Genomic DNA, 57146 nt, shown 5'->3' with positions numbered 1-57146 from the left:
CCATCATAAGGAAATATGGGGCCTTAGCTCAGCTGGGAGAGCGCCTGCTTTGCACGCAGGAGGTCAGCGGTTCGATCCCGCTAGGCTCCACCAAGATTATAGTTTTGTGGCGGCGTAGCTCAGCTGGCTAGAGCGTACGGTTCATACCCGTGAGGTCGGGGGTTCGATTCCCTCCGCCGCTACTAGATTCGGACCTTTAGCTCAGCTGGTTAGAGCAGACGGCTCATAACCGTCCGGTCGTAGGTTCGAGTCCTACAAGGTCCACCATGTTAAGTTATATTATATGGAGGAGTACCCAAGTCTGGCTGAAGGGGTCGGTCTTGAAAACCGAGAGGCGTCGAAAGGCGCGCGGGGGTTCGAATCCCTCCTCCTCCGCCATATTAATATCATATCATCGCGGGGTGGAGCAGCCTGGTAGCTCGTCGGGCTCATAACCCGAAGGTCGCAGGTTCAAATCCTGCCCCCGCAACCAAATACATAATATATTGGTCCCGTAGTGTAGTGGTTAACATGCCTGCCTGTCACGCAGGAGATCGCGGGTTCGAGTCCCGTCGGGACCGCCATTTGTCATAGACGGCTCGGTAGCTCAGTCGGTAGAGCAAAGGACTGAAAATCCTTGTGTCGGCGGTTCGATTCCGTCCCGAGCCACCATTTATGCCGGCTTAGCTCAATTGGTAGAGCAACTGACTTGTAATCAGTAGGTTGCGGGTTCAAGTCCTGCAGCCGGCACCATTGATGGCGGCTATGGCGAAGTGGTTAACGCACCAGATTGTGGCTCTGGCATGCGTGGGTTCGATTCCCACTAGTCGCCCCATAAAAAGCGTGCGGGTGTAGTTTAGTGGTAAAACCTCAGCCTTCCAAGCTGATGTCGTGGGTTCGATTCCCATCACCCGCTCCATATGAGGTTTTGGGCCTATAGCTCAGCTGGTTAGAGCGCACGCCTGATAAGCGTGAGGTCGGTGGTTCAAGTCCACTTAGGCCCATCATACAAATATTCCGCAATAGCTCAGCGGTAGAGCAACCGGCTGTTAACCGGTAGGTCGTAGGTTCGAATCCTACTTGCGGAGCCATTGGAGAAGTACCCAAGTGGCTGAAGGGGACGGTTTGCTAAACCGTTAGGTCGTGGCTTTACGGCGCGCGGGTTCAAATCCCGCCTTCTCCGCCAGTGCGTTAGAAAATTAATATATGGCCCGTTGGTCAAGTGGTTAAGACACCGCCCTTTCACGGCGGTAACACGGGTTCGAATCCCGTACGGGTCACTCAAAGCGCCATGATTGAATCATGGCGCTTTTTTTGATGTGTTCATCCTTGGCGTAGTCCCTAGTTTTTGGTGAAAATAAGCTCCAACTAAGGACGTTTTCATACCTAGGTTGAAAGTAAAAGTTGCTCACGAATGTTTCTTTAAGACAACACCGTGGAGGCGAATGTATCGCTTCCTTATTCGTTTTCTCTGATTTTCCTATAGCTAGTTTCTCATTTTCTACGATTTCCTCCATCACTTTCAATATCTCCTTGTGTTCCTTGAATCTTTTTAGACTTCACTTGTCCTCTTTTTCCTTCTATTCCTCATTGATGTAGGTAATTTATATAAAGATAAACACTCTTAAACTCTGCACACCTTTAAACGCCATTTCTCTAGAGGATGAGGAATCATTATTACAATCAAGGATTAGGAATTTAAGTCGTGTAAATGTAAATCCAAACTTCGAAGGGAATATGTTTACTTAGAAAAAAGTGTTCAAATTTAGGTTCTTACGCCATTTTGGTGATATGTGGTTACTCATTGAGAAAATCAGTCTATAACATTTTCGATTCATCGGCTCCTCATGTTTTTTCATCCTCAATGATGTTGCTTTTCACCAAAAGAGCGTAAGAACCCATTTTACTTGTCGGTTACACCATTTCCCTTATTTTTTAATTACTGTTCACTGTAGCCTTGTTTCTCGTTTTTATTGCCTCTCCTTCATATGTTTTGCTTTTGTACCGAAGAAATTGTTTTCCATATTCGCCATGGTTGTGAAGAGAGGCATGTTCTATTTGAATCGTCGCATGTTTAATGTCATACTTTTTTTCCAACATCTCGTTGATGGCTAAGATGATGCAGAGAGGTTGAATGTTTTCGTTAATGAAGACATGGGCAGTCAACGAATAATGATCCGATGAAATGGCCCATAAGTGCATGTCGTGTACATCCTCTACCCCTTCTACTTTATTGATGGCAGCGCGGATTTCATCAAGATTGAACTTTTCTGGAACAGAATCCATTAAAATGAGGTACGATTCACGAATAATTTTGGCTCCACCTGTAAAGATGATTCCACCGATGACCATGCTGATTAATGGGTCGAAGAAATAGAAATCGGTGAAATAGATGATAACAGCAGAAATAATGACTCCAATCGAGCTGAGAAGATCTCCAATGAAATGCCATAATGCACTTTTCACGTTCAAATTTTCTTCTTCTTTTGTACTTCGACTAAGGACGATCGTTAATACGAGGTTGACTACTAATCCGATCGAAGCAATGATGATCATCAGTTGAAAATCAATGTTTTCAGGATGAATGAAGCGTCGAATTCCTTCTATAAAAATTCCGATTGCAATAACGGCTAGGGACAGTCCATTTAAAAAAGAGGAAATGATTTCAAAACGCAAATATCCAAAAGTAAATTTTTGATTTGGTGGTCGTGCAGCTAGATAGAGTGCAATCATACTGAGGCTAAGTGCCAAAACATCTGATGCCATATGAGCTGAATCAGAAAGCAATGCTAGAGAGTTGGAAATAAAGCCTCCTATAATCTCAATAAGGGTAAAAAATAAAGTTAATAGGAGTGTAATCCAAAGTGTTTTCTTTGATTTACTTTGTACTTTCACATGGGGAAGATGATGGTAATCGTAATCGTAATGAACCATAGTGCACCTCTTTTATTTATAATTATTATAATTAAATATTTATTATAAATATATGTTGATTTTGTCTAAAATGCAAATGACAATTTTATGGATATTAAAAATGATTTTCTTTCCCATATATAGTTATTGAAGTTGTGTTGAAAGGTGTCAAAAAATATAAAAATTTTTATCAAGGAATTTAACTTTATTTGTTGAATATATGTATCAGTCGTGAAAAATTTTAGGAAAGGATGCGATGCTTTTTGATAGCAGCCAATCCTACTGATTTCGAAATTCATTTGTTTCATGAAGGGACTCTTTATAAAAGTTATCAGTTGTTTGGTGCGCATATTATTCGTGAGAATGGAGTGATGGGGACACGATTTTGTGTGTGGGCTCCTCACGCCAGAGAAGTTCGCTTAGTTGGAAGTTTTAATGATTGGAATGGTGCCAATCATAAGCTTACAAAAATAAGTGATCAAGGTGTTTGGATGATTTTTGTTCCTGAAAATCTTGAAGGGCATCTATATAAATATGAAATCGTTACCAGAAATGGACAAGTATTATTAAAAGCTGATCCGTATGCTTTTTATTCAGAAGTTCGGCCTAATACAGCATCAATTGTATACAATCTTGACGGATATGAATGGAATGATCGTGCATGGCAGCGGAAAAAACAACGAAAAAGCGTATATCATCAGCCTTTGTTTATTTATGAAGTCCATTTAGGTTCATGGAAAAAGAAAGAAGATGGAAGTTTTTATACGTATGAAGAATTAGCGGATGAACTGATTCCATATGTATTAGAGCATGGCTTTACGCATATTGAGTTGCTGCCAGTGGTTGAACACCCGTATGATCGTTCCTGGGGGTATCAAGGAACTGGATATTATTCAGCAACAAGCCGTTATGGCACACCACGTGACTTCATGGCATTTATCGACCGCTGCCATCAGGCGGGAATTGGTGTGATTTTAGATTGGGTTCCTGGACATTTTTGTAAAGATGCACACGGTTTATATATGTTTGACGGTGAACCGACATATGAATATGCCAATATGCAAGATAGAGAAAATCCTGTATGGGGAACGGCTAATTTTGATTTAGGGAAGCCTGAAGTGCGCAGTTTTCTTATTTCAAACGCGTTATTTTGGATGGAGTATTTTCATATTGATGGTTTTCGTGTCGATGCAGTAGCAAATATGTTATATTGGCCTAACAGCGATGCATTACATAAAAATCCGTATGCTATCTCATTTTTGCAAAAGCTGAATGAAACAGTATTTGCTCATGATCCTACGATTTTAATGATTGCAGAAGACTCAACTGATTGGCCAAAAGTAACATCTCCAACGTATGAAGGCGGAATAGGATTTAATTATAAATGGAACATGGGATGGATGAACGATATTCTTACGTATATGGAGGCCAATCCGAGCGAGCGTAAGTCTCTTCATCATAAAGTGACATTTTCCCTTCTATATGCTTACTCTGAGAACTTTATTTTACCATTCTCTCACGATGAAGTTGTTCATGGAAAAAAATCGCTTCTGAATAAAATGCCAGGGGATTATTGGCAAAAGTTTGCCCAACTGCGTTTGTTATACGGTTATTTAGCAACGCATCCCGGGAAAAAATTATTGTTTATGGGCGGAGAGTTTGGGCAGTTTGATGAATGGAAAGATTTAGAGCAATTAGACTGGATGTTATTTAATTTTGACATGCATCAAAAAATGAATGCATATGTTAAAGCGGTATTGAAATTTTATAAGCGTCAAAAATCTCTATACGAACTTGATCATTCTCCAGAGGGATTTGAATGGATTGACGTCAATAATGCGGAACAAAGCATTTTCTCATTTGTTCGTAAAGGAAAAACAGCTAATGATTTACTTGTGGTCATTTGTAATTTTACAGATACAGTCTATCACAACTATAAAGTTGGTGTTCCGTTACTTACGACGTATAAAGAAGCATTAAATAGTGACGATGAACGTTTTGGCGGTTCCGGTCAAGTGAATAAAAAGGAGATTGCCGCTGTTGCAGAGCCGTTCCATGGAAAGCCATATCACATCAGCCTCACTATTCCACCATTTGGCATAACGATTTTACGCCCAATGAAAAAACGAGGGGAGAGAAGCAATCATGCTGAAAAAGAAGTGCGTCGCTATGCTGCTCGCAGGGGGAAAAGGTAGCCGGTTAAGTTCATTAACAAAAAATCTTGCTAAACCAGCAGTACCATTTGGGGGAAAATATCGAATTATTGACTTTACATTAAGCAACTGCACAAACTCAGGAATTGATACGGTTGGCGTGTTAACGCAGTATCAGCCACTTGTTTTAAACTCTTATATTGGAATTGGTAGCGCATGGGATTTAGATAGAAAAAATGGCGGGGTTACTGTCTTGCCGCCGTATGCCGAGTCTTCGGAAGTAAAATGGTATACAGGGACAGCAAGCGCTATTTATCAAAATCTCAATTATATTAAGCAATACGACCCTGAATATGTGCTCATTCTTTCGGGTGACCATATTTATAAGATGGATTATTCGCAAATGCTTGATTATCATATTGAAAAAAATGCGGATGTCACGATTTCCGTCATTGAAGTGCCGTGGTCTGAGGCAAGTCGATTTGGCATTATGAATACAAATGAAAATATGGAAATTTTGCAATTTGAAGAAAAACCGGCAAATCCAAAAAACAACCTTGCTTCAATGGGAATTTATATTTTTAAATGGTCGATTTTAAAAGAATATTTGGAAATGGACAGCCGCAATCCAGAATCAAGTCATGATTTTGGCAAAGATGTTATCCCACTTTTATTGGAAGAGAAAAAAAAGTTAGTTGCTTATCCTTTCAGAGGGTATTGGAAAGATGTTGGCACGGTCAAAAGCTTATGGGAAGCGAATATGGACTTATTAAAGGAAAATTGTAAACTTAATTTATTTGATTATTCATGGCGTATTTATTCCGTCAATCCCAATCAGCCGCCACAATATATTGCACATGATGCAATTGTCACGGAATCGCTGATTAACGAGGGCTGCGTTGTTGAAGGGACAGTTGAACATTCTGTACTATTCCAAGGTGCTCATATCGGTAAAGGTTCTATCGTCAAAGATTCTGTGATTATGCCAGACGCTGTCATTGGTGAAAATGTTTATATCGAAAAAGCAATTGTTCCATCAAATATTGAGATTCCTAATGGTACGATTATTCGACCAGAGCAGTCATTTGATGAAATTATTCTCGTTACAGAAGAGTTACTAGAAAAGCAGGAACCGGAAAGGATGGGCAGCGGTGAATAAAACAATGCTTGGTGTCATTGATGCGACCAAATATATTGATACGCTTGAATCATTAACGCTCAATCGTTGTGTTGCAGCGATTCCATTTGCAGGACGTTATCGGTTAATTGATTTCGTATTATCGAATATGGTTAACTCTGGAATCGAAAGTGTTGCAATTTTTCCTAAATATCAATACCGTTCGTTAATGGACCATTTAGGATCGGGAAAGAACTGGGATTTAAATCGTAAGAGAGATGGATTATTTTTCTTTCCGTCTCCAGATTTAAATATGCCTTATGAACATGTCGGAGCGTTTGAGCATTTTGAACAACATATTGATTATTTTCTACGAAGCAAGCAAAAATATGCCTTAATTTGTAACAGTTATACCGTTTGTAATATCGACTATCAAATGGTGCTCAAGCGCCATATTGAAAGCGAGTGCGATATTACAGAAGTGCGTCATCAAGGCAAATCACTTGAAATGTTTATTTTAGAAACTTCTCTTCTTCTTGATTTAATTATAAATCGCAACCAAACAGGATATAGGAGCATTATTGACGTTGTTCGTGACCATCGTCATCAATTAAAAATTTGTGATTATGAATATAGTGGATACGTTGCAGTTATTGATTCCATTGAGAACTATTTTGCCCATAGTATGGAATTGTTGCATCCAATGATTTGGAAACAGTTATTTGTCAAGTCACGCCCTATTTATACAAAAGTAAAAGATGAACCACCGACAAAGTATACGAGTGAAGCAGTTGTGAAAAATTCAATCGTTGCTAATGGATGCATTATCGAAGGTCATGTTGAAAACAGCATTATTTTCCGAGCCGTAAAAGTAGGCAAAGGAACAGTCATTAAAAACAGTATTATTATGCAAAAAAGTCAAATTGGTGAAAACTGCGAGTTAGATTGTGTGATTATTGATAAAGATGTAAAAGTTGAAAGCGATGTGGCATTGTACGGTACAGTGCAGCAACCGTTTGTCATTCGAAAAGGAACAGTACAAGGAGCGTTGATGAATCAGTGAAAGTGTTATTTGTTGTGTCAGAATGTGTTCCATTTGTCAAGTCGGGCGGATTAGCCGATGTTGCCGGGGCATTGCCGAAAGAGTTAAAGCGGCTGGGCACGGATATTCGTGTTATGTTGCCGAAGTATGGCTTTATTCCCGAAAACTATCGAAAACAAATGAAAAAGGTTGCTCAGCTTATTGTTAGAGTTGGTTGGAGGCGGCAGTATTGCGGAATCGAGACATTCGAGCATGAAGGAGTTACCTATTATTTTGTCGACAATGAATATTATTTTAAGAGAGATTCATTATATGGACATTATGATGACGGAGAGCGTTTTGCGTATTTTTGTCGAGCGGTATTAGATTCTCTTCCTGCCATTTCGTTTAAACCGGATCTTATTCATTGCCATGATTGGCATACGGGGATGATTCCGTTTTTATTAAGAGAGGAATATAAGCAAAACTCTTTCTATGAACATATGAAGACTGTATTTACGATCCATAACCTCCAGTTTCAAGGAATTTTCCCAAGAGAAATTTTAGGAGACTTATTAAACTTAAGCGATCGTTATTTTACCATTGATCATCTAGAATTTTATGGAAATGTAAGTTTTATGAAAGCGGCACTCGTTTCTGCAGATATGATTACGACCGTTAGTCCGACATATAAGGAAGAAATTCAAACCGAATATTATGGCGAAAGACTTGACGGGCTATTAAGAGCAAGAAAAAATCATTTAATCGGCATTTTAAATGGCATTGATGATGAAATTTATAATCCGAAAAAAGACCCTTATATTGCTGTGCCATATGACAAGCATACGATTGCGCGCAAAGGAATTAACAAGAATGCACTGCAACAGTATTTTGGCCTTTCGAGTGATGATGATGTGCCGATTATTGCAATGGTTTCTCGATTAACGAAGCAAAAAGGATTGGACTTAGTGAAGTGTGTGTTTCATGAAATTCTTGCAGAGAATGTGCAGTTTATTGTACTTGGTACCGGGGATTGGGAGTTCGAAAGTTTCTTTAATGAAATGGCAGCTACATATCCAGACAGGGTAAAAGTGTATATCGGATTTAACGAGGAATTAGCTCATCAAATTTATGCAGGTGCTGACCTTTTTTTAATGCCGTCACAATTTGAACCGTGCGGGTTAGGACAGTTAATTGCATTACGATATGGGGCCATTCCGATTGTGCGGGAAACAGGTGGTTTAAATGATACCGTTCAAGCATTTAATGAATTCACCGGGGAAGGGAACGGATTCAGCTTTACGAATTTTAATGCCCATGACATGTTGTATACGATTCGGCGGGCGATTGAGTTTTACTATCAAAAAGAAGTGTGGGAGAAGCTTGTCAAGGAGGCAATGAGCCGAGATTACAGCTGGGCGCAGTCCGCTTTTAAATACAATCAGCTTTATGCTGAATTAACAACCGGGAGTGGAAGTCATGTTCTCTAACAAAGAGGAATTTAAGGCGGCTTTTTTAAAAAAACTGGAAATGATGTATGGAAAGCGGTTTGAAGAATCAACTGTGCGCGACCAATATAATACGTTAGGGAATATGATTCGAGAGTATATAAGTAAAAATTGGATTCAAACCAATGAGAAAAATCGTGCTGAAAACAATAAGCAAGTGTACTATTTGTCGATTGAATTTTTGCTTGGTCGACTTCTTGGCAGTAACCTTATTAATCTTGGTATTCGTGATGTTGTCGAAGAAGGTCTGAAAGATATAGGGATTGATTTAAGAGAAATTGAAGAAAGCGAGGCGGACGCAGGACTTGGTAATGGCGGTCTTGGCCGTCTTGCCGCTTGTTTTTTAGATTCGCTTGCCTCGTTAAATTTACCTGGACACGGATGCGGGATACGTTACAAGCATGGATTGTTTGAGCAAAAAATTGTCGATGGGTATCAAGTGGAACTACCGGAGCAATGGTTGCGCAATGGAAACGTATGGGAAGTGAGAAAAGCAGATTTAGCGGTTGAAGTAAATTTTTGGGGGAAAGTAGAAGTTTCACAGGAAAAGGGGCGTCTTACCTTCCGCCATATTGACGTGGAAAAAGTGATGGCAGTGCCTTATGATATGCCAGTGATTGGCTATGATACGAAGACAGTAAATACACTGAGGCTTTGGAGTGCAGAGCCTGCAAAGATGTTTCCGATTCATAAAAATATTATGCAGTACAAACGAGAGACTGAAGCGATCTCTGAGTTTTTATATCCAGATGATACGCATGATGAAGGGAAAATATTGCGCTTAAAGCAGCAATACTTTCTTGTCGCAGCTAGCATTGGCAGCATTGTTCGAACGTATCGCAATAAGCACGGCCATTTATACGATTTTCATAAACATGTGTCCATTCATATCAATGATACACATCCGGTATTAGCAATCCCAGAATTGATGCGGATTTTGCTAGATGAAGAGGGAATGAGCTGGGAAGACGCTTGGTATATTACTACGAACACCATTTCATACACGAATCACACCACTTTATCGGAGGCCCTTGAAAAGTGGCCGATTTATATTTTCCAACCGTTATTGCCGCGTATTTACATGATTGTGGAAGAAATTAATGAGCGTTTTTGCCGGGATTTGTGGGATCGATATCCTGGAGATTGGAAGAGAATTGAGGAGATGGCGATTATCGCTCACGGACTAGTAAAAATGGCGCATTTAGCTATTGCAGGTAGCTACAGTGTGAATGGAGTGGCAAAAATCCATACCGACATTCTAAAGCATCGAGAAATGAAATTATTTTATGAGTTTTTTCCGGAAAAATTTAATAATAAAACGAATGGTATCACCCATCGGCGTTGGCTGTTGAAGGCAAATCCACAACTTTCTCAGCTTATTACAAATGCGATTGGTGATGAATGGATTAAGCAACCGGAAAAATTGATTGATTTAAAGCCATATGCATATGATGCTTCATTTAAGAAAAATCTAGAAACGATTAAACAAACAAGAAAAAAAATGCTGGCACAGCGCATTTATGAACAGACAGGAATTGTTGTTGATGAGTCATCAATTTTTGATGTACAAGTAAAACGACTTCATGCTTATAAGCGGCAACTACTGAACGTTTTGCATATTATGTACTTATATAACCGATTAAAAGAGGAATCAAGCTTTTCGATTTATCCGCGAACATTTATTTTTGGGGCAAAAGCATCGCCGGGCTATTATTATGCAAAGAGGATTATCAAACTCATTAATTCACTAGCAGAAAAAGTAAATAATGATCAGAAGACCAATGAGCAGTTGAAAGTGATCTTTCTAGAAAATTATCGCGTTTCATTAGCAGAACAAATTTTTCCAGCCGCTGATGTAAGTGAACAAATTTCTACAGCAAGCAAGGAAGCATCAGGCACAGGAAACATGAAGTTTATGATGAACGGAGCCATTACGCTTGGAACACTTGACGGAGCGAATATTGAAATTCTTGAACTGGTCGGAGAAGAAAATATATTTACATTTGGTCTAACTGCTGATGAGGTAATGAGTTATTATAAAAATGGCGGCTATCGAGCCTATGAATACTATCATCACGATAAACGGATTAAACAAGTAGTCGATCAATTAGTAAACGGCTTTTTCCCAAATGCACACGATCATTTTGAACCAATTTATGATTCACTGTTAATGCAAAATGATCAATATTTTTTATTAAGAGACTTTGCAGCTTATGTGGAAACACAAGAAAGAGTGGAGAAAGTTTATCAGCAACGCGATAAATGGTTAGAAATGAGTGCGATTAATATAGCTCATTCTGGACATTTCTCAAGCGACCGAACGATTCGAGAATATGCTAACCATATATGGAACATACAACCTATTTCTTGGAAATAAAGGGGCTGACCTAAGTGTCTGACCTCACGTGTAATCTACAATATATCGTTCATTTATCTAATGCTATGTCCTATACAATCATGTTGTGGGGTCTGACACTTCGCATTAGGTCAGCCTTTTTTATTATTAATCATCTCCATTTAGCAAATCGCCGATTGTTCCTAGTATGCTTCCTTCGCCAACTGAACGGTTTCCTGTAGCTGGTGCTGCTGCAATAATACGATCAGCAAGGCGACTAAACGGGAGCGACTGCACCCAGACAGTCCCAGGCCCTGTTAATGTTGCAAAGAATAAGCCTTCCCCGCCGAAAAAGGCCGTCTTAATTTTCCCAACATATTCAATATCGTAATTTACTTCTTTTGTCATCGCCACTAAGCAGCCTGTGTCGATTCGCAGTTTTTCACCTGGCTGAAGTTCCCGTTTGTAAATCGTTCCACCAGCATGTAAAAAGGCGAGTCCGTCTCCTTCAAGTTTTTGCATAATAAAGCCTTCTCCACCAAAGAAACCAGTGCCAAGCTTTCGTTGAAAATCAATTCCTACAGAAACTCCTTTTGCTGCGCAAAGGAACGAGTCTTTTTGACAAATGACTTTTCCGCCAAGTTCGCTTAAATCCATCGGAATAATTTTTCCAGGATAAGGAGCAGCAAAGGAAACGCGCCGTTTTCCAGGCCCGTTATTAGTAAAAACAGTCATAAATAAGCTTTCGCCTGTTAAAAGACGTTTGCCGGCACCAACGAGCTTGCCAAAAAAGCCTTTACCGGAATTTGTTCCATCACCAAAAATTGTTTCCATGTCGATGCCGTCTTCCATCATCATCATCCCGCCAGCTTCTGCAATAACGCTTTCCTGCGGATCTAATTCAATTTCGACAAACTGCATATCATCGCCATACAGTTTATAATCAATTTCATGTGCATTCATTCATTTCACCTCTATTTAGCTTTCTGTAATTTATATATTCTATATACGGGGGATCATCCCTCCTGGTTTCAAAAATAAGAAAGACCATTGCTGCTGTTTTTCAACAGCTTGATGGTCTTTACATCAATTAATGTCTTCTTTTGGCTTTTTCTTCTGTATAAGGGTCTTTTTCATATGCAGGTAAATCGCCGATGTTAGACATGATTCCTTCTTCATCAAGGGCTTTTTCAAACTGTTCATGCTGCATATTTGGATAAATCGTTACCTCTTTTCCGTAAATATCAACGGCAGCGAAATTTTCTAAGTCCTCCACATAACCAATATTTTCCTCTGATTCCACATAAACATCGTTATAATGATCAACATTGTTTCCTAAGTCAGACGGTGTTTCCGATGTGCCAAAGCGGGCGACATCCTGCCAAGTGTCTTCAGCATCATACACTTCCGCATCTCGGTCATCAAAATCAAATTTACCGAAAGGAGGCATTAATACTCCTTCTTCGAGTGGACGTTGATGGGAGACAATTTGGTCGGGGCTATGTTCTTTACAAAATGTTGTTGTCGGTAATGCTTCCAATCGCTCGGATGGGATGTCTTGTCCGCATACTTCACATATTCCATATGTTCCGTTTTCCATCGCTTGAAGGGCGTGTTCAATATCTTTTAGTTCCTTTTCTGCATGCTCATTTAAAGCTATATCTTTTTCCCGCTCATATAATTCCGTGCCTTCATCGCCTGGATGATTATCTATACTCGATAATTCACCGACTGCGTCGTGAGCGTGACTTCTCTCTTTACCAAAGTGATCATTGGCCATTAAACGTTCTTCTATTTCCTTTTTTTCCTCTAGCAGTCTGCTACGGAAGGTCGATAATTGTTGTTTTGTTAACATGAGTGTCTTCTCCTTCCTTAAAGTAAGAATCTATATGATGTATTATTCGCCGAAAAAAAGAAAACATAAGCAAAAAGAAAAGAGGTTGACCAAATGTAAGTGTCAGCCCCCATAACCATCATATATAGAACATAACAATGGATAAAAATGCTATATATTGTGAGTTATGCGTGAGGTTAGACACTTATCGGGTCAGCCTCTTTAAAACCAATAGCTAATTAACAAACCGATTGCTAATAAAAAGCCGAATTGTGTATTCGTTTGTGCTGTTGCTTTCATTGCTGGCATCATTTCAATTGGTTTTGTTTTACCGATAAATCCTTTTGCAGCGGCAATCGCTTTAGGTACGCTTAAAAATACAATCAATGTCCATGGAGAAACCATCTTCATCATGACTAAACCAATCATCCATATAAATGAAACGACAAACATACCTGCAAGAATGCGAATGGCGTTTGTACGTCCAACCAAAATAGCCAGAGTTTTTCGGCCATTTTTTTTGTCGCCGTCAAGGTCGCGAATATTATTGGCCAACAAAATTGCTCCGACTAAAATCGCAATGGGAATGGAGACAAGTACAGGAAGCGATGTTATTTCTCCTGTTTGAATAAAGAATGAAATTAAAATGATAATGACCCCCATGAAAAAGCCGGCTGCCAGTTCACCAAACGGTGTATAGGCGATCGGAACAGGGCCGCCTGTATAAAAATATCCAGCAGCCATGCAAATTGTACCAATTAAAGCCAGCCACCAGCTGCTATTGATGCAAATATAAATGCCGAGCAGCATTGCTATGCCAAAAAAGGAAAGTGCAAGCAAAAGAACGGTTTTTGGTCGAATGCCGTCACGGACAATGGCACCGCCAATTCCGACAGATTCAGCATTATCTAATCCACGTTTATAGTCATAATATTCGTTAAACATGTTCGTCGCAGCTTGGATTAATAAAGAAGCAATAAGCATAGCAGCAAATAGTAGAATATTGATATTTGTTACATGAATGGCTAGTGCTGTACCGATAGAAACAGGGACAAAAGCAGCTGTTAATGTATGTGGACGAAGAAGCCTCCACCAAACGCGCCAATCTCTTTTATATTTTACTGTCGAAGGCTCGGATTGAGACCGCAATGGTGATATCATAATCATACCCCTCACATTAGGATAAAGTAAAAGTGAGCTTGAAAAAAACGCTCAAAATAAGTGTAGGTAAAGGGAAAAAAGGTGTCAATCTTTTTCCGTTTTAAATAGTGTATAAATTATTTCCTATCTATATAAAGGAATATTATAATGAAAATAGAGATATTTCCTCATTATGCTGGCCATGTTGACACTGTTTTTCCAGCATTGTATCTTAAGATGGGTTATTTTTCGTTTGGAAAAAGTTTAGTACGGAAGAAAGCGGGATTACGGTGGTTACTTTATATCAAAATAAAATTCAAGAACAATTACATATGATGATGAAAACGGCAAATACCAACACATCGTTTATTAGTGTAAATGAAAAAACGGACAATATCGATCCTCTTCGTTTTTTTCATTTAGGAGAAGAATTTTCGCTTGGACAACGTTTTTTTTGGTCGGATCCTGCTAATGAAGCGGTTTATGTTGGATTGGGGTGCGCCTATTCGATTGAAGTTTCGCATCATGAAAATCGTTTCATGGAGGTTGAACATGAATGGAAGCGTTTTATTAAACAGGTGATGTTTGACCAAAAGGGACGAGGTCCTTTATTATTTGGTGGATTTTCTTTTGATCCGTTAAAAGCAAAAACCAAAAGATGGGTAAACTTTCCTGAAGCGAAAATGATTATTCCGATGATGCTGTTATCCATTGTGAAGGGAGACAGCTCGATTACGATTACGATTCCATCCAAAAATAACGAAGAAGAATTGCTGAGAATTGAACAGATGTTGGCTTTATTGCAGCAAGAAAAGACGGTCCAATATGAGCATAATGCGACATGTGTAAAGATTTTTGAAATAGAGAAGGATGAATGGCTGACAGCAGTAGCAAAAGCAACTTCTGATATTCGCAACGGGGAACTTGGAAAAGTTGTATTAGCTCGTGAAGCACGTCTATTGTTTGATAAACGAATCAATCCGACAGTTGTATTAAAAAGGCTTCGCGAACAGCAGCCGTTTAGTTATGTATTTGCTTTTGAAAACGGGAGCGATTGTTTTCTTGGTGCTTCTCCTGAACAGCTTGTCAAAAAAGACGATGATATGTGCTATTCGACATGTCTTGCAGGTTCGATTCGAAGAGGAAAGACATTAAAAGAAGATAAAGAACTTGGCAACTGGCTGCTTCAAGATTCAAAAAACCTTCATGAGCATCGGTTTGTAGTGGATATGATAAGGGAAGCGATGCTGGAGGTATGTGACGAAGTAATCATTCCAGATCAACCTTCATTATTGAAAATGAGAGATATACAACATTTGTATACACCGGTAAAAGGCTTCAGCCGACAACCCATTTCGCTTCTGTCTCTTGTGGAGCGATTGCATCCTACTCCAGCTTTAGGCGGTACTCCACGGAGTAAGGCACTTCGAAAGATTCGAGAAATTGAACCGCTTGACCGGGGCTGGTATGCCTCTCCAATTGGTTGGCTAGATGCAAAGGGAAATGGTGAATTCGCTGTAGCGATTCGCTCTGGGCTTTTGCAAGGAAATGAAGTTTCGATTTTTGCCGGTTGTGGTGTTGTTGGGGATTCGGACCCACTCAGCGAATATGAAGAAACGAGAGTAAAGTTTAAGCCGATGCTATCGGCGTTAGGGGGAAGCGAAAATGAATAATGACCATTTGACATTGTATGTATCCGCTTTTGTCGATGAGTTGACAAAAGTAGGCATCACCGATGTGATTGTTAGTCCTGGGTCACGTTCTACCCCTTTTGCAATTGTGATGGCAGAACATCCAGACATAAAAGTTCATATGAATATTGATGAGCGTTCTGCCGCTTTTTTTGCGCTTGGAATGGCAAAGGCAAAACGGAAGCCGGTTGCGCTTCTTTGTACATCGGGAACGGCTGTTGCTAACTATTTGCCTGCTGTTGTGGAAGCCTATTATGCGCGTGTTCCGCTCATTGTTTTAACAGCAGATCGTCCGCATGAGCTTCGTGATGTGGGAGCACCGCAAGCGATTGACCAATTAAATATATACGGGAAACATGCAAAATGGTTCGTGGAAATGGCATTACCTGAAGGCTCGAAAGAAATGCTTCGCTATGCACGGACAATAGCAGCAAGAGCGGCGGCAACAGCAATGACTGCTCCAGCAGGACCGGTGCATTTAAACTTTCCACTGCGCGAGCCTCTCGTTCCGAATGTAACAGAACAAACATGGGCACAAATTGAGCGGAAGGAGCCTTCTTATATTCAAGTTTCCATTGGGAAAAGAACGCTTGAACTAGAGCAGTTCCAATTCATTTACGAGCGGCTTGATGGGATTGAAAAAGGGCTGATTATTTGTGGTGAGATAGACAAGCCTCACTTTGCTGAAGCGGTCGTAAAGCTTGCGGAAGCACTCAACTATCCAATTTTAGCTGATCCTCTCTCCCACCTTCGCAGTGGAACACATTCAAAGGAGTGTATTGTTGAAAGTTATGATGCCATTTTGAAAACCGAAGCAGCGATGCGTACATTGATGCCGGAAGTGATTATTCGCTTTGGTGCCATGCCCGTTTCAAAACCGTTAACATTAATGTTAAAAAACAATCCAGCAATTCAGCAAATCGTCGTTGATGGTGATGGAGGCTGGCGTGAACCAACGCTTAATGCTTCCTACATGATTCATTGTGATGAAACCGATTTTTGTAACCGATTAGTTGAATTAGCACAACCAAAAAAGAAACAAAGTCATTGGGCAAAACTGTGGCAGGATGTCAATAAAATGGCTAAAACGGCATTGCTTGAAGCGGGCAAAGACGAAGAGATGTTTGAAGGAAAAGTATTTATTGAACTAGCACAGCTACTCCCGGAAAAATCGATTTTATTTGTCGGAAACAGTATGCCAATTCGCGATGCAGATACATTTTTTATGGCAACTGATAAAAATATTCGCGTGATGGCAAACCGCGGTGCGAATGGAATTGATGGGGTTGTTTCGAGCGCATTAGGAGCCAGTGTGACAGGCGATCCTCTTGTGCTTGTTATTGGTGATTTGTCGTTTTATCATGATTTAAACGGTTTGCTGGCTGCGAAATTGCACCAATTAAATGCAACTATTATTGTCATCAATAATAATGGCGGCGGAATTTTCTCGTTTTTGCCACAGGCAAAACAAGAAAAACATTTTGAATCACTATTTGGCACACCGACGAATTTACAATTTGAACATGTCGTACGCATGTATGATGGAAATTATACAAAAGCAGATTCATGGGACAAATTTCGAGAAAGTGTCGCAAACTCCTTTTCAACAGCGGGGCTGCATGTCATCGAAGTATGTACATCAAGACAAGAAAATGTCAAAAAACATCGCCATTTGTGGGAAAATGTTTCCCTGGAAATATCGAAATTGCTGCAAAAAGGGAGAAACGTATGAAAATTGTCGCTAATGGCGTTGCTTATCATGTAGAGATTTACGGACATGGCGACCCGCTTTTATTGCTACACGGTTTTACAGGAAGTGTAGAATCGTGGAAATGGCTCGTACCGAAATGGCAACATCAGCGAAAACTGATTATGATTGATATCATTGGGCATGGTTTAAGCGATTCGCCGCATGATTCTAAGCGCTATGAAATCGAACATGTAGCTGCTGATTTAGAAGAAATTCTAAAACAACTACATATAGAAAAAGTAAATGTATTAGGTTATTCAATGGGAGGCAGACTTGCTTTAACATTTGCGGTTCTTTATTCACATCGGGTAAATAAATTAATTTTAGAAAGCAGTTCTCCAGGGTTAAAGAGCGATGAGGAACGGCGTGCGCGCATAAAGAGCGATGAGGCACTCGCTCTCGAAATTGAAACATATGGTGTAAAACATTTCATTGAAAAGTGGGAGAATATCCCGTTATTTGCTACGCAAAAAAGGCTGCCGCCAATCGTGCAGGAGTGTATTCGGACAGAGCGTTTACGGAATAATGCAAAGGGATTAGCCAACAGTTTACGCGGCATGGGAACGGGAAAACAACCATCATGGTGGGATCGACTTTCTGAAGTGACAATACCGACGTTGCTTATATGCGGGGAGTTAGATGAAAAGTTTTGTCAGATTGCTTCGGAAATGGCGCGTTTGATGCCAAATGCGGTTGTTTCGAAAATTTCTGACAGCGGACATGCAATTCATGTGGAACAACCGGAGATTTTTGTTAAAATAGTAGATGAGTTTATATAAAGGAGGACAAGCTTGTGGCAATTGAATGGGTAGCCGAAAGACAGTATGAAGATATTTTATATGAAACATACAATGGCATCGCCAAGATTACAATTAACCGTCCGGAAGTACATAATGCGTTCCGGCCGAAAACGGTTATGGAATTGATTGATGCGTTTTCTTACGCACGTGATGATGCAAACATTGGTGTTATCATCTTAACAGGCGCAGGCGGAAAAGCGTTTTGCTCCGGCGGCGACCAAAAAGTGCGCGGTCATGGTGGTTATGTTGGTGAAGACCAAATCCCTCGTCTTAACGTATTAGACTTGCAACGTTTAATCCGCGTTATCCCAAAACCGGTAATTGCCATGGTTGCCGGATATGCGATCGGTGGCGGTCACGTTTTACACGTTGTTTGCGATTTAACGATTGCTGCGGACAACGCAATTTTCGGACAGACAGGACCAAAAGTAGGAAGCTTTGACGGAGGATACGGTGCTGGCTATTTAGCGCGCATTGTTGGTCATAAAAAGGCGCGTGAAATTTGGTATTTATGCCGTCAATACAATGCACAAGAAGCGTTGGAAATGGGGCTTGTGAACAAAGTTGTGCCATTAGAACAGCTAGAAGAAGAAACGGTGAAATGGGCACAAGAAATTCTTGAGAAAAGCCCAACGGCAATCCGCTTCTTAAAAGCTGCATTTAATGCGGATACAGATGGTTTAGCGGGCATTCAGCAGCTTGCCGGAGACGCAACATTGCTTTACTACACAACTGATGAAGCGAAAGAAGGACGTGACGCGTTTAAAGAAAAGCGCAAGCCAAACTTCAAACAATTCCCGCGCTTTCCGTAAGAAAAGCGGAAGCGCCGCGATCAGCTCTCGAAGCCAAATGTTCTTCGCACGCTGAGGTGTTTATCACCTCAAGGGCGAAGGTTATTTGGCGCAAGAGAGCTAGGCGCTGGAGCTAGACAAATAAGAAAAGCGGAGCCGAGCGCTTAACGCTGTAAGGAAAATGTTCTTCCGACAAGAAATGCTTGCATTTCGACGGAGGAAGGTTATTTTCCACTAGGCGTTGCGAGGCGAGCTAGACAATAAGAAAAGTGGAAGCGCCGCAATTGGTTCTCGAAGCCAAATGTTCTTCACTCGCAGAAGTGCTTGTCACTTCGAGGGGGAAGGTTATTTGGCACAAGAGAGCTAGGCGCTGGAGCTAGACAAATAAGAAAAGCGGAAACGGCTTGTGCTTGATCGCCGACATGCGCTAGAGGGGTCACAATTCGCTCTGTATTTGTTACTTTCTTCATTTTGTAAAAACAGCTTGATGGTTTCCATCAAGCTGTTTCTTTGTATCGAAAAAAGGAGGGATTTTGATGAATATATCGATGCCTAACTGGTTAATGCAGCGAGCGTTTTTAACGCCCGACCGTATCGCGGTTCAATATGATGGTGAAAAAAAGACTTTTTCTGAGCTGCACAACGCGGCTTTAAAAAGGGCGCGGCAGCTGGCTGGCTTAGGGATTTCCAAAGGCGATATCGTGGCCTTATTAATGAAAAATAGCATTGACATGATTGAAGTCATCCATGCGCTTCATTATATTGGTGCGATTGTTTTGCTGCAAAACACAAGGTTAACTTCGAGGGAATTGGCTTGGCAATTGCAAGATAGCCAAGCGAAATATTTACTCGTTGATGATGAGATGGTAGAGCGAATAAACGATTTTTCATATATTCGGATGGTAAAAATAAGCGAACTTTTCTTCTTGCCGGAACAAGAATGCCGACTGCAACATGAATATCATTTAGATGATACAGCAACAATCATGTATACGTCAGGCACGACAGGAAAGCCGAAAGGAGTGCTACAAACGTACGGAAACCATTGGTGGAGCGCCGTAGGTTCGGCATTGAATTTAGGATTGAGGGAAACAGACTGTTGGCTTGCGGCCGTTCCGTTTTTTCATATTAGCGGACTTTCGATCTTAATGAGAAGCGTCATTTACGGAATGAGCGTGTACATAATGAACGGATTTGACGCTAAACAAGCGAACGATATCCTTATTCAAGGAAAAGCGACAATCATGTCCGTTGTAAGCACAATGCTCCAGCAAATGCTTTCAGAGCTTGGCGAACGTACATATCCTGATACGTTTCGCTGCATGTTGTTGGGCGGTGGACCTGCGCCAAAACCGCTTTTAGAGGCGTGCCGTAATAAAGGAATCCCCGTCTATCAAACATACGGTATGACGGAAACCGCATCACAAATCGTAACACTTGCACCGGAATACAGTTTTACAAAGCTCGGTTCGGCAGGAAAACCGCTGTTTCCGGCGCAAATTCGTATCGAAAATAATGGTCAAATCGCGCGCCCGAATGAACCGGGAGAAATTGTTGTCAAAGGACCGAACATTACAAAAGGATATTTAAATCGCCCGGATGCTACAAAGCAAGCAATCAAAGACGGATGGTTTTACACCGGAGATATTGGTTATGTGGATGAAGAAGGATTTCTTTATGTGTTAGACCGTCGTTCGGATTTAATCATTTCAGGCGGAGAAAACATTTATCCGGCGGAGATTGAAGCGGTTCTGCTTTCGCATAAAGCGGTAGCGGAAGCGGGAGTGACGGGAATGGCCGATGAAAAATGGGGACAAGTGCCTTGTGCGTTCGTGAAACTGCAAGAGGGATGTGCAGTAACAGCAGAGGAATTAATCGATTTTTGTAAAGAAAAGCTTGCAAAATATAAAGTACCAAAACAGATTTATTTTGTAGAAGAGTTGCCGCGAAATGCTGCCAAAAAATTGCTGCGGCGTAAATTGGCAGAACTTATTCCAAAGAACGGGGAGACAAAATAAAAAGAATCGCTTTATATTATGTGTCTATGAAATGGCTGAATCCATTTGTGGGAAACGCTTAATACGATCCACAAACTAGATAATAAAGGAGGCATCTCATCGATTAACGGGTTCCGTTTTGAGGTGCTAAACAGGCATTTGTCTTGTCATTACAAGGCTCTTCAAATAAAGTCATTCACTTTGGCAGGAGAAAGTTTGAACGATCTCGAAGATGAGAAGATGAAAGGAATTTATGGAGAGTGTCAAATTCATGACGATTCAAGTGTCATTTCTAATGCCAACTTTCATGAGACGAAGTACTCCGTCCATCACAGGATTCCTGTGGTGTTTATATGTTGAAGAAGGGATGAGGAAAGATGAAATTGGCGGGGCACAAAATCTATTTGCGATTTTTAAAGGATACAGATGTGGGTCCATTGGCAGAGATGCACCGTAGAAACCGAGAATTTTGGCAACGGTATACGCCAGATAGGACCGAGGAGTTCTATACGGAGGAATATCAGTTAAATCGAATCCAAATCAGCTTGGCGAAGATGGAAAGAGACGAGCAATACACGTTCGGCATTTTCCTCGTCGATACTGATGAACTAGTTGGTATCATTGAGTTGACTGAAGTGGTCCGTGGTCCTTTACAGACATGTTGGCTAGGCTATTACGTAGATCGCTCGCACAGCGGACATGGCTATACTACTGAAGCTGTGCGCCTGGTTGTTGACTATGCCTTTGAGGTTCTCAAGTTACACAGAATTGAAGCAGGGGTCATGCCACATAACATTGGGTCGATTCGAGTTTTGGAGAAGGCAGGATTTCATAAGGAGGGGCTTTCTAAGAAAAACGTGAAGATTAACGGAAGGTGGGAAGATCATTTACACTTCGCTATTGTGAATCCAAATGATTCAGAATGACCAGGACGCTCCAATTAAAAAATGGCTGACCCAAAAATTGGATCAGCCATTTTTTAATTGGAAACTAGACTTAATTCATGTCAATTGACATTCCAAAGTCCTTGTCATTGAGCACGTCAAATGACACTTCTGTACCTTAAAACGGCCCCTGTTACTTATCGATAAAAAGCCCCTTTTTGAGTTTTTATGATGAAAGTTGCCATTGAGTTTTACTCGTTATTCCATCAATCCTAATTCAATAGCTCGGTAAGCGACTAAATCTTCAACTTCTTTCGGTAAGTCGTCTAGTGTGCCGAATTCGTATTGCCACAAGTTTGTAAACGAATCAACGCAGATAGGGAATGTCATTTGGTTTGAACGTCTCACTTCTTCTTTAAAGGCTTTGATTATGCTGTCTTTTTTCACCATCGCACGTTGCCCCTTTTCCGATTATGTACAGTGACCCTTTGGCAACGAAAAATAAGCTGCCAAAGGATCATGCCGGTTTACGCTCCTGTGTTAGGAATGAATGTTTTACAGTCTGTTTCATATGAGTCAGACGCCATTTTTCCGGCGTGGCTGACAACATAAATGGATTCAGCGCTGCATCTATTTCCTTGTGCCCAATATTGACAGTTTTTTACTTCACAAAGCACATCTTTTGCCATTTTTTATTCCCTCCGTTTATAAGTGGAATTCATCATTAGTTTGCGTGTTTTAAAAAAAGTTATAACGGAAACAATAAGTAATTTTTATGAGAATGTTTATCATTTTCGTTGACAAAGATAATCATTCTCAATTAGAATAAAAGCAAATACTGAAGAATGACGGAGGGAGAGACATGTCGTCTTTACTGGTTGTTGGAGCGGATCATTTAGGAAATATTACAGATAAATTAATGAATTTTGGTTTCAAAGAGATTATTCATTTAGATGGTCGGAAAGTGAATATGGTTAAAAGGGAAATTCCTGAGCATATTGATATGATTTTTGTAATGACGGATTACATTAACCATAACCTTGCAAAAGTGATTAAACAAAAAGCGAAAAATCAGGAAAAGCCGATTTATTTTGTCAAACGTTCGTGGAGTTCAATTCACCAAGTCATTCAAAGAATGGAAACGGAAAAGAAGGCGAATTAAGCGGTTGTTAGTGGAGGTATTTTCATGAAAAGAAATTTACATAACGCAATTGATGAAGGATGCCTAGTTCATGAAAATTGGAAACAAGCTGTCGAAGCAGCGGTGAAAAAGATTATTGCAAAATATTATCAAACATCTCCTTCGCGACGGTCGGCAGCCTTATTATTGAAGCTAGTGGAACAAACGTGGAAACGAATCGATGAAAATTTATTCGATTCATTAGCCCATTATTATATCGTGTTGGCTAAAATGCTTGACCATCTTCTCCGGTTTCTTCATCCGTTGCGTGACGGAAATTGTTGTCCATTTCTGCTGTTTGAGCGAATGGAATATGTATCAAAGCAGTTAAAAGAAAAAATCATCCTTGATATTGACATTGGTTACTCAGAGAACGAGGGTTATACGATTAGAAAGTTTATGCTTGAAGAAGATGAACAATTTCAAAATCGTTATAAGCAAGCGGTACTTATTATTTGCAAGGAAGTATTTCAAAAACTTCCAGAAAAAATAGAGTTTTATTCTTTATTAAATGGAACATGCCGTGTTGTTATGATTGCAGAACAAGATTATAAAAAATTAATAAGGGGTCTGACCCCCACTACTTTAAAGTGTTAAAGTAAGCCTCTTTGGAACTTTCAAAGAGGCTTTTGGTTTTCCAGTTTATGATGGGTCATTTTGCTGGAGATATCGTTTGTCTTTCATAAACAGCCGCCAAAAGTAGACAAAGCCGGGAAAGAGAATGACAAAGCCGACAATGTACGAAGTAAAGAGTGCACGAAATGTGTTTGGATGCGTAAATCCTGATTGAATTGTTACGTCTGGGTAAATCATGTACGGCAAATGAGCTTTTCCGTAGGCGTAGCTTGCCAAGAAATATTGAACAACGATCGCAACAACTGCTAGGCGTGGTCTTCCTTTTACAGTTGTCTGTTTTGCTGACGGCAAAAATAAAGCGATACCAGCGACAAAAAACATGGCAATGGAGCCAATGATCCAAGGTAAATAATTCATCATTTGCTCATATAGCCATGTCGCTTCGTTTTGCATTGTTAGCATGATGAACAATGCCATAAGTAGCGAAATGGGGCCAAGAACAAGAGCATCACGGCGATAAATCTGATATGCTTCTAATTCATTGGCTACGTTTGAGTAGTCGGCAAGCAACAACGAAGAAAGAAACAGCGTACTCGAAATCGCAAAGCCGATAAATGCATATTCGTGTGGACTTGTGAATAACTTATCCATCCGCAGTCTCGCCACTCCGTCAACTGTTTCGATAAATCCGCCATGTGTAATTGGCAACACACTAATGAGCAAAGCGGGAATGATAAGGCCGCTAATTCCGGAAATGTATGTAAGTGCCTTTTTGTATTCTTTAGCAATATGCGCGAAAACGAGAAACGCGCTGCGAATGGCAAGTAGAAGTAAAATAATGCTTCCAGGAATAAGCAGTACTGTTCCTAAAAGAAAGGTTGCTCCAGGAAAAAAACTAAAAAGTGCCACAACAATCGCAACAATAAAAACATTCGTTACTTCCCATGTAGGAGATAAATAGCGGTTCGCAATATTGGTCGCTTTCGTCTTTTCCCGATTCATATAAACCATTGACCAAAAGCCAGCTCCAAAATCCATTGTTGCCATGACGGCATAGATGAAAATAAATCCCCATAGTACGGTAATCGCAATTAATTCATTTGTCATATTTTATAAACCCCTTATTGTGCAAAGTTACTTGAGTTGTCATTTGAATGACTATCTAGCTCATTCATGACAGGATGACGATTAAAGTAATACCTTAATACAAGAACGACAGAAATGCCTAATATAACGTAGACAATGGTAAACAAGATGAACAGTATCGCTAAATTGCCTGTTTGTGTCACGGCATCTGCTGTTTTCATCATTCGGTAAATGACCCAAGGTTGTCTTCCTGTGCAGGCAAAAATCCAGCCGAATTCAATCGCAAGTATGGAAAGCGGACCAGCAGCGATAAAACTCCACATAAGCGGACGAGGAAACGTATTTCGCTTCATGATTTTATTCCAAATAAATCCCATACCCGAAAGAAGAATTAACAATGAACCGATTCCAACCATGGCGTTGAATAATGTATGCACAAACAATGGCGGCCACCATTCTTCAGGAAAATCGTTTAGTCCTCTTACAACCGTATCAAAACTGTTGCCGGCAAGGAAACTTAACGCCCATGGAATTTCGATCGCCCATTTAACGGATTGTGTTTCGCGGTCCGTATATCCGCCGATGGCAAGAGGTGCATGAGATTGTGTTTCAAACAACCCTTCCGCCGCAGCAAGCTTTTCTGGCTGATATTCATGCAGTAGCTGCGCGGACTCGTGTCCATTTAAAGCTGTCAGAATCGAAAAGATTCCTCCCACCGTAAGACCGAGCATTAATGCTTTGCGATGAAATTGATAGACTCTTTGATTATTTTTTTCACGCAACATTTTGTAAGCCGCAATCGAAGCGATGACAAACGCGCCGGTCATAAAAGCGGAAACCACGACGTGTCCAGCCACTACAAAAAAGCTTGGATTAAAAAAGGCAGCCCAAGGGTCTACGTCAACAATTTCCCCATTTTCAATACGAAAGCCTGCAGGTGTACCTTCAAAAGCGTGAACATTTGTAATTAAAATCGCTGAGGCGCTAGCGCCAATGGCTACAAGGGTAACACTTAAAATCCTCATCCAAGCTGAAATGCGATCAGCGGCATAGACATAAATGGACATAAATAATGCCTCAACGAAGAAAGCGTATATTTCAATTTGAAAGGGAAGTGACATTACTCTTCCGATAACCTCCATAAACCCAGGCCATAAGAGAGAAAGTTGAACCCCGGCAATTGTACCGGAAGGAATCGCGACACCAAGTAAAACAGCTAAACCTTTTGTCCAACGGTTCGCCATCACTGCATAATCGCGGTCTTTTGTTTTCTGATAAAGCAGTTCAGCAAATAGCACCATAAGCGGAATACCCACACCTAAAGTGGCAAAAATAATATGAAAGGCCATTGTCGTTCCAAACAGGCTGCGTGCGATGACTAAATCATCCATATGATAAGACATTCCTTTCTTTGGTTTGATCATTTATCCTTATTATCTATATTTTTCCAAAAAATATTCTCAATGCAATCTAATTTACAAGCTGTATATTGCTTGTTAAAATACTTTTGCAAAACGTATCCATTACGATCCGTGGTTTAAGGAGGGTCGAGTGTGCAACAGTGGTATGAGCAACATTTTCAAGAAGATTATGTCAAAATTTATGCGCATCGGAATGATGAACTCGCTGCAGCAGAGCTAGAGAAAATTGATAAGATCATCGGTTTTGAACCTGGTAAAAAATTATTGGACTTATGTTGCGGTGAGGGAAGACATAGCAGATGGTTTGCCAAAAAAGGACTGCAGGTTGTTGGTGTTGATCTGTCGCAAACATTGCTTCGTATTGCTGAAAGCAAGCCGATGGATCATATTCAATATGTTCATTCTGATATGCGTCATATTCGATTTCGAGAAGAGTTTGATTATGTTGTTAATCTTTTTACAAGCTTTGGTTATTTTGATAAAGATGAGGAAAATGAACTTGTGATTCGCAATATAAGCAATGCGTTAAAAAGAGGAGGCATTTTTTTATTCGATTATTTAAATCCCGGCTATCTTAAGAAGAAATTAATTCCATTTTCTCGCGAACAAAGAGATGGATTAGATATTATGCAATATAGAAAAATCAACGAAAACGTAGTCATAAAAAACATTATTGTGAAGGACATAAAAGGCGAAAGAAGATATCAAGAAAAGGTAAAACTGTATACGAAAGAAAAAATGGCTGATATGTTTGCTAAGTATGGTTTTCATATTTTACATGTTTTTGGAGACTATGACGGTCAAACATACAAGGAAACGGAGTCACCACGGATGATTTTTGTATGCCAGAAACGTTGACAGGTGATTTACATTTCATGTAGAATGGAACTACCGAGCAAATCGTAATCATTACGATTAAATATGAAGGTTGAGGAGGATAACGAGAAAATGAAGCCGGGTATTCACCCTAATTATCAAAAAGTTGTATTTATGGATGTAAATAGCGGATATAAATTTCTAAGTGGTTCGACAAAAACGTCGCATGAAACCATCGAGTGGGAAGACGGAAATACATACCCGCTTATCAAAGTAGAAATTAGTTCTGATACGCATCCATTCTACACAGGTAAGCAAAAATTTGCTGAGCGCGGTGGCCGTGCAGAACGCTTTATGCAAAAATTTAATATGAAACAAAAATAATGCCAAAGCTGTTGACATGGTTTCAACAGCTTTTTTTGTTTTAAGTAAGATAGAGGGGAGAGAAGGATAGCTAAGTAGAACTTTTCAAATTTGAGGCATGCAATGGTTTGAGTTGTATGAGAAAGAGAAGAAATAATGCAAGTGATTGGTACGGAAACTTCCTTGTAAGGGTTGATCACTTTATTCATATGACACGAACAAGATGAGATAGAAGATATTGGTTAAGGTTGCTTGCGTGGTCATTGTTTATCTAGATGGAAAGAGGAATAAAGATATGACTGAACAAACAGAGAAGTAGCTGTATGTCTAGAATAAGGTATTCAAAAGAACGGAAGGAACTGTAGGTGTCAAAAGAAAAATGCATAATAAAAAGAGGCTGAATTATTGTCAGCCTCTTTAGTTTAATGCTTTTTTCAACACTTTCAAGTTTTCCTTCATAATGGTGATATAGTTTTTATTCTTTTGAACATCTTCATCTGTTAGTGCTTCTAAGTTGTGAAGGCGAAGGGCCTCAGCGCCAATTTCATTTTTGACGACTTCTGCCACCTTCGGAGTTACGTTTTGTTCAAAGAGAACATATTTAATGTCGTGTTGTTTGGCTGTTTTAATAATGTTCGCCAGTTCTTTTTGTGAAGGTTCGTTTGTTGGCGAAAGTCCGGCCACGCTTATTTGTTCGATCCCATATCTTTCTTCCCAATAACCATATGCCGCATGGGAAACAAGAATTTCTTTTTTAGACGCTTCTTTCACGGCTGTTTGAAATTGTTGATCGAGTTCTTCTAAATCTTTTTTCAAGGCAGTGAAATTTTTCTCAAATGTGTCTTTCGCTTCTGGTTTTAACTCTACTAGCGCATTTTTAATATTTTCTGCAATCGTAATCGAAAGCACAGGATCTAACCAAACATGTGGATCTTTATCGCCATGGTGATGCTCGTCTTCATGAGTTCCTTCATGTTCGTGAGCGTCTGCTGAATGGTCATGGTCTTGTTCCTCTTCATCGTGATGTTGGTGAGTTGAATCGAGAAGCTCGATTCCTTTCGCGCTTTCGACTAATTTTACATCTTCATTTTTTAATGTTTTAATCGCTTGATCAACGAAACCTTCCATTCCTTCACCGACATAAATAAATGCGTCGGCATCAGCTAATTCTTGCATTGTTTTTGTTGTCGGTTCAAACGTATGTGCATCCACTCCCGGAGGATAAACACTTTGTACGTTCACGTATTCTCCCCCGATTTTGGATGCGAAGTCTTGCAATGGATAAACAGTCGTATAAATCATTAAAGCGTCATTTGATTTTTTTATCTCATCGTTATTTGTTTCAGCGTTGCATCCGTATAAAAAAGCAGAGCCCGCAAGTAAAAGGGATAAAATAAATGACTTTGCTTTCATGTTAAGCTCCTTCCTCTATAATGATGTTTGACAAGCCAATTCATTTGTTATTATATCGTAATAGTTACGATTTGAGAACTAGAATAATAAATTAATAAATTTATTGGGAAACAGTAAATTCAGGAAGAGGATCCAAAAATGTTGCCCAATTTTGTTTCATTTCTTCATCTGTCAGCAAGCATTCATCTAAAGATGCTTCCATTTCTTCGCGATTCATGTCAATGCCGATAAAGACGAGTTCCGTCATGCGATCTCCGTATGTTTCATCCCACTTAGCGAGCAATTCAGGGTCTTCTTTGAGAATTTGCTGACGTTCTTCCTCTGGATAAACAGCGACCCACTCGCCAGCTCCTTGAATCATAATAGATGTTCCCGCTTGTGATAACAGACCACACATATCATTTCTTGAGGCAAGCCAGAAGAAGCCTTTGGCACGAACAACCTCAACCGGCCAATTCTCAAGCCAATTCATGAAACGTTCTGGATGAAACGGACGTCTTCTGCGGTAAACAAACGAAGAGATGCCATACTCTTCTGTTTCTGGAGTATGTTCTTCATTCAATTCTTTAATCCAGCCCGCGGCTTGGCTTGCTTTTTCAAAATCGAATAAATGGGTATTTAAAATTTCGTCTAATGGCACTTGACCGAATGTCGTTTGGATAATTTTTGCTTCCGGGTTTAACTTTTTTAACACACCTTCAAGTTCTTTCGCATCTTCAGGACTAATAAGGTCCACTTTATTTAGTAAAATCACATTGGCAAACTCGATTTGATCAATCAGCAAATCTACTACTTCACGTGTATCTGTTTCGTCAACAGCTTGTTTACGGTCAAGCAAGCTTTCACCTGATGCAAAATCAGTCCAAAAGCGATTTGCATCGACAACTGTAACCATCGTATCCAAGCGACATTTTTTTGTTAGGTCAATTCCTAGCTCCTCGTCAATGTACGTGAATGTTTGCGCTACCGGAATTGGCTCACTAATTCCCGAGGATTCGATGACAATGTAATCAATTCCGCCAGCATCAACTAATTTTTCTACTTCTTTCATTAAATCTTCACGCAATGTACAGCAAATGCAGCCATTTTGAATTTGTACAAGTTTTTCTTCCGTACGGGAAAAACCACCTTGTTTAACAAGTTCAGCATCAATATTCACTTCGCTCATATCGTTAACGATTACAGCGATCTTTTTCCCTTCACGGTTGTGCAAAATATGATTTAAAAGTGTTGTTTTTCCCGAACCTAAATAACCACTTAATACAGTAACAGGAACTTTTTTCATCTTATTTTACTCCTCTCTATTTTTTGTAAATCGTAAACATTACGATTTAACATTGTTAATCATACAAGAAAAGTAGGAAAAGAGCAACTGTTATGCTATATTATTTTCAAAGCTAATTTTAGGGGGAGATTTGTTATGAATTTGTTAACAGAAATTCTAGAGTATAATAAAAAGTTTGTTGAAAATAAAGAATATGAAAAGTATCAAACGACAAAATATCCTGATAAGAAGCTTGTTATTTTGACATGCATGGATACGAGGCTTGTAGAGTTATTGCCACAGGCGATGAATGTAAAAAATGGAGATGTAAAGATTGTCAAAACAGCAGGGGCAATTCTCGCTCATCCATTTGGGAGTATTATGAGAAGTTTGCTTGTTGCGGTTTATGAGCTAAAGGCAGATGAAATTTGTGTCATTGGTCATTATGATTGTGGCATGGGGGCCATCAAGGCAGATGCGATCATGGAGAAAATGGTTGAACGAGGAATTCCAAAAGAACGGCTTGAGATGCTAAAATATTCAGGGATTGATCTCGAAAACTGGCTGAAAGGCTTTGAATCTGTGGAAGAGAGTGTAAAACATAGCGTAAATATGTTAAAAAATCATCCATTATTGCCAGCGAATATTCCTGTACACGGTCTCATTATTGATCCGCATACAGGAAAATTAGATTTAGTCGTTAACGGCTACGAACAATAATCTATTTTCGTTTTTTTACTTTTTCCGGAACAGGGTCAAATCCGCCTGGATGAAATGGATGACATTTTAAAATGCGCTTCATCGTTAACCATCCGCCTTTTATGGCGCCAAATCGCTTTACCGCTTCAAGCCCATAATGTGAACAAGTCGGATAAAATCGGCATGTGGGCGGCTTTAACGGGGAAATAAAAATTTGATAAAAACGTATGAGAGCAATAAAAAGTTTTTTTAACATTTGCACCACATCCAACAATAAATGTACTATAAACAATGTATCATAAATAAGAAACAGACGTCACATTTGTTGGATTTTAACAATCCATATAAAGTTGATGAAAAAAATCGGATTTCAATGTATGATAATAAGTAGAAAATTTATTTAGGAGTGATCATATGCCTTCAGTAGAAAGCTTTGAGTTAGACCATTGCGCTGTAAAAGCACCATATGTGAGACATTGCGGCGTTCATAAAGTGGGTAGCGATGGCGTTGTGAATAAATTTGATATTCGTTTTTGTCAGCCAAATAAACAAGCGATGAAGCCAGATGCGATTCATACGCTTGAGCATTTGCTTGCGTTCAATATTCGTAAACATGCTGAAAAATATGACCATTTTGATATTATCGATATTTCGCCAATGGGCTGCCAAACAGGTTATTATTTAGTTGTAAGTGGCTCTCCTACAGTGGATGAAATCATTGATTTGCTTGAAGATACAATGAAAGATGCTTTGAACGCAACAGAGGTTCCAGCTGCGACTGAAAGACAATGCGGTCAGGCGAAGCTTCATGACTTAGAGGGTGCTAAACGTTTAATGCGCTTCTGGTTAGAACAAGATAAAGAAGAGTTAAAGAAGGTATTTGGATAAAAACAATGCCGTTATTCCGTACGGAATAACGGCATTGTTTTTACTGCGATGGTTATATCAAACGCTGTTAGCGATCATTTTTGCCGCTTGTCTTGCTCCAGAAATATTTCGTGAAATAAGCCCGATTTCTAATTCCGCTAGCGCTCCGGCAACATATAAGTTTGGAGCCCACTCTAATGTTTCCGTCACGATTGGATAGCCGCATTCCGCACATTTTAGTTTTTCATCCTGGATAAGAGGCATAAGCTACTCGCTTGGTGGCGGTTTTGCTTCAAACTCTGTTGCTAAAATGATAAATGGGGAGGAAAATACACTGTTCTGTTTGAGACGGAGAATCATTTCTTTGTTGTTTATTGTTGCTGACTATATATGGTCATCTATTATTTTTCCGCTTCGTTCTAAATGAATCATTCGATCATACAGTTCTCATGGAATAGAACCTGTATGTCTCGGGTTTATAATCATCGTTCATCTTCGTTTATAATCTTTCACCACACGATATGGATTTTGGGTGCTAGTTCCTAACCAAGCAGTCCTCCGCCAATGATAAGTCATTCAAGCAATTTTCGCACTCCTTTTTTATTTTTTAGTCATATTTTTTCGGACAACCTATATATATGATAATAGGAAACATTACGATTTACATATAAAATTTTATGAAACACATACGAAAAACACAAGGGAGAACTTGGTTAATGGGGGAAAGAGCATATGAAAAGAACGATTTCTAATGTAGTGAATGACTTTTTTTCGTTTCTTCTTTTATTGATGTTTTTGTATTTGTTCTTTTTTTACGAGATGAACAAAATAACATTTACGTTGCCAAAAGAATGGGCGATGGTTAACACGATGTTTTTGAGCATTATTTTAGAAGCAATTCCGTTTATTTTAATCGGCGTGTTTGTCTCTGCTTTCATTCAAACGTTTATTTCAGAAGATATGCTCCAACGCTGGATGCCGCAAAACACGTTTATCGCCATTGTCTTGTCCGCTTTTCTCGGAATTATTTTTCCAGTATGTGAATGCGCGATTATACCGATTGTGAGGAGACTGATTAAGAAAGGAATGCCGCCTGCGGTTGGCATGACTTTTTTAATGAGTGCGCCGATTTTAAATCCGGTTGTTTTTGCTTCCACTTACTATGCGTTTCAGCAAAAAAATCAAATTGCTTTTGCACGTATGGGGCTCGCTTTTTTAGTCGCTGTTTTAGTTGGAAGTATTTTGTACCGCCTGTTTAAACAACAAAATCCTTTAAAAATAAAAGCTTCTTCCATGCATGAGCATGTTCATACAGAAAATAAATGGAAGGCGACGTTATATCATGCAAGTGACGAATTTTTTGATACGGGAAAATATTTATTAATTGGGGCATTTTTAGCGAGTTTAGTGCAAACGTTTCTAAATCGAAACGCACTTCTGCAAATCGGAACGGATGAGCTTGTCTCACCTTTCATCACGATGGGATTTGCTTATGTGCTATCTCTCTGCTCGGAGGCAGATGCATTCGTTGCTGCATCGTTTGGAAATACCTTTTCCGAAGGTGCGATTTTGGCTTTTCTTATTTACGGTCCGATGCTTGACTTAAAAAATACGCTTATGCTGTTCGCTTATTTCCGGACGAGATTTGTCATTAGTTTTATGCTTATTCTCACATGTGTTGTTTACTTTGTTATTTTGTTGTATCAAATATTGTTCTAAAGGGAGAGGAAGGAGTAATGAGCGATAACCTCTTTTTGCGCGGTGTTATTTTACTAGGATTTGCATTATTCATGTTTAAATTAATTGTTACAGGGCAAATTCAGCAGTTGGTTGCCCCAAAGATGTTGCCGTTTCTTTATTTTGCGATGGGAACATTATTTATACTTAGCCTTATGCAAATTTGGCGAAGCGATGATAAAAAACAAATCGCTTGTTGCGGCTGTGACCATCATGAGAGGCGGAGTCCTTTTCAGTCGTCGATTGTTTACGTCATATTTGTTGTTCCCGTTCTTACAGGATTGATTTTTTCCAACCAAGTGTTAGATAGTTCTGTTGCTGCTAAGCGTGGCGTACAACTTAGCGGGCTATCAGGAGGCGATTCATCATCTGATGACGAATTTTTCGCACAACTATTTGGTAATGAAATAGAGGAAGTGCCGATTGAAAAAAGAGAAAAAGTAGATAAAAATCAACTCGAAAAAGCACTGTTAGCATCGGATAAAGTAGTTTTTACGAAGGAAAACTATTTAGAAGCTTTAGAAATTATCCATAACAACATTGAGCATTTTGTTGGCAAAGAGGTGGAGCTTACGGGGTTTGTATATCGTGAGCCCGACTTCGTAAAAGAGAAAGCGGTCATTGCTAGGTTTGTCATTTCATGTTGTGTTGCGGATGCTTCTGTTTATGGGATGCTTGCTAGTGGGAAACAATTGAATTCGATTGTAAACGATGAATGGGTAAAGGTAACAGGAATCATTAAACGAACGAATTATAAAGGAAATGTGCTTCCATGTATAGAAATTAAGGGAATAAACAAAATAAAGCAGCCGAACGAACCATACATTTACGATGGCTCGTTATAAGTTATAAAAGATGAAAAAGGATGGCTTTCGTGAAGAGAGACATCCTTTTATTCATTGGGGTATTTGTCGCTATTTTCTTGATGATGATTGTTTTTGTTTGGCAAATGAGGATTGTTGTCAAGAGGATCGACCGTATGTTTATATTGATAGGCTTTTGATGTTGTCGCTACGCTTAAAACAAGAACGATGATAACGATAATAATGCATATAACTAATATGGTAAACATTACTCAGCTTTTCTCTCCTTTAGTTTAGTGTGTAATCTATTTTAACATAAATTCGACTAGCAATAGTATGTTGTGAGAAAGAGCATGTTCGTTGAATTTGGAAAGATTTATTTTGTAAAATAAAAGTAACGAAGTTAAATAAAGGATAAATGGTTGCGTTTTATTCCATTGGAGTTAGAAGAAGGAGCGGCTGGACAAGCATTAAGTATTGTTTGCTAAGGAATAGGTAAGAATAATTTTGGCCATTTTATTTAGAGAAAAGTAAGTAGGAGGGGATTATTGAGATGGCAAAACAGCTAATGGACATTGTCAATAAGCAAATTGCGAACTGGAGCGTTTTGTACATTAAGCTCCATAATTATCATTGGTTTGTTAAGGGGCCGCAGTTTTTTACATTGCATACGAAATTTGAAGAGTTGTATAATGAGGCTTCCTTGCATATTGATGAGTTAGCGGAACGTCTTCTTGCCCTCGGTGGTGCTCCAGTGGCGACAATGAAGGAATGTTTACAAGTAGCTTCGGTGAAAGAAGCGACAGGTCAGGAAACAGCAGAGGAAATGGTCAGCACGCTTGTGAACGATTTTGAAACGATGATTGGCGAACTCAAAGAAGGAATGAAAGTCGCAGAAGAAGTCGATGATGAAACAACAGGAGACATGCTTTTAGGTATCCACCAAAGCTTAGAAAAGCATGTTTGGATGTTAAAATCGTTCCTTGGAAAATAATTGAGCGAAAAACCACTCTCATAAAACAAGTGAGAGTGGTTTTTGTTTAAGATAACACGAAAGTAAATGTTACAATAATCATAAGGAGGAGTGACGAATGAATATTAGTGCAACGATGGCAAAGCAAGTATCTGAACTGCAACATACGTTACATTTAACTTTAATGAAAAGAGAAATGGTAACACAAGCTGCTCAAGCAACAGTCATGATTGAGGATTTTGCGAAAGCACAGCATGTATTACAGGCATCGCATCCAACGTTGGGGAAACAACTTGATGTTCGTGTATAAATGGAAAAAAGCTGTCTCATAAAGTGTCTGGCCTCACGCACCATTCACAATAGTCGTACTTATCAAGCGTAACGTACAATATATGGTGGTTGAAGGGGCTGATACTTTGCTTGAGACAGCTTTTTATTTTTTATGTACATCATCAATGTTAAAATAAAAAGAATACGGAATTTCAAAAAATATCCAAAAAACGGGGGATTGCGATGGATGTGGTATTTCGAGTAAATCGGTCTGTTTTTAATTATCGTGTCGCAGGAGTTTGGATTGAAAATGGTCACGTTCTTTTACATAAAATGGTTGGAGATGAACATTGGTCTCTTCCAGGTGGCAGGGTAAGAATGATGGAAGATTCACAAACAAGTCTTAAACGTGAAATGGCTGAGGAACTAGGCATTTCAGTCAACGTAAATCAATTACTTTGGGTAGTTGAAAATTTTTTTGAATATAATGGAGAGAACTACCATGAACTAGGTTTGTACTACAGTATGACTGTGGAAAATGGAGCATCGTATTTTAAAGAAATTGATTTCTATGGAATAGAGGGGAGTCGGCTCATTTTTCGGTGGGTGCCTATGAATCAGCTTGAGGAAATCCCATTATATCCGTTGTTTCTGAGAAAAGAATTAAAACATTTGCCTTGCTCTACGCAATATATAATCGCTAGACAGTAAAAGGTAACATTTTGTCAAAACGTCCATAACTCCTTATTCCATTTTTCATACAATAAATAAAGCGCTTAATCAAAAGGAATGAGGGAGTTGTTATGGAGAAACAGCCAATCGTTTTAGCACTTTCTGTTATTGGCTCATTCACTTCATTTTTGTTCGGTGGTTGGGATTTATTAATCATTATTTTAGTTCGTTTAGTAATGATTGATTATATGACCGGAGTGATCGCAAGTGCTTTAGAAGGAAAGCTATCAAGTCAAGTTGGCTTTCATGGCATTGCAAAGAAAGTATTCATTTTTATTATTGTAGCTGTTTCGCATTTACTCGAGTTAGTGATTGGCTGGAATAACCATCTTCTTCGTGATATGACGATTTTTTTCTACTTAGTGAATGAGTTCATTTCCATAGTAGAAAATGCCTCGCGAACTGGAATACCGATTCCGGAATTTCTCATTAAATCAATTGAAATGTTAAAAAACCGTTCTAAATAACTTCGGAAGCATAATTTTATTCTGTTCACCCACACTAATCATAAGCGTAATGAATAAAGGAGATGAAAAGAGTGGCTGAACAGAAAAAAACGTATTACGTATCGATAGCACATGGCGAAATTTCTCAAGTAAAAACCGCTTCGCCATGGGATTTTAAAATTGAGGCAACGGATGAAGAAATTATTCAATTAAGGGAATACTTTGACCAAAATTATGCAACGGATATTCAAAACTTTTTTCGTGCTCACGTCCCATATATTCAATATCATTACGATCGCGAAAATGATGCGTATGATGAGACGATGAAAAAAATTTATCAACTCATTTACCGGCTCGGCGATGAAGAAGCGAAGGCGCATATTCGTTCGCTCGGATTTGTAAATGAGGAAAATGAACAGCAATAAGTCACCTTATTAGGTGGCTTGTTTTATTTATCATACAACATCCGAGAAAACGGAGGCTGACTCAAAAGCAAAGTGTCAGTCCACAAGATACAAATGAACTCATTATTGTGGAATACGCGTGAGTTCAGACATTTATGGGACAACCTGAGTAGTTCAATTATGTTACAAATATGTTAAGATGTTATTAATAGAAGACCAAAATAGATGGGGTTTGATTATACATGATTGTTTTTCAAGATTATTATCAAAACCAAGTTTACTTATCATTTGCTGACCATCCGTTTTCGAAAGAACCAAAACACGTATGGACCATTTGCCGCTATCATCATCAATGGCTTTTAACGGACCATTGCCGTCGTGGTCTCGAATTTCCTGGAGGTAAAGTGGAAGAGGGAGAAACTCCGGAACAAGCTGCCATCCGTGAAGTTCGTGAAGAAACAGGCGGTGTTGTCGATCAACTCATTTATCTTGGTCAGTATAAAGTAGAAGGTAAAGGTCAGACCATTATCAAAAATATTTACTATGCGAATGTAAAAGAGTTGATAAAACAGCATAGCTATCTTGAAACAAACGGCCCTGTGTTATTGGAACAACTTCCGGCTCATATTGCTGATGATCGCCGCTTTAGTTTTATTATGAAAGATGGGGTTTTAGAACATAGTCTTCAAGAAATAAAAAAGAAGAGGCTGATTGAAAGTGTTTGATTTCATCTACAATCTACCATATATCCAATATATGGTAATTAAGAGAATGACACTTGGTCAGCCTCTTCTATCGGTTTTTGATTAATTTTTTTTCAATGTAGCCAACAGCTTGATACATCACTGTCGCAAGTGCGGCAATCAACAGCAAACTTAAAAGCACAAGCGTAAAGTTGAATACTTGGAATCCGTAAATAATCATATATCCTAAACCTTGTTTGGAAACAAGAAATTCACCGACAATAACTCCAACCCATGATAAGCCGACATTTACTTTTAGAGTCGAAATAATGGTTGGAAATGAGGCGGGTAAAATAGCTCCAATAAAACATTGCCAACGGTTGGCACCAAATGTTTTTAATACTTTAACATAGTTTGCATCAACCTCTTTAAACGAAGTGTAAACAACGATGGTTGTAATAATGATTGAAATAATTGCTCCCATAGCGATGATGGAAGTAAATCCCGGACCGAGAGCGACAATTAAAATGGGACCAAGTGCCACTTTTGGCATCGCATTTAACACGACTAAGTAGGGATCAGCAACTTTTGACAAGCGCGGAAACCACCAAAGAGCAGCTGCTAAAAGAGTACCTAACAATGTACCGAGAACAAAACCGAGCAATGTTTCAAACAAGGTCACACCGACATGGGAGAGAAGAGAGCCATCTGCAAGTTTTTCGGTAAGTAGCTCCCATATGTTTGAAGGAGAGCTAAATAGGAGAGGGTCAATCCATTGTTGTTTACTTGCGACTTCCCATACAAGGAAAAAAATAAGAAAAATAAGCAATTGGAAAAAGCGAACAAAACGCTTTTCTTTTTGTAAAGAAGCTAAATATTGTTCATGAAGGAGTTGGATGTCACTATCGGTTCTTTTCAAGTTGATCAAGCTCCTTCCAGATAGATTGAAACAACTCTGAAAATCTAGGGTGCTGTCGGGCGGCAAAAGGTGAAAGTGAGCGAAGTTCTTCAGGGATGATAAATGTGTGTACAATCCTTCCTGGTCTAGCATCGAATAAAAAAATCCGATCGCTCATTACAATTGCTTCGCCAATATCATGTGTCACAAGCAGCGCGGTTTTATTGTAATCTTTTAAGGTTTTCCAAACGAGTTCTTCCAGCTTTAACTTTGTTTGATAATCAAGGGCAGAAAATGGTTCGTCAAGCAGGAGAATTTTCGGATTTACCGCAAGTGTTCGGACTAAAGCAGCTCGTTGTCGCATTCCGCCTGACAATTGGTGAGGATAATGTTTTTCAACGCCTTTTAGTCCGATCTCAGAAAGCAAGTTCAGTGCTTTTTGCTTTGCTTCATTGGTATCGATTCCTATAATTTTTAACCCGAGGAAAATGTTTTCTTCAATCGTTTTCCAAGGAAAGAGATAATCTTGCTGAAGCATATAACCGACAGAGGGGTTCATTGAATCAATTTTGTTTCCTTCTAAAAGAATGGTTCCCTCTGTTGGTTTAATTAAAGCGGCAATGATTGAAAGCAGCGTTGTTTTACCGCAGCCGCTTGGACCGAGAAAAGAAACGAATTCTCCTTCCTCAATCGCTAAAGATACATCTTCTAAAGCAGTTACTGCGGACTGTCTCGTAAAATACGTGTGAGAAACGTGATCAATGACTAAGAATTTCATTTTATTTTCACCTACATTAATCATCAATTGCTTTTTTAGCGAACGATGTATTGACAAGTGTTTTATGCTCGATACGCTTTGGTAACTCTCCAGCTTCATCCATAATATCTTGCAAATGGATCCATTCTTCTTCATCGAGAATCGGATCTGTCGCATAGGAGTCTTGATTTTTATAGCGCTCTACAACTTTCTCAATCAATTGAATATCTGTGTCTTCGAAGTAAGGCTGAATCGACTTGGCGATTTCGGATGAACTGTGAGTTTCCACCCATTTTTGGGCTTTATAAAGCGCACGTGTAAATTTTTCGACGTCTTCAGCGTTTTCCTTTATAAAGCTTTGTTTTGCCATAAATGTTGTATATGGAACACGACCTGATTCTGTGCCAAAAGAAGCGACAATATAGCCTTTTCCTTCTTGTTCGAAAATGCTTGCTGTTGGTTCAAACAATTGCACGTAATCCCCTGTTCCGCTCGCAAATGCATTAGCGATATTAGCAAAGTCAATATTTTGAATTACATTTAAATCTTTATGCGGGTCAATTCCGTGCTTTTTTAAGACGAATTCGCCAACCATTTGTGGCATGCCGCCTTTTCGCTGGCCTAAAAAAGTGCTTCCTTTTAGCTGTTCCCAAGAAAAGTTGTCGACTTTGTTCCGGGATATTAAAAAGGTGCCGTCTGTTTGTGTTAACTGGGCGAAGTTAATGACAGGATCACTCGTCCCTTGGCTATAAACATAAATCGAGGTTTCTGAACCGACTAAAGCGATATCCGCTCCGCCTGATAACAGGGCAGTCATCGTTTTGTCGCCGCCCCAGGTTGTTTTTAAATCAATTTTTAATCCTTCCTCTTCAAAAAAACCTTCAGATAGGGCAACATATTGAGGGGCGTAAAAAATCGAATGAGTTACTTCGGCAACGCGCAATGTTTTGAGCGTTTCTTTTTGACTACATGCAGTGATTGGAATAATGAAGAGAGCAACGAGAACAAAGGTTATGAAAAACTTTAACGATTTTTTCATAGCGATATACCTACCTCCTATAAAAAACAAAGTCTACCATATCGTATGCATGAAGAGAAAATGTGTGAATGCCTAGGAAGGAGAGGAAAAATGGATGGAACGATTGTAGAAAAGCAACGGTTTCCTTCGCCTAATCCGCATATTGACGTATATCTTGTTACATATATGTGCCAAGGATTAAAAATTAAAGGGTTTTTGGCCGAGCCGAAAGCATTCGGTATGTACGATGGGTTTCTTTATTTGCGCGGCGGTATTAAAAATGTCGGGCAAGTGCGTCTAGCGCGAATTACGCAATTTGCAGCGGAAGGTTTTGTTGTGATGGCGCCTTTTTACCGTGGCAATCAAGGTGGGGAAGGAAACGAGGATTTTGCTGGAGAAGACCGTTATGATGCATTGGCAAGTTTTAAAATCTTGGAACATCATGAGAAAGTAAATAAAGATCGAATTCATGTGTTTGGTTTTTCGCGAGGTGGAGCAATGGCGCTGCATACAGCGATTCTTGAACCAAAAGTGCGTTCTGTCGTTGTCTGGGGCGGCGTGTCGGATATGGAGTTAACGTATTGGGAACGGTTGGATTTGCGAAGAATGATGAAACGAGTGATTGGTGGGACTCCTTCTAAATATCCAGAAAGATATAAATGGCGAACACCGCTATACGAAGCAGAACGAATTCAAGCGCCCGTGTTAATTATTCATGGAGAGAAAGACCGAAACGTGTCGGTGGAACATGCATATCGTTTAGAAAAGCGTTTGAAAGAGTTAAATAAACATGTTACAGCTTGGTATTTTCCTAAATTCACTCATTATTTTCCACCAAAAGAAAACCGTGAAACAGTGAAAAGGCTTACAGAATGGATGAAAAGTAAGTGAAACTCGTGATAGTATGTATAAAGAAAAAAGAGCGAAAGAGAGGAGGAGTTTTATGGGAATGCCGTTGGAATTTAACACCTTAATCGTCACAAAAGGGAAAGAACAGAGAGTGGAGGGGAATACGTTCATTCTTGAAAAGGAAGGGTACCGTATTTATCCAATGAATATTCCGATTGAAGTAAGAAGAACGCTTCAAAGTGAATCGAGCGGTCAGGCAGTAGTACGAAAAATCGAATTACAAAATAATAAAACTGTCATTACGTATGAGTTGATCTCTTTAAATTCAATCAATTGATAAGAAAGCAATGGACGGAATTCTAATAAACAAAAAAGCAGTTCCAATGATGGAGAACGGAACTGCTTTTTTGTTAAATTTACATGGCTGCTTCCACTTTTCTTGTCTAGCTCGGCTCGCAACGTGTCAACTGCTTGAATCAGCATCTTCGCGGACATGCGCCGAGTAATCGCAGGCGCAGCTTCTGGAAAATGTTCTTCCTCCGTCGAAATGCAAGCATTTCTCGTCGGAAGAACATTTTCCTTCGGCGTTAAGCGATCGCCTCCGCTTTTCTTATGCAATTGGTCCGCCTAATTTTTCGATTTCAGGAGCAACATTAGCGAATTTTTTGAAGTTTTCACGGAATTTTGCAGCAAGTTCTTTTGCTTTCGCTTCATATGCATCTTTATCTGCCCATGTATTTTTCGGCTGTAACACTTCATCAGGTACTCCAGGAACATGTAATGGAATTTCAAGGCCGAAAATAGGGTCTTTTACGGTTTCAACATTATTTAATTCGCCTTCAACAGCTGCCTGTACCATGGCGCGTGTATATTGTAATTTTATGCGGCTGCCAACACCGTATTCTCCACCAGTCCAACCAGTGTTTACTAAAAATACTTGCACATTATGCTCGTCGATTTTTTTACCGAGCATTTCTGCATAGCGGGTAGCCGGAAGCGGCAAGAACGGTGAGCCGAAGCATGTAGAGAACGTTGCCTGCGGTGAAGTAATGCCGCGCTCTGTTCCCGCTAGTTTACTTGTGTAACCACTTAAGAAATGATACATTGCTTGTTCTTTTGTCAATTTGCTGATTGGTGGCAATACGCCGAACGCGTCAGCTGTAAGGAAAATAATTGTGCTTGGATGACCGGCAATACTAGGATCGACAATGTTATCCATCGCTTGAATTGGATATGCTGCACGAGTATTTTCTGTTAATGTCGCATCGTCATAGTCAGCTACTCTCGTTTGCTCGTCGACAATAACGTTTTCTAACACGGAACCGAAGCGAATCGCATTGAAAATTTGCGGTTCTTTCTCGCGGGAAAGATTAATGCATTTTGCATAGCAACCGCCTTCGATGTTGAACACACCTGAATTGGACCAGCCATGTTCATCGTCACCAATCAAGCGGCGGTTTGGATCTGCAGACAGTGTTGTTTTTCCTGTTCCTGAAAGACCGAAGAATAAAGCAACATCGCCCTCTTGTCCAACGTTTGCGGAACAGTGCATTGGCAAAATACCTTGTTCTGGAAGTATATAGTTCATAACAGAGAAGATGGATTTTTTCATTTCTCCGGCATATTCTGTTCCACCGATTAATACCGTACGGCGTTCAAAAGAAATAATAATGAATGTTTCTGATTTTGTACCATCTACAGCAGGATCAGCTTTAAAGTTTGGAGCGGAAATGACGGTAAATTCTGCTTCGTGTGTTTGTAACTCTTCTGCTGTTGGACGAATAAACAACTGATACGCAAACAAGTTATGCCATGCAAATTCGTTTATCACTTGAATTGGCATGCGATATTTTTCGTCTGCCCCTGCGAAACCTTTGAATACAAAAACTTCATCTTTACTCATTAAATAATCAATTACTTTATTATAAAGCTTGTCGAATACTTCTTCAGAAATCGGCTGATTTACTGTGCCCCAATCGATTTTATCTTTGACGGAAGCTTCTTCCACAATGAATTTGTCTTTAGGAGATCTTCCGGTATATTTCCCAGTTGTCGCGCGAAGTGCACCAGTAGAAGTAAGAATTCCTTCTTTGCGTTCAAGTGCTTTTTCTACTAATTGTGGTACGGATAAGTTATGACGTGTGTTAGGCTGTTGCAACAATACAACTAATTTATTTGTCACATCAACAGTGTTCATTTACAAAACCTACCTTTTTGAGATTTATTCTAAAAATAGTATAACACATTTATTTTATTAGTCCATACTATTTATGCTGATTTTTATTTTTTATTTTACGTTTATTTTCTGATTTCAGTCAGATAAAAAGGTCTATCCTATATAATTATTAAAACATGAGTGATGGTGCCATTTTCTTCTTTATTTTACTCTTGAGGAAGAAAAATCTTTATTAAAAATTTGTCTAAATTTGTTGACTTTCTTTATATGATTACGTTATGATATCGTATTGAACGGATACTCTTATCCCGAGTTGGTGGAGGGACAGGCCCGATGAAACCCAGCAACCGTCACAGAATTATATATGTGAAATGGTGCTAACCTGTGGCAAGGCAACGTCCTTGAACGATAAGAGTGAAAGGCGCGAAATGAAAGCAATTACCTTTCCTCGAAGTTGAAGGAAAGGTTTTTTATATGCTTATTTTTGGCTAAACAGCTAGCGTTTTAACAAATAATAGGGAATGAGTACCGTGTCACCATAAAAAGGCTGTCAACCGCCTTCGCTTATGCATAAATGAATAAAAGGAGGAAATTAGTATGTCAACAAAACGCCGTCTATTTACTTCTGAATCCGTAACGGAAGGTCATCCTGATAAAATTTGTGACCAAATTTCAGATGCAATTTTAGATGCGATTTTAGCGAAAGACCCTAATGCCCGTGTTGCTTGCGAAACGAGCGTAACAACAGGTTTAGTGTTAGTGAGCGGCGAAATTACAACATCTACTTATGTGGATATTCCAAAAATCGTCCGCGATACCATTCGTGAAATCGGCTATACTCGTGCGAAATACGGTTTTGATGCAGATACTTGCGCCGTTTTAACTTCTATTGATGAGCAATCACCAGATATCGCAATGGGGGTTGACAAAGCGCTTGAAGCTCGCGAAGGTCAGATGACTGACGAGGAAATCGAAGCGATTGGTGCCGGCGACCAAGGCTTAATGTTCGGTTTTGCATGCAATGAAACAGAAGAACTTATGCCGCTGCCTATTTCTTTAGCTCATAAACTTTCTCGTCGTTTAGCAGAAGTGCGTAAAGAGGATATCCTTCCTTATTTACGTCCAGATGGAAAAACACAAGTAACAGTTGAATACGATGAAAACGGCAAGCCAGTCCGCATCGATACCATTGTTGTTTCTACGCAGCATCATCCAGAAATTACACAAGAGCAAATTGTGCGCAATATTAAAGAACATGTGATTCAACCAGTTGTACCAGCTGAATTAATCGATGAAAACACAAAATATTTCATCAACCCAACAGGTCGTTTCGTTATCGGTGGTCCACAAGGTGACGCTGGTTTAACAGGCCGCAAAATTATCGTTGATACTTACGGTGGTTATGCTCGTCACGGTGGTGGAGCGTTCTCTGGTAAAGACCCTACAAAAGTTGACCGCTCTGCTGCGTATGCGGCACGTTATGTGGCGAAAAACATCGTTGCGGCAGGACTTGCAGATAAATGTGAAGTACAATTAGCGTACGCAATCGGCGTGGCAAAACCAGTTTCAATTTCGATTGACACATTTGGAACAGGAAAAGTATCAGAAGATGTATTGATTGAAGTTGTGCGTAACAACTTTGACCTTCGTCCAGCTGGCATTATTAAAATGCTAGATTTACGTCGTCCGATTTATAAGCAAACAGCTGCTTACGGTCACTTCGGCCGCACAGATATTGACCTTCCGTGGGAACGTACAGACAAAGCGGAGGCGTTAAAAGAGCAAGCACTTGCTTTATCGAAAGAATAAGTTTTTGAAAGAGGCTGACCCAAAAGCAAAGTGTCAGACCCCACAATCACCTATATATCGTACATTACGCTTGGTAAGTACGACTATTGTGAATGGTGCGTGAGGTCAGACACTTATGGGTTAGCCTCTTTCGCTTTAATGGAAAAATGGCTATTTAAAACGAATGGAGGCAGTATGAAATGACTAAGCGTATAAAACATATGGAGAACGACGTATAACTTCCTCGTATTGAGCAAGCAGTTCCTCAAAAATGGAATCCCAATTTTGTGTTAGGGCGTAAGCACGTCCATCAAGGCCCATTTGTTTTATTTTTGCATTGCTCAACAAACATTGCAAAATAGCGTGAACAAAACTTTCTACATTTCCAGGCTCGCATAAATAGCCGAATTTTCCGTGTTCGACAATGTTTTTGACCCCGCCGCTGTCAGCACCAATGACAGGCGTCCCGCTGGCTAATGACTCGAGCACGACGTTTCCGAATGTTTCGGTAGCTGAAGGAAAAACAAAGATGTCCGCAGCGGTATAGGTTTTGGCTAATTCTTCGCCATGTAAATATCCAACAAATGTCATGTTATCTGGGATATCTTGTTGAAGTTTTTCCTTCAATGGTCCATCCCCAACTATTAACCAATGAACATCGTTTTTCACTGATTCCGGAAGCTGTTTAGCTATTTGCGGTAAAAGATGAACATCTTTTTCTGCGGCAATTCGTCCTACATAGACAAAGAGATATTTTTCATGAATTTGATACTTTTCGCGTATTTCTTGTTTATTATAATGAGGATGAAAGAGCGAACAATCGACTCCGCGCGGCCAAATATGCAAGTTTGTAAAACCGTGGCGCTTTAATTGTTCTAACGTTGTTTGAGACGGGACAAAAATTTTTTGTAGCGGGCGATGAAACCAGTGCATGTAGCGCCATAAAAGTTTGGAAAGAAATTGCAAATCATAGTAATGTAAATATTGGTCAAAATCTGTATGATACGAACCGACAATGGGGATTTGCAGTTTTTTAGCAAAATGTAAGCCGCATAACCCCATGTTAAAAGGGGTTGCTACATGGACTAGGTGTGGTTTGAATTTTTGGAGTTCTTCTTTAATTTGCATGATGTTTGGTAAAGCAATGCGGCATTCGGGATATAAGAAGAAACGGAAGCTTGTGAAGCGATGAATATGTGCGGCGAATAGATCTTTATCTGGAGTTTCAGGGGCAAATACTTTATATTCAATTTGTTTCTTGTCTAAAAAGTCGGTAAAGCGTTTTAACGTTCGTGCGACACCGTTGACCTCCGGAACAAACGTATCCGTAAAAAGAGCGATTCTCATCATATCCCCTCCGCTATTCGGTAATAGATTTTAAAATAAGGAATGTATGCTATTAAAAGATAAAATACCAACAATGGTTCCAAGCAGGCAGCCTGCAAGAACATCAGATGGATAATGCAGCCCTAAATAAATTCTTGAAAGAGCGACACTAATGGCAAGGGGGAGAAGCAAAAAAGATAAGTGTGGAAAGCTTAGCAAAATTGGGACTACCACCGAGAATACAGCTGTTGTATGTCCAGATGGAAAGGAATGGTCTTTCAACGGATTTTGTAATACTTTTGTTTCATCTAATATTAAATATGGCCTTTGACGAGGATAGAGGCGTTTCATGATGGCAACAGGGATATGACTAATCGTTAATGAACAAGCGCTTGCAACAGCGGTCATGCGCCAATCTTGCGGGAATAGAAATATAGCTAATATTACTGTTAAAATCGAAAATGTAGCTCCGCCAATATGGGTAATATAACGGAAATAAAGATTTAAAAATTTACGGTCAAAATGGCGGTTGATACTGCGGAAAATCCGACATTCTAAATCGTAAACATGATTCAGAAATTTTGTCATCATTTCTCAAACTCCTTTAAGGAAATGTCTCATTTATATAGTAAAACAATAATGTTTAGATAATACGAATTTATTGTAAAAATTGTAAGTTTTTTATTTAGCTAAAATTGAAAAACCACGCTTCATTATTCAGCGCGGTTTTTGTACGATTATTTTTGTTGCAAGGATTTATAATATTGACCTTTCTCAACGTATTCGCGGCGGATGCGTTCCATTTCTCGTTGATCTTCTTCTGTTAGTTCGCGAATAACTTTTGCTGGACGGCCAAAAGCAAGGGTATATGGGGGGATTTTTTTTCCTTGAGGAACGAGACTGCCGGCGCCGACAAATGCGCCTTCGCCAATTTCTGCCCCGTCTAAAATAATGGAGCCCATACCGATTAACGCGTTTTTTCTAATAATAGAACTGTGTAAAATAACTTGATGACCGACTGTTACATCGTCTTCAATGATAAGCGGATGATTTGGACTTTGGTGCAAAACCGAGTTATCTTGAATATTGACACGGTTGCCGATGATGGTTGGTGCCACGTCACCGCGAATGACCGTATTAAACCAAATGCTTGTTTCTTCGCCAATAGTGACATCGCCAGTGATGGTGACGTAATCGGCAATAAAGGCGGAATCAGCAATTTTCGGGTACTTACCTTTATACGGGTAAATCATCGTTTCATTTCCTTTCGTTATAAATTTGGAAAATATATTTAAGTTTAGTGTACAAATTTTTTTGTCATTCGTAAACGTCAACAGCTAGGAGGAATTCATAATGTGGAAATGGGAAGCAGACAATGCGAAAGGAACAATTGTCATTGTTCACGGTGCGGCTGAGCATCACGGACGTTACAAGTGGCTAATTGAAATGTGGCGTTCAAGTGGATATCACGTTGTTATGGGGGATTTACCAGGACAAGGCACAACGACAAGGCGGAAACGAGGACATATTGAATCGTTTGATGAATATATTAATGAAGTTGCTGATTGGGTAGAGGCGGCTAAAGCATTTCATCTGCCAATTTTCCTTCTTGGCCATAGTCTGGGGGGACTTGTCGTTATTCGAACCTTACAAGAAAAACGATTGTCTGTTAAAGGGGTTATTCTCTCTTCACCATGTTTAGGGTTAGTCACTTATCCATCCAAATCACTTGATTTACTTTCAAAGTTGTTAAATTATATAATGCCGTCGATGTTATTTGATTCAGGTTTATCGGTAGAGATGGCAACGAGAAATAAAGAGATTCATGAAATGGATAAAAATGATTCTCTATATGTTACAAAAGTATCGGTACGTTGGTATCGCGAACTAATTCATGCGATCCATCTAGCAAACAGAAATATCCGGAAATTTCCTGATATTCCATTGTTGCTCATGCAAGGTGGAGACGATAAAATTGTTGACAAAGTCGCTGTCAAAGAGTGGTTTGATCAACTGCCGATATCGGAAAAAGTTTATAAAGAATGGAACAAGCTTTATCACGAGATATTTAATGAGCCGGAACGAGATCAAGTATTTTTATACGCAAAAGCTTTTTTTGATACACAAGTGCAATTACAACAATAGTGGCTCACCTTTTATAGAATTAAAATGCATTGTAGGACGAGCCAAGAATAGATGAGTGTTTAAAATACGAACATATTTAGCACAATTATGATAGCTGAGGTGAGCTTTTTGAAAATCCCTACTCATCCTGTTAGCTTAATGAAAAAAGTATATCGTGATGTATTTCCGATTGTGCATCGCGAGTTAGCATACTGGAAGCAAAAAGCAGAATCCATTCCTGATCGCGAATTGCGGAAACAGGCGCTAGCAAGCATTCATACAAAGGCATTTCATTGCGAAGGGGGAGCGATTCTTTCGATCTTGGCAGAAGCGGATATGGCGGAATGCATTCGTTTTATTGTCGCTTATCAAACGATTAGTGATTATCTTGATAATTTATGCGACCGAAGTACATCGCTAGACCCCCTCGATTTCCGCGCTCTCCATGACTCAATGCCGGATGCCTTATGTATAGATGCGAAAGTAAAAAATTATTATCGGCACCGCCAAGAACAAGATGACGGCGGCTACCTTCACGAACTTGTGCAAACATGCCAAGACGTATTAAAAAAAGTAAAGCATTATGAAAAAATTGCGCCGTTTTTGCAGGAGTTAGCTAGTTATTATTGTGATTTACAAGTGCATAAACATGTGAAAGTGGACGAGCGTGTACCACGGCTTAAACAATGGTTTAACCAATACAAAGACAATCTTCCGCCAATGGAATGGTATGAGTTTTCCGCGTGTTCTGGTTCTACACTCGGTATTTTCTGTTTAGTAGCCTATGCTTTTACCGAAAAGTTTGATGAAGAAATGGCGTTAAAAGTGCGCAACGGTTATTTTCCATACATTCAGGGATTACATATTTTGCTCGATTATTTCATTGATCAAGAGGAAGATCGTTTAGGCGGAGATTTAAATTTTTGTTTCTACTATCCGCATCATTCTTCGTTGATGGAGCGATTGCGCCATTTTATCGAAGAGGCGGATAAACATATCGCTGGATTGCCGAATGAACAATTTCATCGTTTAATCAATCGCGGCTTGCTCGGCTTGTATTTATCCGATGACAAAGTCCAGCAACAAAAAGATGTCAAGAAACTAGCGAAGCATTTAATCAAATTTGGCGGGAAAATTTCTTACTTTTTCTATTGGAACGGTCGGGCATACCGGACGTGGCAAAAAATTTATCCACTGTTTACGAAATAGAAAGCCTTTTGCTAAAAAGCAAAAGGCTTTCAGACTGTTAGGAACCCCTTTAAGTATATTGGTAAACAATATGGCTCAACAATAGAAGGTGAAAAGTCAAGCTGATAAGTGTCCAAAATCGAAAAGTTAAAGGGGAGTCTCGAATACTGGACAGAATAGCGAAGTGATAAAAATTAATCCTTGCCTACACCCAAATTGGAATTTTTATTTGATTTATTGCTTCTGTTGTTGTTGCTGTTGATTTTGATTATACTGCGGTTCTTCTTGCTGAATTTGTTGAGTTTGTTGTGCCGTTTGCTGGTACATTTGTTTTGCTTGCTGGTTATCAGTTTGAAGAGCAAACGTTTCAAAACTTGCCTGGGCACTTTTTAAACCTGCTAAAGTTTGTTGAACTTGAGTTCCAACTGTCATTTATTGTTGCCTCCTTGTAATATAGTAGACATCCATTAATTAAACTTAAATTTAAGAAATCATAACAGGTAATAATTTGAAAATATAAAGGAAAATGGAATCGTCCCCTCTAACATACTTGGCTGATATTCCCCCATTATCTAATCTTTGAACTCATCATAAACTCCGTGTTTTTGTAACATACTTTACTTAGTCTAATCAAATGAGAGGGAAGATGATCATGAAGAAGAAGTTATTAATTATGGGAATAAATTGAAGCTCATAAGAAAACTTGGATTGACCAATTATACAAAAAATGTCCTTTATAACCTCAATAAAAAACATTTAAGCAAACAAGTTTCGACTATTTTGGAGGAACTTGCGATGAGAGATTAGTACTTGTATCAATTGTTTTGCTATTTTAGTACGATAATGTGCCCATAAAGTGTCTAGCGAATATGATGCCCATTATCGACAAAATTGCAAATCCTTAAAATTAGATGATTGAGTTAAGGGGGTGTCATTCGTGAGTAAGAAAGTATTAATCCTATCAGAAGCCATTGGCAGTGGTCATACAAAAGCTGCAGAAGCGTTGATGCAAGGAATTTCTTATCTTGAACCCTCCATCCAAACAAAAATTTTAGAGGTAGGTCAAACACTTCATCCTCTTACTACAAAGATGTTACTTAATACGTACCTCAAAATAATCGTCCACTCTCCTTCATTATGGGGAAAAATGTATGGCTATAAACAGACCGAGCCTCTTTCTAATTGGAAAAAATTTGTTATTTATCAGCTATTCCATCGACAAATTGAAGTTCTTCTTAATCAGGAAAAACCTCACCTTATTATTTGCACTCATCCATTTACCAGCTCATCTGTATCCCGACTAAAGAGGATGGGTTATAGGTTTACTCTTTGTTCGGTGATCACTGATTTTCATGTTCATGGAGCATGGGTTCATCCAGAGGTAGATGTATATTTGGTATCGAGTGAGGATACGTATAATCAATTAATAAATATGGGAATTCCAAAAAATCGGATTGTAGTAACGGGCTTGCCAATAAGGTCGAATTTTTGGATAAAGAAAAACAAACAGGAAATGCGAAAAAAATTAAAATTGAAAAATATTCCTACCGTCATCATCATGGGAGGAGGATTAGGATTAGGAGGAATCGAGCCAATTGCTCATGCTCTTTTAAAATGGAAAGAAAAAATTCAGGTCATCATATGTACTGGATTCAACAAAGCACTAAGAACCGCACTGTTAAGAGATAAAATGTTCCATCATCCTCATTTTCATATTTTAGGGTTCGTTAACCACATTGACGAGTGGATGGAAGCGGCTGATTTACTTATTACAAAACCGGGTGGATTGACCTGTTTTGAAGCTTTATCAAAGGGGCTGCCTATGTATATATATCAACCAATCCCTGGTCATGAAGAAAAAAATTGTGATTTTTTAATCAATAATCAATTGGCTATAAAAATTGATGATACAAATTATATTGATCGTTTGATCGAAAAATTACTTTTTTCTCCACAAGAGTTGGAGTTTTTACACAATAAAATAAGGCAATTTCAACAAAAAATAGACCCATTGGCAAGTGCCAAATTTATTGTTAACCAGCTTATTCCGGAAAGTATTTTGTAGATGATGTGACATAAGTGTCTGATCCTAAAGCAAAGTGTTAGACTCTATAGCACATAACGTTAGATGAGAACACTATTATGGATTTCACGGGAGGTCAGACACTTTTGGATCAGAATCTGGAGTTTGACGGCAAAATTTATGAATGCTTATCTACTATTTTTTTATGTTGAAGGAATCGCTAAACAAAAATACCAATCAAAAAATAAAATATATTTTGCGCCTGTTGACAGCTTCGGTGGTGTTCACTCTAAGCAGCTTAAAAATCTTTTATGGCTGTCACCACTCTATGAAATGATCAGCAATGCCTCCTTCTGAATCATCACATTCACTGGAGTTTTAGTGAGGATCTCGCCATCGCTTTGGACAATAACTGGCCATCCAGAGGTAACTTCTACGTGTTTTCCTTTTATCATGGTTACACTAGGATGAAAAACATGTTTGCCTTTATACGCCTTTGGAAACATGCGTAACAGCTCCCATTTTGTTATGTTGTGTACGATACAAATGTCAAAAAGCCCATCATTATAACAAGCATCCGGACATATTCTAATACCTCCTCCGTAATTCGGGATATTGGCAATGGCAATTAACCATACATTAAAAAAAACGAAGCTCTTCCCATCAACCTTTAATTGAATATTGACAGGACGATAGTTTAATAAAACATGCAAGACGCTAAATCCATACGAAAGGGCACCTAATTTAATGAAATTTAACCAATTTTTATATTTGGAAGAATTGTTTACATCAGCAACTTTACCGTCAAAACCGATCCCTGTTACAGTAATGCAGTATTCTTTACCAATTCTTCCAACATCAATAGTTCTTTGCTTTCCCATTAAAATTCGTTCTAATGCCTTTTTATAGTCCATTGGTATATCAAGAGCCCTTGCGAGATCATTTCCCGATCCTGCAGGAATAATACCCAAAGGTATATTCGAACCGATTAATCCGTTAGCAACATCATGGATTGTACCATCTCCACCTATAGCAACAACAGCATCACATTTTTCAGAAGAAAACTCTTTAGCGATTTCTACTGCATGTTTTGGTCGTTCGGTAAAACGCACTTGATAATTTACCCGTTTTTCTTTAAGCAACTTCTCAACCTTTTTCCAAACTTTTAGTCCTTTTCCGTTTCCTGAGACTCTATTGACAATAAAATAATACATACTATAGATCTTTCCTTTTTATAAGAGATGGTGAAAGTGTTACAAGATATGCGAAAATCGGTTTTATTGCGCATGGTTAAAAAGATCATTCCATAACTTAGGATTATTTTCATTAATTTCGCCATTTTACCGTCTACTTTCTTAATAACAATTTTTCCCTCCTGATAAGGAAAATATTCAAACAGCTCAAGGGGACAAATACACGAATATGCTCAAATACAAGTGATTGAGCTGCTTTTTTCTCCGTCTAAGTTTACCGTCATATCTTTCCGGGAGAAAAACGTTTGATGAAGAAATGGTGTAGTGAGCAACAAGAGAAAAAATATCCAGTAACCGAAACCACTGAGCAAGTTTTTATTTAAATTGTCAACTTACGTATACATTTCTCTAAGTTCTCTTGAGCGATTCATAACAGCCTCTGCAAGTACGGCATAATCTGACCTTTTAAGTTCGTTTAAATACATCATTGGCCCTATAACAACTTTTACTGGCTTTCGAATCCACTTTTTCGTATCCAGAAAAATAATCGCAACCGGAAGAACAGGCGCTCCTGTTTTTAACCCGAAAAAAGCTACCCCTTTTTTCGGATTGACACTTTCCCCATTTTTACATCTTTTACCTTCAGGGAAAATTCCAAGTACTTCCCCATTTTCAATCACCTTTAAGGAACGGCGGACTGGACGAATGACAACTCCGCTTTGTCGGTCAACAGGAATAGCATGAAGTTTTTGAAAAAACCAATTGGTCATACGTCGCTGAAACAGTTCCTTTTTCGCTAAAAAATGAATTTTTCGGTTAAAGATACTGAAAAGAATAACAGGATCATAATTGCTTGTATGGTTTGCTGCCACAATGACTGGACCATTTTTAGGAAAATTTTTTATACCAATGACTTCAATTCGAAAAATGAAACATAAGATTATTTTTAAAAGCCATCTCATACTTGTATAGAACATACTTCTTCACCTAATTACCTTATAAGGAAAACGTTATTTAAATCAGTTGTTATGTATATTTTCTACTCTAAAGCATAAATTATACTTACTATGAAAAATGTTCCATATAATGTAGGTGATGTAAAAATGAATTCCATTCAATTTGAATACAGTGTACCGCGGTATGTTTTAAGTAAAATGATGGGGAAACTTTCAAAATCTTTTTATTGGAATTCGAGATTATCCTGCGTTCGATTACGCCGTGTAGAAGTGCCCAAACTTCCAAACGATGAATGGGTAAAAGTAAAGGTAAAGTACGGAGGAATCTGTGGAAGTGACTTAAATCTTATCCTTTTAAATGATAGTCCAACCACTTCTCCGTTTGCGTCTTTTCCATTTACGATTGGACATGAAGTGGTAGGAACGATTGAAGAAGTTGGTTCAAAAGTGGAAAACATTCATGTGGGAGACCGGGTAGTCATTGATCCAATATTATCATGTATAACAAGAGGGATTGCAGATCCTTGCCCTAATTGTCAACGGGGGGATTATAGCCTTTGTCATTTTATGACCGAAGGTGAAATTTCACCAGGGATGTTAATAGGCACTTGCCGTGACACCGGCGGAAGCTGGGGATCTTATCTTGTGGCACATAAAAGTCAAGTATTGAATCTTCCTGATAATGTAAATGATTTAAACGGTGTGTTGGTAGAGCCTTTTAGCTGTGCCCTGCATGCGGTTTTGCGGAATCCTCCGAAAAAGGATGATACGGTATTGGTCATTGGAGCAGGTGCAATAGGGATTTGCGTTGTCGCTGCTATTCGAGCACTTGAAATTCCTTGCAGAATAGTCGTTTTGGCCAAACACGCCTTTCAAGCGCAACTTGCTTCCCACTATGGTGCAGATGAAATCATTTATCTTACAAAAAATAAAAACTATATTTACGAAACAGCCAAATCTCTTCATGCAAGCGTGTTAGAGCCGCTCTTTGGTGATCCGGTCGTACAAGGTGGAGCCGATCTTATTTTTGAATGTGTCGGTAATAAACAAAGTATAAACGATGCGCTCCGTTTTACTAGACATGGAGGAAAAGTCGTTCTGTTGGGATTAGCAGGGATCATTGACGGTGTCGATTGGACAACCGTTTGGTTTAATGAGCTGGATATTAAAGGAAGCTTTGCATACAGTACTGATGAATATCGAGGAAAGAAGATGCGAACGTTACAAATTGCCATTGAATTAATGCGTAATGAAAAGGTAGATTTATCCCCATTGGTAACACATCGTTTTCCTTTGGAAAATTATCGTGATGCCTTACAAACGGTTATTAACAAAGGAAAAGGTTCAACCATGAAAGTGGTATTCGAACCTTAACTCCTTTTTTTAATACCAAAAACAAAGAACTATTTGGAGGGAAACAGCGTGAGAACTTTCACCATTAGTGGAAACAAGCAAACCCCTTTTTTAAATTGGCTTGCAGAAGGAATAATAGGGGAGTTTTTGTCAAGAGGTTATACGTATTATTACGTTCCTGAAGAAAATATTAAACTTGTGTTTCATTTTATTGATCCTGAAAAACCACGGCCTTACCGGAGGAAGGCTCAGGCAACGTTTGTCGTTTCTGTTATGGAAACATCGGAAAAATCCGAAAACATTCACAAATCAGCCTATCCATATTTAATCAGATCTTTAGCCAACCATTTGATGTATATCTTACATAATGATGATGAAACAACGGATATTTATTTTCTTACACCTGAACAAGGGTTTTACAAATTGACGTATCGAAAAGGAGAAGAAGAAAAATTTTTTAAACGTATTTATGAAAGATTAGAACCGCTTGCAGCTTCCCAGTTAGTGATTGACAATGATTTTTATGATGATCTTCCAGAAGAAATATGGAACGGCGATGAGATTACGAAATCATTAAGCGAATCTGGAAAAAAGCTTGACCGTATGAATTTACTCCCTGCTCCATTTCCATTGGAGGAATATCTTACACCTCGTGATATGCGTCATCTAAAAAAACTTTACGGAATAGGAGGACTAAGCTATGGAAACCTCAGTGCCAGACGGGACAGTGAAAGCTTTTGGATGAGTGCAAGCGGAATTAACAAAGCAGATATGAAAACGGTTGGCGAAGATTTTCTTTTAATAAGGGGGTATGATCCTGATAAAAATGCCATGAAAGTAAGCGTTCCTCCGAATATAACACCAAAAAGGGCATCTGTTGACGCGATTGAACACTGGATGATTTATAAAGAACACCCGGAGGTAGGAGCGATTGTACATGTTCATGCTTGGATGGACGGCATAAGGGCTACAGAGATTAATTATCCATGTGGAACGATTGAACTTGCAAAAACAGTAGCAGAACTTGTGAGGAATTCGGAGGAGCCTTCTAGAGCGATTATTGGTCTTAAAAACCATGGCTTAACCATAACTGGTACCGATTTAGATGACATCTTTGAACGCATCGAAGGTAAAATTATTCCTCAAGTGCCAATGTCTTAACGTAATTAGTTGCTTAGATGATAAATGTAACTTAACGATCATAAAATTTTAACTTTTAAAATTAATAAATAATTAACGAAAAAGAAATTCAAAAAACTTCTTTTTCGTACTGCTTATTCAATAGGGTTATCAACAAATTGAAAGCCTTTTGCTTCTTGGCAAAAGGCTTTTATCGTTTTTCGATCGCCACGATAAACGGGGGATTGTTCACTTGATTAATGAATTGATAACGAAGTACATGGGCTTTTTGCTGATCTAATGTTTGGACGTATTCAAGCAATGCATCACGTTCTACGGCGCCTTCAGGATGTCCGTGATAAATAACAAGCACGATAATTCCTTCAGGCGCCATGATTTCTAAAAGCTGTTCGACAGCGCGAATCGTCGAGTCTGGTTTTGTGACAATTTGTTTGTTACCGCCCGGTAAATATCCGAGATTGAAAATGGCACCTGTAATTTTGCCGTGATAATGTTTAGGGATTTTTTCAATAAGTTGATCGTGACTTTCTTGAAATAATGTGACTTGTTCGCTTGCTCCATACTCTTTTAAACGATTTGTCGTATTTTCAATCGCCTGTGCTTGAATGTCAAAGCCAAACACGTGCCCCGTTTTTCCAACGCGCTGCGCTAAATAAAGCGTATCATGCCCGTTTCCCACTGTCGCATCAACGGCGATATCGCCTTCTTGAA

The 57146-nt window shown here is 39.1% G+C and carries 58 protein-coding genes, 14 tRNA genes and 1 riboswitch (1 of these 73 cut by a window edge); of the genes, 48 read left to right on the top strand and 24 right to left on the bottom strand.

Annotated elements, in window-relative coordinates; all coding sequences use genetic code 11:
• Positions 1–17 precede the first annotated feature (17 nt).
• The 14 genes from HNQ85_RS10455 (at position 18) to HNQ85_RS10390 (ending at position 1259) form a co-directional block, all read left to right on the top strand.
• Positions 18–93, top strand: a tRNA-Ala gene (locus HNQ85_RS10455).
• 15 nt (positions 94–108) lie between these two features.
• A tRNA-Met gene (locus HNQ85_RS10450) sits at positions 109–182 on the top strand.
• A gap of 8 nt (positions 183–190) precedes the next feature.
• Positions 191–267 (top strand) — tRNA-Ile (locus tag HNQ85_RS10445).
• An 18-nt stretch (positions 268–285) separates the two neighbouring features.
• Positions 286–378 (top strand) — tRNA-Ser (locus HNQ85_RS10440).
• Between the two features lie 17 nt (positions 379–395).
• Positions 396–472, top strand: a tRNA-Met gene (locus HNQ85_RS10435).
• Between the two features lie 15 nt (positions 473–487).
• Positions 488–563 (top strand) — tRNA-Asp (locus HNQ85_RS10430).
• Between the two features lie 12 nt (positions 564–575).
• Positions 576–651 (top strand) — tRNA-Phe (locus tag HNQ85_RS10425).
• Between the two features lie 5 nt (positions 652–656).
• Positions 657–732, top strand: a tRNA-Thr gene (locus tag HNQ85_RS10420).
• Positions 733–738: 6 nt separating this feature from the next.
• Positions 739–814 (top strand) — tRNA-His (locus tag HNQ85_RS10415).
• A gap of 10 nt (positions 815–824) precedes the next feature.
• Positions 825–898: transfer RNA gene (locus HNQ85_RS10410), tRNA-Gly, on the top strand.
• A gap of 11 nt (positions 899–909) precedes the next feature.
• Positions 910–983 (top strand) — tRNA-Ile (locus HNQ85_RS10405).
• A 12-nt stretch (positions 984–995) separates the two neighbouring features.
• Positions 996–1070 (top strand) — tRNA-Asn (locus HNQ85_RS10400).
• 2 nt (positions 1071–1072) lie between these two features.
• Positions 1073–1165 (top strand) — tRNA-Ser (locus HNQ85_RS10395).
• A 22-nt stretch (positions 1166–1187) separates the two neighbouring features.
• Positions 1188–1259, top strand: a tRNA-Glu gene (locus tag HNQ85_RS10390).
• A gap of 655 nt (positions 1260–1914) precedes the next feature.
• On the opposite strand, the gene HNQ85_RS10385 is transcribed toward HNQ85_RS10390, so the two are convergent.
• On the bottom strand, positions 1915–2913 hold the full coding sequence (locus tag HNQ85_RS10385) for a cation diffusion facilitator family transporter (RefSeq protein ID WP_181537675.1): 999 nt from the start codon (positions 2911–2913) through the stop codon (positions 1915–1917).
• Between the two features lie 230 nt (positions 2914–3143).
• On the opposite strand from HNQ85_RS10385, the gene glgB reads away from it, so the two are divergent.
• The 5 genes from glgB to HNQ85_RS10360 are packed head-to-tail and all read left to right on the top strand — an operon-like array spanning position 3144 to position 11068.
• Entirely contained in the window at positions 3144–5087 is a 1944-nt protein-coding gene (glgB, locus tag HNQ85_RS10380) for a 1,4-alpha-glucan branching enzyme (RefSeq protein ID WP_181537674.1), read from the top strand.
• The gene (locus tag HNQ85_RS10375) at positions 5038–6204 is read left to right on the top strand and encodes a glucose-1-phosphate adenylyltransferase (RefSeq protein WP_220129181.1); all 1167 of its coding nucleotides are present in this window, start codon (positions 5038–5040) and stop codon (positions 6202–6204) included. The genes glgB and HNQ85_RS10375 overlap by 50 nt, the downstream gene beginning before the upstream one ends.
• Positions 6197–7225 carry a glucose-1-phosphate adenylyltransferase subunit GlgD gene (gene glgD / locus HNQ85_RS10370; protein ID WP_181537673.1) on the top strand — a complete coding sequence of 343 codons (1029 nt, stop codon included), beginning with the start codon at positions 6197–6199 and terminating at the stop codon, positions 7223–7225. The genes HNQ85_RS10375 and glgD overlap by 8 nt, the downstream gene beginning before the upstream one ends.
• Positions 7222–8673 carry a glycogen synthase GlgA gene (glgA, locus tag HNQ85_RS10365; RefSeq protein WP_181537672.1) on the top strand — a complete coding sequence of 484 codons (1452 nt, stop codon included), beginning with the start codon at positions 7222–7224 and terminating at the stop codon, positions 8671–8673. Before glgD ends, glgA begins: the two co-directional genes overlap by 4 nt.
• On the top strand, positions 8663–11068 hold the full coding sequence (locus HNQ85_RS10360; protein ID WP_181537671.1) for a glycogen/starch/alpha-glucan phosphorylase: 2406 nt from the start codon (positions 8663–8665) through the stop codon (positions 11066–11068). Before glgA ends, HNQ85_RS10360 begins: the two co-directional genes overlap by 11 nt.
• 126 nt (positions 11069–11194) lie before the next feature.
• On the opposite strand, the gene HNQ85_RS10355 is transcribed toward HNQ85_RS10360, so the two are convergent.
• The 3 genes from HNQ85_RS10355 to HNQ85_RS10345 all read right to left on the bottom strand — a co-directional run bounded on the left by HNQ85_RS10355 (position 11195) and on the right by HNQ85_RS10345 (position 14021).
• The gene (locus HNQ85_RS10355) at positions 11195–11989 is read right to left on the bottom strand and encodes a TIGR00266 family protein (RefSeq protein WP_181537670.1); all 795 of its coding nucleotides are present in this window, start codon (positions 11987–11989) and stop codon (positions 11195–11197) included.
• A gap of 127 nt (positions 11990–12116) precedes the next feature.
• Positions 12117–12881 carry a yteA family sporulation protein gene (locus HNQ85_RS10350; protein ID WP_181537669.1) on the bottom strand — a complete coding sequence of 255 codons (765 nt, stop codon included), beginning with the start codon at positions 12879–12881 and terminating at the stop codon, positions 12117–12119.
• Between the two features lie 201 nt (positions 12882–13082).
• The gene (locus HNQ85_RS10345) at positions 13083–14021 is read right to left on the bottom strand and encodes a 1,4-dihydroxy-2-naphthoate polyprenyltransferase (RefSeq protein WP_181537668.1); all 939 of its coding nucleotides are present in this window, start codon (positions 14019–14021) and stop codon (positions 13083–13085) included.
• Positions 14022–14290: 269 nt separating this feature from the next.
• Here HNQ85_RS10345 and HNQ85_RS10340 point away from each other — a divergent pair, with 269 nt between their 5' ends.
• The 7 genes from HNQ85_RS10340 to HNQ85_RS10310 all read left to right on the top strand — a co-directional run bounded on the left by HNQ85_RS10340 (position 14291) and on the right by HNQ85_RS10310 (position 21955).
• Positions 14291–15673 (top strand): isochorismate synthase, encoded by a 1383-nt coding sequence (locus HNQ85_RS10340; protein ID WP_181537667.1) that lies wholly within the window; start codon positions 14291–14293, stop codon positions 15671–15673.
• Entirely contained in the window at positions 15666–17423 is a 1758-nt protein-coding gene (menD, locus tag HNQ85_RS10335; RefSeq protein WP_181537666.1) for a 2-succinyl-5-enolpyruvyl-6-hydroxy-3-cyclohexene-1-carboxylic-acid synthase, read from the top strand. Before HNQ85_RS10340 ends, menD begins: the two co-directional genes overlap by 8 nt.
• Positions 17420–18220: a 2-succinyl-6-hydroxy-2,4-cyclohexadiene-1-carboxylate synthase gene (gene menH / locus HNQ85_RS10330; protein WP_181537665.1), complete on the top strand. Its 801-nt coding sequence runs from the start codon at positions 17420–17422 to the stop codon at positions 18218–18220. Before menD ends, menH begins: the two co-directional genes overlap by 4 nt.
• 14 nt (positions 18221–18234) lie before the next feature.
• Positions 18235–19053: a 1,4-dihydroxy-2-naphthoyl-CoA synthase gene (gene menB, locus HNQ85_RS10325; RefSeq protein WP_111644348.1), complete on the top strand. Its 819-nt coding sequence runs from the start codon at positions 18235–18237 to the stop codon at positions 19051–19053.
• A 515-nt stretch (positions 19054–19568) separates the two neighbouring features.
• Complete coding sequence (locus HNQ85_RS10320) at positions 19569–21050, top strand: o-succinylbenzoate--CoA ligase (protein ID WP_181537664.1); 1482 nt, start codon at positions 19569–19571, stop codon at positions 21048–21050.
• 250 nt (positions 21051–21300) lie between these two features.
• A complete protein-coding gene (locus HNQ85_RS10315; RefSeq protein WP_181537691.1) occupies positions 21301–21486 on the top strand; it encodes a hypothetical protein in 186 nt (61 codons plus the stop codon).
• Positions 21407–21955, top strand: a complete 549-nt coding sequence (locus HNQ85_RS10310) for a GNAT family N-acetyltransferase (RefSeq protein WP_181537663.1) — start codon at positions 21407–21409, stop codon at positions 21953–21955. The genes HNQ85_RS10315 and HNQ85_RS10310 overlap by 80 nt, the downstream gene beginning before the upstream one ends.
• A gap of 216 nt (positions 21956–22171) precedes the next feature.
• Here HNQ85_RS10310 and HNQ85_RS10305 read toward each other — a convergent pair whose 3' ends face one another.
• On the bottom strand, positions 22172–22363 hold the full coding sequence (locus HNQ85_RS10305; protein WP_181537662.1) for a hypothetical protein: 192 nt from the start codon (positions 22361–22363) through the stop codon (positions 22172–22174).
• A 77-nt stretch (positions 22364–22440) separates the two neighbouring features.
• A complete protein-coding gene (locus HNQ85_RS10300) occupies positions 22441–22602 on the bottom strand; it encodes a DUF1540 domain-containing protein (protein ID WP_181537661.1) in 162 nt (53 codons plus the stop codon).
• A 173-nt stretch (positions 22603–22775) separates the two neighbouring features.
• Between HNQ85_RS10300 and HNQ85_RS10295 the strand changes: the two genes are divergently transcribed.
• Positions 22776–23075, top strand: coding sequence for a DUF2325 domain-containing protein (locus HNQ85_RS10295; protein ID WP_181537660.1), 300 nt, complete (start codon positions 22776–22778; stop codon positions 23073–23075).
• Positions 23076–23099: 24 nt separating this feature from the next.
• Entirely contained in the window at positions 23100–23690 is a 591-nt protein-coding gene (locus HNQ85_RS10290; RefSeq protein WP_181537659.1) for a hypothetical protein, read from the top strand.
• A 45-nt stretch (positions 23691–23735) separates the two neighbouring features.
• Here the strand turns inward: HNQ85_RS10290 and HNQ85_RS10285 are convergent, their stop codons facing one another.
• Complete coding sequence (locus HNQ85_RS10285) at positions 23736–24776, bottom strand: cytochrome d ubiquinol oxidase subunit II (protein ID WP_181537658.1); 1041 nt, start codon at positions 24774–24776, stop codon at positions 23736–23738.
• Positions 24777–24790: 14 nt separating this feature from the next.
• A complete protein-coding gene (locus tag HNQ85_RS10280; protein WP_181537657.1) occupies positions 24791–26146 on the bottom strand; it encodes a cytochrome ubiquinol oxidase subunit I in 1356 nt (451 codons plus the stop codon).
• Between the two features lie 162 nt (positions 26147–26308).
• On the opposite strand from HNQ85_RS10280, the gene HNQ85_RS10275 reads away from it, so the two are divergent.
• Both HNQ85_RS10275 and HNQ85_RS10270 read left to right on the top strand, forming a co-directional pair.
• Entirely contained in the window at positions 26309–27034 is a 726-nt protein-coding gene (locus tag HNQ85_RS10275; protein ID WP_181537656.1) for a methyltransferase domain-containing protein, read from the top strand.
• Positions 27035–27124: 90 nt separating this feature from the next.
• Positions 27125–27376, top strand: a complete 252-nt coding sequence (locus tag HNQ85_RS10270; RefSeq protein WP_181537655.1) for a type B 50S ribosomal protein L31 — start codon at positions 27125–27127, stop codon at positions 27374–27376.
• 396 nt (positions 27377–27772) lie between these two features.
• Here HNQ85_RS10270 and HNQ85_RS10265 read toward each other — a convergent pair whose 3' ends face one another.
• Both HNQ85_RS10265 and HNQ85_RS10260 read right to left on the bottom strand, forming a co-directional pair.
• The gene (locus tag HNQ85_RS10265) at positions 27773–28768 is read right to left on the bottom strand and encodes a metal ABC transporter substrate-binding protein (RefSeq protein ID WP_181537654.1); all 996 of its coding nucleotides are present in this window, start codon (positions 28766–28768) and stop codon (positions 27773–27775) included.
• A gap of 100 nt (positions 28769–28868) precedes the next feature.
• A complete protein-coding gene (locus HNQ85_RS10260; RefSeq protein ID WP_181537653.1) occupies positions 28869–30053 on the bottom strand; it encodes a GTP-binding protein in 1185 nt (394 codons plus the stop codon).
• Between the two features lie 135 nt (positions 30054–30188).
• On the opposite strand from HNQ85_RS10260, the gene HNQ85_RS10255 reads away from it, so the two are divergent.
• On the top strand, positions 30189–30752 hold the full coding sequence (locus HNQ85_RS10255) for a beta-class carbonic anhydrase (RefSeq protein WP_181537652.1): 564 nt from the start codon (positions 30189–30191) through the stop codon (positions 30750–30752).
• A 1-nt stretch (position 30753) separates the two neighbouring features.
• On the opposite strand, the gene yidD is transcribed toward HNQ85_RS10255, so the two are convergent.
• The gene (gene yidD, locus HNQ85_RS10250) at positions 30754–30987 is read right to left on the bottom strand and encodes a membrane protein insertion efficiency factor YidD (RefSeq protein WP_181537651.1); all 234 of its coding nucleotides are present in this window, start codon (positions 30985–30987) and stop codon (positions 30754–30756) included.
• 158 nt (positions 30988–31145) lie between these two features.
• Here yidD and HNQ85_RS10245 point away from each other — a divergent pair, with 158 nt between their 5' ends.
• A complete protein-coding gene (locus HNQ85_RS10245; RefSeq protein ID WP_181537650.1) occupies positions 31146–31619 on the top strand; it encodes an S-ribosylhomocysteine lyase in 474 nt (157 codons plus the stop codon).
• Positions 31620–31676: 57 nt separating this feature from the next.
• Here HNQ85_RS10245 and HNQ85_RS10240 read toward each other — a convergent pair whose 3' ends face one another.
• Positions 31677–31862 (bottom strand): hypothetical protein, encoded by a 186-nt coding sequence (locus tag HNQ85_RS10240; protein ID WP_181537649.1) that lies wholly within the window; start codon positions 31860–31862, stop codon positions 31677–31679.
• 468 nt (positions 31863–32330) lie between these two features.
• Here HNQ85_RS10240 and HNQ85_RS10235 point away from each other — a divergent pair, with 468 nt between their 5' ends.
• Together HNQ85_RS10235 and HNQ85_RS10230 are read left to right on the top strand one after the other, a co-directional pair.
• Complete coding sequence (locus tag HNQ85_RS10235; RefSeq protein ID WP_181537648.1) at positions 32331–33317, top strand: permease; 987 nt, start codon at positions 32331–32333, stop codon at positions 33315–33317.
• A gap of 17 nt (positions 33318–33334) precedes the next feature.
• A complete protein-coding gene (locus tag HNQ85_RS10230) occupies positions 33335–34180 on the top strand; it encodes a TIGR03943 family putative permease subunit (protein WP_181537647.1) in 846 nt (281 codons plus the stop codon).
• 47 nt (positions 34181–34227) lie between these two features.
• On the opposite strand, the gene ytzI is transcribed toward HNQ85_RS10230, so the two are convergent.
• Positions 34228–34407: a YtzI protein gene (gene ytzI, locus HNQ85_RS10225; RefSeq protein WP_181537646.1), complete on the bottom strand. Its 180-nt coding sequence runs from the start codon at positions 34405–34407 to the stop codon at positions 34228–34230.
• Between the two features lie 284 nt (positions 34408–34691).
• On the opposite strand from ytzI, the gene HNQ85_RS10220 reads away from it, so the two are divergent.
• The 6 genes from HNQ85_RS10220 to ytkD all read left to right on the top strand — a co-directional run bounded on the left by HNQ85_RS10220 (position 34692) and on the right by ytkD (position 37688).
• A complete protein-coding gene (locus HNQ85_RS10220; protein ID WP_181537645.1) occupies positions 34692–35132 on the top strand; it encodes a Dps family protein in 441 nt (146 codons plus the stop codon).
• A gap of 97 nt (positions 35133–35229) precedes the next feature.
• Positions 35230–35421: a polyribonucleotide nucleotidyltransferase gene (locus tag HNQ85_RS10215; protein WP_246326841.1), complete on the top strand. Its 192-nt coding sequence runs from the start codon at positions 35230–35232 to the stop codon at positions 35419–35421.
• A 203-nt stretch (positions 35422–35624) separates the two neighbouring features.
• Positions 35625–36092 (top strand): NUDIX hydrolase, encoded by a 468-nt coding sequence (locus HNQ85_RS10210; protein ID WP_181537644.1) that lies wholly within the window; start codon positions 35625–35627, stop codon positions 36090–36092.
• Positions 36093–36184: 92 nt separating this feature from the next.
• Entirely contained in the window at positions 36185–36580 is a 396-nt protein-coding gene (locus tag HNQ85_RS10205; RefSeq protein WP_181537643.1) for a phage holin family protein, read from the top strand.
• Between the two features lie 62 nt (positions 36581–36642).
• Positions 36643–36984 (top strand): hydrolase, encoded by a 342-nt coding sequence (locus HNQ85_RS10200; RefSeq protein WP_181537642.1) that lies wholly within the window; start codon positions 36643–36645, stop codon positions 36982–36984.
• A 221-nt stretch (positions 36985–37205) separates the two neighbouring features.
• A complete protein-coding gene (ytkD, locus tag HNQ85_RS10195) occupies positions 37206–37688 on the top strand; it encodes an RNA deprotection pyrophosphohydrolase (protein ID WP_181537641.1) in 483 nt (160 codons plus the stop codon).
• Positions 37689–37755: 67 nt separating this feature from the next.
• Here ytkD and HNQ85_RS10190 read toward each other — a convergent pair whose 3' ends face one another.
• The 3 genes from HNQ85_RS10190 to HNQ85_RS10180 are packed head-to-tail and all read right to left on the bottom strand — an operon-like array spanning position 37756 to position 40340.
• A complete protein-coding gene (locus HNQ85_RS10190) occupies positions 37756–38571 on the bottom strand; it encodes an ABC transporter permease (RefSeq protein WP_409994128.1) in 816 nt (271 codons plus the stop codon).
• Positions 38549–39322 (bottom strand): ABC transporter ATP-binding protein, encoded by a 774-nt coding sequence (locus HNQ85_RS10185; RefSeq protein ID WP_181537639.1) that lies wholly within the window; start codon positions 39320–39322, stop codon positions 38549–38551. The genes HNQ85_RS10190 and HNQ85_RS10185 overlap by 23 nt, the downstream gene beginning before the upstream one ends.
• Before the next feature lie 16 nt (positions 39323–39338).
• Positions 39339–40340 (bottom strand): ABC transporter substrate-binding protein, encoded by a 1002-nt coding sequence (locus HNQ85_RS10180; protein WP_181537638.1) that lies wholly within the window; start codon positions 40338–40340, stop codon positions 39339–39341.
• A gap of 90 nt (positions 40341–40430) precedes the next feature.
• Here HNQ85_RS10180 and HNQ85_RS10175 point away from each other — a divergent pair, with 90 nt between their 5' ends.
• Together HNQ85_RS10175 and HNQ85_RS10170 are read left to right on the top strand one after the other, a co-directional pair.
• Positions 40431–41210: an alpha/beta hydrolase family protein gene (locus HNQ85_RS10175; protein WP_181537637.1), complete on the top strand. Its 780-nt coding sequence runs from the start codon at positions 40431–40433 to the stop codon at positions 41208–41210.
• A gap of 52 nt (positions 41211–41262) precedes the next feature.
• Positions 41263–41505 (top strand): DUF2584 domain-containing protein, encoded by a 243-nt coding sequence (locus HNQ85_RS10170; RefSeq protein WP_181537636.1) that lies wholly within the window; start codon positions 41263–41265, stop codon positions 41503–41505.
• Positions 41506–41778: 273 nt separating this feature from the next.
• On the opposite strand, the gene pckA is transcribed toward HNQ85_RS10170, so the two are convergent.
• Positions 41779–43365: a phosphoenolpyruvate carboxykinase (ATP) gene (gene pckA, locus HNQ85_RS10165; RefSeq protein WP_181537635.1), complete on the bottom strand. Its 1587-nt coding sequence runs from the start codon at positions 43363–43365 to the stop codon at positions 41779–41781.
• Positions 43366–43644: 279 nt separating this feature from the next.
• A riboswitch (SAM riboswitch) is annotated at positions 43645–43759 on the top strand.
• 182 nt (positions 43760–43941) lie between these two features.
• On the opposite strand from pckA, the gene metK reads away from it, so the two are divergent.
• Positions 43942–45153: a methionine adenosyltransferase gene (metK, locus tag HNQ85_RS10160; protein ID WP_181537634.1), complete on the top strand. Its 1212-nt coding sequence runs from the start codon at positions 43942–43944 to the stop codon at positions 45151–45153.
• Positions 45154–45336: 183 nt separating this feature from the next.
• On the opposite strand, the gene HNQ85_RS10155 is transcribed toward metK, so the two are convergent.
• The 3 genes from HNQ85_RS10155 to HNQ85_RS10145 all read right to left on the bottom strand — a co-directional run bounded on the left by HNQ85_RS10155 (position 45337) and on the right by HNQ85_RS10145 (position 47711).
• A complete protein-coding gene (locus HNQ85_RS10155) occupies positions 45337–46479 on the bottom strand; it encodes a glycosyltransferase family 4 protein (protein ID WP_181537633.1) in 1143 nt (380 codons plus the stop codon).
• A gap of 30 nt (positions 46480–46509) precedes the next feature.
• Positions 46510–47049 carry a phosphatase PAP2 family protein gene (locus HNQ85_RS10150; protein WP_181537632.1) on the bottom strand — a complete coding sequence of 180 codons (540 nt, stop codon included), beginning with the start codon at positions 47047–47049 and terminating at the stop codon, positions 46510–46512.
• Positions 47050–47195: 146 nt separating this feature from the next.
• Positions 47196–47711: a gamma carbonic anhydrase gene (locus HNQ85_RS10145; protein ID WP_181537631.1), complete on the bottom strand. Its 516-nt coding sequence runs from the start codon at positions 47709–47711 to the stop codon at positions 47196–47198.
• A 100-nt stretch (positions 47712–47811) separates the two neighbouring features.
• Between HNQ85_RS10145 and HNQ85_RS10140 the strand changes: the two genes are divergently transcribed.
• Together HNQ85_RS10140 and HNQ85_RS10135 are read left to right on the top strand one after the other, a co-directional pair.
• A complete protein-coding gene (locus HNQ85_RS10140; RefSeq protein ID WP_181537630.1) occupies positions 47812–48603 on the top strand; it encodes an alpha/beta fold hydrolase in 792 nt (263 codons plus the stop codon).
• Between the two features lie 108 nt (positions 48604–48711).
• Positions 48712–49791: a tetraprenyl-beta-curcumene synthase family protein gene (locus tag HNQ85_RS10135; protein WP_181537629.1), complete on the top strand. Its 1080-nt coding sequence runs from the start codon at positions 48712–48714 to the stop codon at positions 49789–49791.
• A gap of 213 nt (positions 49792–50004) precedes the next feature.
• On the opposite strand, the gene HNQ85_RS10130 is transcribed toward HNQ85_RS10135, so the two are convergent.
• Positions 50005–50202 (bottom strand): DUF1657 domain-containing protein, encoded by a 198-nt coding sequence (locus tag HNQ85_RS10130; RefSeq protein WP_181537628.1) that lies wholly within the window; start codon positions 50200–50202, stop codon positions 50005–50007.
• 505 nt (positions 50203–50707) lie between these two features.
• Here HNQ85_RS10130 and HNQ85_RS10125 point away from each other — a divergent pair.
• Positions 50708–51835, top strand: a complete 1128-nt coding sequence (locus HNQ85_RS10125) for an MGDG synthase family glycosyltransferase (RefSeq protein ID WP_181537627.1) — start codon at positions 50708–50710, stop codon at positions 51833–51835.
• 284 nt (positions 51836–52119) lie between these two features.
• On the opposite strand, the gene HNQ85_RS10120 is transcribed toward HNQ85_RS10125, so the two are convergent.
• A complete protein-coding gene (locus tag HNQ85_RS10120) occupies positions 52120–53007 on the bottom strand; it encodes a diacylglycerol/lipid kinase family protein (RefSeq protein WP_181537626.1) in 888 nt (295 codons plus the stop codon).
• 371 nt (positions 53008–53378) lie between these two features.
• Entirely contained in the window at positions 53379–53963 is a 585-nt protein-coding gene (locus HNQ85_RS10115; RefSeq protein ID WP_181537625.1) for a lysophospholipid acyltransferase family protein, read from the bottom strand.
• Between the two features lie 126 nt (positions 53964–54089).
• On the opposite strand from HNQ85_RS10115, the gene HNQ85_RS10110 reads away from it, so the two are divergent.
• Positions 54090–55316, top strand: coding sequence for a zinc-dependent alcohol dehydrogenase (locus HNQ85_RS10110; protein ID WP_181537624.1), 1227 nt, complete (start codon positions 54090–54092; stop codon positions 55314–55316).
• A 48-nt stretch (positions 55317–55364) separates the two neighbouring features.
• Positions 55365–56456, top strand: coding sequence for a class II aldolase/adducin family protein (locus HNQ85_RS10105; protein ID WP_181537623.1), 1092 nt, complete (start codon positions 55365–55367; stop codon positions 56454–56456).
• Between the two features lie 169 nt (positions 56457–56625).
• Here HNQ85_RS10105 and HNQ85_RS10100 read toward each other — a convergent pair whose 3' ends face one another.
• Positions 56626–57146 carry the 3' portion of a class I SAM-dependent methyltransferase gene (locus HNQ85_RS10100; RefSeq protein WP_181537622.1) on the bottom strand. 52 nt of this gene lie beyond the right edge of the window, so only the last 521 of its 573 coding nucleotides appear in the window; its start codon lies beyond the right edge, outside the window; its stop codon occupies positions 56626–56628.

This window comes from [Anoxybacillus] calidus, from assembly GCF_013760845.1.
GTDB classification, from domain to species: domain Bacteria; phylum Bacillota; class Bacilli; order Bacillales; family Anoxybacillaceae; genus Paranoxybacillus; species Paranoxybacillus calidus.
The sequence above is the reverse complement of the archived record's forward strand: the minus strand, read 5'-3'. Positions and strand labels throughout refer to the sequence as shown.

Coding starts and splice junctions, on each gene's coding strand:
- HNQ85_RS10175 (WP_181537637.1), top strand. CDS start 40,431: ATGGATGGAACGATTGTAGAAAAGCAACGGTTTCCTTCGCCTAATCCG.
- HNQ85_RS10140 (WP_181537630.1), top strand. CDS start 47,812: ATGTGGAAATGGGAAGCAGACAATGCGAAAGGAACAATTGTCATTGTT.
- HNQ85_RS10210 (WP_181537644.1), top strand. CDS start 35,625: ATGGATGTGGTATTTCGAGTAAATCGGTCTGTTTTTAATTATCGTGTC.
- HNQ85_RS10295 (WP_181537660.1), top strand. CDS start 22,776: ATGTCGTCTTTACTGGTTGTTGGAGCGGATCATTTAGGAAATATTACA.
- HNQ85_RS10280 (WP_181537657.1), bottom strand. CDS start 26,146: ATGGATGATTTAGTCATCGCACGCAGCCTGTTTGGAACGACAATGGCC.
- HNQ85_RS10310 (WP_181537663.1), top strand. CDS start 21,407: ATGAAATTGGCGGGGCACAAAATCTATTTGCGATTTTTAAAGGATACA.
- HNQ85_RS10345 (WP_181537668.1), bottom strand. CDS start 14,021: ATGATATCACCATTGCGGTCTCAATCCGAGCCTTCGACAGTAAAATAT.
- HNQ85_RS10305 (WP_181537662.1), bottom strand. CDS start 22,363: ATGGTGAAAAAAGACAGCATAATCAAAGCCTTTAAAGAAGAAGTGAGA.
- HNQ85_RS10115 (WP_181537625.1), bottom strand. CDS start 53,963: ATGTTCTATACAAGTATGAGATGGCTTTTAAAAATAATCTTATGTTTC.
- HNQ85_RS10260 (WP_181537653.1), bottom strand. CDS start 30,053: ATGAAAAAAGTTCCTGTTACTGTATTAAGTGGTTATTTAGGTTCGGGA.
- metK (WP_181537634.1), top strand. CDS start 43,942: ATGTCAACAAAACGCCGTCTATTTACTTCTGAATCCGTAACGGAAGGT.
- HNQ85_RS10350 (WP_181537669.1), bottom strand. CDS start 12,881: ATGTTAACAAAACAACAATTATCGACCTTCCGTAGCAGACTGCTAGAG.
- HNQ85_RS10110 (WP_181537624.1), top strand. CDS start 54,090: ATGAATTCCATTCAATTTGAATACAGTGTACCGCGGTATGTTTTAAGT.
- HNQ85_RS10185 (WP_181537639.1), bottom strand. CDS start 39,322: ATGAAATTCTTAGTCATTGATCACGTTTCTCACACGTATTTTACGAGA.
- HNQ85_RS10385 (WP_181537675.1), bottom strand. CDS start 2,913: ATGGTTCATTACGATTACGATTACCATCATCTTCCCCATGTGAAAGTA.
- HNQ85_RS10215 (WP_246326841.1), top strand. CDS start 35,230: ATGAATATTAGTGCAACGATGGCAAAGCAAGTATCTGAACTGCAACAT.
- HNQ85_RS10155 (WP_181537633.1), bottom strand. CDS start 46,479: ATGAGAATCGCTCTTTTTACGGATACGTTTGTTCCGGAGGTCAACGGT.
- ytkD (WP_181537641.1), top strand. CDS start 37,206: ATGATTGTTTTTCAAGATTATTATCAAAACCAAGTTTACTTATCATTT.
- HNQ85_RS10245 (WP_181537650.1), top strand. CDS start 31,146: ATGCCTTCAGTAGAAAGCTTTGAGTTAGACCATTGCGCTGTAAAAGCA.
- HNQ85_RS10355 (WP_181537670.1), bottom strand. CDS start 11,989: ATGAATGCACATGAAATTGATTATAAACTGTATGGCGATGATATGCAG.
- HNQ85_RS10290 (WP_181537659.1), top strand. CDS start 23,100: ATGAAAAGAAATTTACATAACGCAATTGATGAAGGATGCCTAGTTCAT.
- glgB (WP_181537674.1), top strand. CDS start 3,144: ATGCGATGCTTTTTGATAGCAGCCAATCCTACTGATTTCGAAATTCAT.
- HNQ85_RS10315 (WP_181537691.1), top strand. CDS start 21,301: ATGACGATTCAAGTGTCATTTCTAATGCCAACTTTCATGAGACGAAGT.
- HNQ85_RS10320 (WP_181537664.1), top strand. CDS start 19,569: ATGAATATATCGATGCCTAACTGGTTAATGCAGCGAGCGTTTTTAACG.
- HNQ85_RS10255 (WP_181537652.1), top strand. CDS start 30,189: ATGAATTTGTTAACAGAAATTCTAGAGTATAATAAAAAGTTTGTTGAA.
- HNQ85_RS10145 (WP_181537631.1), bottom strand. CDS start 47,711: ATGATTTACCCGTATAAAGGTAAGTACCCGAAAATTGCTGATTCCGCC.
- yidD (WP_181537651.1), bottom strand. CDS start 30,987: ATGTTAAAAAAACTTTTTATTGCTCTCATACGTTTTTATCAAATTTTT.
- HNQ85_RS10235 (WP_181537648.1), top strand. CDS start 32,331: ATGAAAAGAACGATTTCTAATGTAGTGAATGACTTTTTTTCGTTTCTT.
- HNQ85_RS10375 (WP_220129181.1), top strand. CDS start 5,038: ATGCTGAAAAAGAAGTGCGTCGCTATGCTGCTCGCAGGGGGAAAAGGT.
- HNQ85_RS10300 (WP_181537661.1), bottom strand. CDS start 22,602: ATGGCAAAAGATGTGCTTTGTGAAGTAAAAAACTGTCAATATTGGGCA.
- pckA (WP_181537635.1), bottom strand. CDS start 43,365: ATGAACACTGTTGATGTGACAAATAAATTAGTTGTATTGTTGCAACAG.
- HNQ85_RS10130 (WP_181537628.1), bottom strand. CDS start 50,202: ATGACAGTTGGAACTCAAGTTCAACAAACTTTAGCAGGTTTAAAAAGT.
- HNQ85_RS10170 (WP_181537636.1), top strand. CDS start 41,263: ATGGGAATGCCGTTGGAATTTAACACCTTAATCGTCACAAAAGGGAAA.
- HNQ85_RS10360 (WP_181537671.1), top strand. CDS start 8,663: ATGTTCTCTAACAAAGAGGAATTTAAGGCGGCTTTTTTAAAAAAACTG.
- menD (WP_181537666.1), top strand. CDS start 15,666: ATGAATAATGACCATTTGACATTGTATGTATCCGCTTTTGTCGATGAG.
- HNQ85_RS10265 (WP_181537654.1), bottom strand. CDS start 28,768: ATGAAAGCAAAGTCATTTATTTTATCCCTTTTACTTGCGGGCTCTGCT.
- HNQ85_RS10200 (WP_181537642.1), top strand. CDS start 36,643: ATGAAAAGAGTGGCTGAACAGAAAAAAACGTATTACGTATCGATAGCA.
- HNQ85_RS10270 (WP_181537655.1), top strand. CDS start 27,125: ATGAAGCCGGGTATTCACCCTAATTATCAAAAAGTTGTATTTATGGAT.
- menH (WP_181537665.1), top strand. CDS start 17,420: ATGAAAATTGTCGCTAATGGCGTTGCTTATCATGTAGAGATTTACGGA.
- HNQ85_RS10180 (WP_181537638.1), bottom strand. CDS start 40,340: ATGAAAAAATCGTTAAAGTTTTTCATAACCTTTGTTCTCGTTGCTCTC.
- HNQ85_RS10220 (WP_181537645.1), top strand. CDS start 34,692: ATGGCAAAACAGCTAATGGACATTGTCAATAAGCAAATTGCGAACTGG.
- HNQ85_RS10230 (WP_181537647.1), top strand. CDS start 33,335: ATGAGCGATAACCTCTTTTTGCGCGGTGTTATTTTACTAGGATTTGCA.
- ytzI (WP_181537646.1), bottom strand. CDS start 34,407: ATGTTTACCATATTAGTTATATGCATTATTATCGTTATCATCGTTCTT.
- HNQ85_RS10120 (WP_181537626.1), bottom strand. CDS start 53,007: ATGTATTATTTTATTGTCAATAGAGTCTCAGGAAACGGAAAAGGACTA.
- HNQ85_RS10285 (WP_181537658.1), bottom strand. CDS start 24,776: ATGACAAATGAATTAATTGCGATTACCGTACTATGGGGATTTATTTTC.
- HNQ85_RS10240 (WP_181537649.1), bottom strand. CDS start 31,862: ATGCCTCTTATCCAGGATGAAAAACTAAAATGTGCGGAATGCGGCTAT.
- HNQ85_RS10150 (WP_181537632.1), bottom strand. CDS start 47,049: ATGATGACAAAATTTCTGAATCATGTTTACGATTTAGAATGTCGGATT.
- HNQ85_RS10205 (WP_181537643.1), top strand. CDS start 36,185: ATGGAGAAACAGCCAATCGTTTTAGCACTTTCTGTTATTGGCTCATTC.